Annotated in this window: 54 protein-coding genes (2 of these 54 running past the window's edge); 27 read left to right on the top strand and 27 right to left on the bottom strand. The window is 36.2% G+C overall.

From position 1 onward, the window contains the following. Positions 1-1,199: the 5' portion of a fatty acid oxidation complex subunit alpha FadJ gene (fadJ, locus tag ABXH06_RS00495; protein ID WP_353516925.1), read on the bottom strand. Its footprint begins 943 nt before the window's first position; only the first 1,199 of its 2,142 coding nucleotides appear in the window; the start codon lies at positions 1,197-1,199; the stop codon falls past the left edge of the window. Further along, positions 1,199-2,503, bottom strand: a complete 1,305-nt coding sequence (fadI, locus tag ABXH06_RS00500; protein WP_311577708.1) for an acetyl-CoA C-acyltransferase FadI — start codon at positions 2,501-2,503, stop codon at positions 1,199-1,201. Before fadI ends, fadJ begins: the two co-directional genes overlap by 1 nt. Before the next feature lie 263 nt (positions 2,504-2,766). Here fadI and ABXH06_RS00505 point away from each other — a divergent pair, with 263 nt between their 5' ends. The 9 genes from ABXH06_RS00505 (at position 2,767) to ABXH06_RS00545 (ending at position 13,476) form a co-directional block, all read left to right on the top strand. Beyond that, positions 2,767-3,723, top strand: a complete 957-nt coding sequence (locus tag ABXH06_RS00505) for an AAA family ATPase (RefSeq protein ID WP_311577711.1) — start codon at positions 2,767-2,769, stop codon at positions 3,721-3,723. 20 nt (positions 3,724-3,743) lie between these two features. Then, on the top strand, positions 3,744-4,772 hold the full coding sequence (locus ABXH06_RS00510; protein WP_353516926.1) for a DUF58 domain-containing protein: 1,029 nt from the start codon (positions 3,744-3,746) through the stop codon (positions 4,770-4,772). After that, on the top strand, positions 4,760-5,278 hold the full coding sequence (locus ABXH06_RS00515) for a DUF4381 domain-containing protein (RefSeq protein ID WP_353516927.1): 519 nt from the start codon (positions 4,760-4,762) through the stop codon (positions 5,276-5,278). Before ABXH06_RS00510 ends, ABXH06_RS00515 begins: the two co-directional genes overlap by 13 nt. Then, positions 5,278-6,312 (top strand): vWA domain-containing protein, encoded by a 1,035-nt coding sequence (locus ABXH06_RS00520; RefSeq protein WP_311577721.1) that lies wholly within the window; start codon positions 5,278-5,280, stop codon positions 6,310-6,312. The genes ABXH06_RS00515 and ABXH06_RS00520 overlap by 1 nt, the downstream gene beginning before the upstream one ends. Next, complete coding sequence (locus ABXH06_RS00525) at positions 6,305-8,155, top strand: vWA domain-containing protein (RefSeq protein WP_353516928.1); 1,851 nt, start codon at positions 6,305-6,307, stop codon at positions 8,153-8,155. The genes ABXH06_RS00520 and ABXH06_RS00525 overlap by 8 nt, the downstream gene beginning before the upstream one ends. Next, positions 8,149-9,813, top strand: coding sequence for a BatD family protein (locus ABXH06_RS00530; protein ID WP_353516929.1), 1,665 nt, complete (start codon positions 8,149-8,151; stop codon positions 9,811-9,813). The genes ABXH06_RS00525 and ABXH06_RS00530 overlap by 7 nt, the downstream gene beginning before the upstream one ends. Positions 9,814-9,994: 181 nt before the next feature. Next, positions 9,995-10,510: a sigma-70 family RNA polymerase sigma factor gene (locus ABXH06_RS00535; RefSeq protein ID WP_311577729.1), complete on the top strand. Its 516-nt coding sequence runs from the start codon at positions 9,995-9,997 to the stop codon at positions 10,508-10,510. Next, positions 10,503-11,216 carry a DUF3379 family protein gene (locus tag ABXH06_RS00540; protein WP_353516930.1) on the top strand — a complete coding sequence of 238 codons (714 nt, stop codon included), beginning with the start codon at positions 10,503-10,505 and terminating at the stop codon, positions 11,214-11,216. Before ABXH06_RS00535 ends, ABXH06_RS00540 begins: the two co-directional genes overlap by 8 nt. 418 nt (positions 11,217-11,634) lie before the next feature. Then, a complete protein-coding gene (locus ABXH06_RS00545) occupies positions 11,635-13,476 on the top strand; it encodes an alpha/beta hydrolase family protein (RefSeq protein ID WP_353516931.1) in 1,842 nt (613 codons plus the stop codon). A gap of 97 nt (positions 13,477-13,573) precedes the next feature. Here ABXH06_RS00545 and putP read toward each other — a convergent pair whose 3' ends face one another. After that, positions 13,574-15,061, bottom strand: coding sequence for a sodium/proline symporter PutP (putP, locus tag ABXH06_RS00550; RefSeq protein WP_311577735.1), 1,488 nt, complete (start codon positions 15,059-15,061; stop codon positions 13,574-13,576). Between the two features lie 215 nt (positions 15,062-15,276). On the opposite strand from putP, the gene ABXH06_RS00555 reads away from it, so the two are divergent. Next, positions 15,277-16,500, top strand: a complete 1,224-nt coding sequence (locus ABXH06_RS00555; RefSeq protein ID WP_311577737.1) for an EAL and HDOD domain-containing protein — start codon at positions 15,277-15,279, stop codon at positions 16,498-16,500. A gap of 111 nt (positions 16,501-16,611) precedes the next feature. Here ABXH06_RS00555 and galE read toward each other — a convergent pair whose 3' ends face one another. From galE to galU, 8 genes are all read right to left on the bottom strand, one after another. Next, positions 16,612-17,622 (bottom strand): UDP-glucose 4-epimerase GalE, encoded by a 1,011-nt coding sequence (gene galE, locus ABXH06_RS00560; protein WP_353516932.1) that lies wholly within the window; start codon positions 17,620-17,622, stop codon positions 16,612-16,614. Positions 17,623-17,704: 82 nt separating this feature from the next. Continuing rightward, complete coding sequence (locus tag ABXH06_RS00565; protein ID WP_353516933.1) at positions 17,705-18,661, bottom strand: DHHA1 domain-containing protein; 957 nt, start codon at positions 18,659-18,661, stop codon at positions 17,705-17,707. Between the two features lie 103 nt (positions 18,662-18,764). Next, complete coding sequence (gene cysC / locus ABXH06_RS00570) at positions 18,765-19,370, bottom strand: adenylyl-sulfate kinase (RefSeq protein ID WP_353516934.1); 606 nt, start codon at positions 19,368-19,370, stop codon at positions 18,765-18,767. Between the two features lie 78 nt (positions 19,371-19,448). Then, complete coding sequence (locus ABXH06_RS00575) at positions 19,449-21,167, bottom strand: SLC13 family permease (protein WP_353516935.1); 1,719 nt, start codon at positions 21,165-21,167, stop codon at positions 19,449-19,451. A gap of 131 nt (positions 21,168-21,298) precedes the next feature. Continuing rightward, positions 21,299-22,723 (bottom strand): sulfate adenylyltransferase subunit CysN, encoded by a 1,425-nt coding sequence (gene cysN / locus ABXH06_RS00580; RefSeq protein WP_353516936.1) that lies wholly within the window; start codon positions 22,721-22,723, stop codon positions 21,299-21,301. Between the two features lie 87 nt (positions 22,724-22,810). Beyond that, the gene (cysD, locus tag ABXH06_RS00585) at positions 22,811-23,710 is read right to left on the bottom strand and encodes a sulfate adenylyltransferase subunit CysD (RefSeq protein WP_311577750.1); all 900 of its coding nucleotides are present in this window, start codon (positions 23,708-23,710) and stop codon (positions 22,811-22,813) included. 144 nt (positions 23,711-23,854) lie between these two features. After that, positions 23,855-25,471: a glucose-6-phosphate isomerase gene (pgi, locus tag ABXH06_RS00590; RefSeq protein ID WP_353516937.1), complete on the bottom strand. Its 1,617-nt coding sequence runs from the start codon at positions 25,469-25,471 to the stop codon at positions 23,855-23,857. 191 nt (positions 25,472-25,662) lie between these two features. Next, on the bottom strand, positions 25,663-26,562 hold the full coding sequence (gene galU / locus ABXH06_RS00595) for a UTP--glucose-1-phosphate uridylyltransferase GalU (RefSeq protein WP_353516938.1): 900 nt from the start codon (positions 26,560-26,562) through the stop codon (positions 25,663-25,665). Positions 26,563-26,858: 296 nt separating this feature from the next. Between galU and ABXH06_RS00600 the strand changes: the two genes are divergently transcribed. From ABXH06_RS00600 to serA, 4 genes are all read left to right on the top strand, one after another. Next, positions 26,859-28,403, top strand: a complete 1,545-nt coding sequence (locus ABXH06_RS00600) for a peptide MFS transporter (RefSeq protein WP_353516939.1) — start codon at positions 26,859-26,861, stop codon at positions 28,401-28,403. Between the two features lie 134 nt (positions 28,404-28,537). Further along, positions 28,538-29,146, top strand: coding sequence for a 5-formyltetrahydrofolate cyclo-ligase (locus ABXH06_RS00605; RefSeq protein WP_353516940.1), 609 nt, complete (start codon positions 28,538-28,540; stop codon positions 29,144-29,146). A gap of 84 nt (positions 29,147-29,230) precedes the next feature. Then, complete coding sequence (gene rpiA, locus ABXH06_RS00610; RefSeq protein ID WP_311577761.1) at positions 29,231-29,887, top strand: ribose-5-phosphate isomerase RpiA; 657 nt, start codon at positions 29,231-29,233, stop codon at positions 29,885-29,887. A gap of 147 nt (positions 29,888-30,034) precedes the next feature. After that, complete coding sequence (gene serA, locus ABXH06_RS00615; protein ID WP_353516941.1) at positions 30,035-31,264, top strand: phosphoglycerate dehydrogenase; 1,230 nt, start codon at positions 30,035-30,037, stop codon at positions 31,262-31,264. A gap of 186 nt (positions 31,265-31,450) precedes the next feature. Here serA and ABXH06_RS00620 read toward each other — a convergent pair whose 3' ends face one another. From ABXH06_RS00620 to ribH, 4 genes are all read right to left on the bottom strand, one after another. Then, complete coding sequence (locus ABXH06_RS00620; RefSeq protein WP_353516942.1) at positions 31,451-31,912, bottom strand: phosphatidylglycerophosphatase A family protein; 462 nt, start codon at positions 31,910-31,912, stop codon at positions 31,451-31,453. Next, a complete protein-coding gene (gene thiL / locus ABXH06_RS00625) occupies positions 31,902-32,885 on the bottom strand; it encodes a thiamine-phosphate kinase (protein WP_353516943.1) in 984 nt (327 codons plus the stop codon). Before thiL ends, ABXH06_RS00620 begins: the two co-directional genes overlap by 11 nt. 146 nt (positions 32,886-33,031) lie before the next feature. Beyond that, positions 33,032-33,448 carry a transcription antitermination factor NusB gene (nusB, locus tag ABXH06_RS00630; protein ID WP_311577769.1) on the bottom strand — a complete coding sequence of 139 codons (417 nt, stop codon included), beginning with the start codon at positions 33,446-33,448 and terminating at the stop codon, positions 33,032-33,034. A 29-nt stretch (positions 33,449-33,477) separates the two neighbouring features. After that, positions 33,478-33,942: a 6,7-dimethyl-8-ribityllumazine synthase gene (ribH, locus tag ABXH06_RS00635; protein WP_311577771.1), complete on the bottom strand. Its 465-nt coding sequence runs from the start codon at positions 33,940-33,942 to the stop codon at positions 33,478-33,480. Between the two features lie 452 nt (positions 33,943-34,394). Between ribH and pssD the strand changes: the two genes are divergently transcribed. From pssD to ABXH06_RS00655, 4 genes are read left to right on the top strand one after another with little or no spacing between them, the layout of a single operon-like run. Beyond that, positions 34,395-34,889, top strand: coding sequence for a PssD/Cps14F family polysaccharide biosynthesis glycosyltransferase (pssD, locus tag ABXH06_RS00640; RefSeq protein ID WP_311577776.1), 495 nt, complete (start codon positions 34,395-34,397; stop codon positions 34,887-34,889). Beyond that, positions 34,886-35,338 (top strand): PssE/Cps14G family polysaccharide biosynthesis glycosyltransferase, encoded by a 453-nt coding sequence (gene pssE, locus ABXH06_RS00645; protein ID WP_311577779.1) that lies wholly within the window; start codon positions 34,886-34,888, stop codon positions 35,336-35,338. Before pssD ends, pssE begins: the two co-directional genes overlap by 4 nt. Positions 35,339-35,377: 39 nt before the next feature. Then, positions 35,378-36,238 (top strand): glycosyltransferase family 2 protein, encoded by an 861-nt coding sequence (locus ABXH06_RS00650; RefSeq protein WP_353516944.1) that lies wholly within the window; start codon positions 35,378-35,380, stop codon positions 36,236-36,238. Beyond that, positions 36,216-37,112, top strand: coding sequence for a glycosyltransferase family 2 protein (locus tag ABXH06_RS00655; protein WP_353516945.1), 897 nt, complete (start codon positions 36,216-36,218; stop codon positions 37,110-37,112). Before ABXH06_RS00650 ends, ABXH06_RS00655 begins: the two co-directional genes overlap by 23 nt. A gap of 61 nt (positions 37,113-37,173) precedes the next feature. Here ABXH06_RS00655 and ABXH06_RS00660 read toward each other — a convergent pair whose 3' ends face one another. The 4 genes from ABXH06_RS00660 to ABXH06_RS00675 all read right to left on the bottom strand — a co-directional run bounded on the left by ABXH06_RS00660 (position 37,174) and on the right by ABXH06_RS00675 (position 41,687). After that, on the bottom strand, positions 37,174-38,463 hold the full coding sequence (locus tag ABXH06_RS00660; protein ID WP_353516946.1) for an oligosaccharide flippase family protein: 1,290 nt from the start codon (positions 38,461-38,463) through the stop codon (positions 37,174-37,176). Between the two features lie 14 nt (positions 38,464-38,477). Next, the gene (locus ABXH06_RS00665) at positions 38,478-38,939 is read right to left on the bottom strand and encodes an adenylyltransferase/cytidyltransferase family protein (protein WP_311577792.1); all 462 of its coding nucleotides are present in this window, start codon (positions 38,937-38,939) and stop codon (positions 38,478-38,480) included. Between the two features lie 361 nt (positions 38,940-39,300). Then, positions 39,301-40,395 carry a glycosyltransferase gene (locus ABXH06_RS00670; RefSeq protein ID WP_353516947.1) on the bottom strand — a complete coding sequence of 365 codons (1,095 nt, stop codon included), beginning with the start codon at positions 40,393-40,395 and terminating at the stop codon, positions 39,301-39,303. A gap of 59 nt (positions 40,396-40,454) precedes the next feature. Continuing rightward, on the bottom strand, positions 40,455-41,687 hold the full coding sequence (locus tag ABXH06_RS00675; RefSeq protein ID WP_353516948.1) for a CDP-glycerol glycerophosphotransferase family protein: 1,233 nt from the start codon (positions 41,685-41,687) through the stop codon (positions 40,455-40,457). A 443-nt stretch (positions 41,688-42,130) separates the two neighbouring features. Here ABXH06_RS00675 and ABXH06_RS00680 point away from each other — a divergent pair, with 443 nt between their 5' ends. The 3 genes from ABXH06_RS00680 (at position 42,131) to ABXH06_RS00690 (ending at position 45,247) form a co-directional block, all read left to right on the top strand. Then, on the top strand, positions 42,131-43,435 hold the full coding sequence (locus ABXH06_RS00680; protein WP_311577803.1) for an O-antigen ligase family protein: 1,305 nt from the start codon (positions 42,131-42,133) through the stop codon (positions 43,433-43,435). Then, entirely contained in the window at positions 43,432-44,184 is a 753-nt protein-coding gene (locus ABXH06_RS00685) for a WecB/TagA/CpsF family glycosyltransferase (protein WP_353516949.1), read from the top strand. Before ABXH06_RS00680 ends, ABXH06_RS00685 begins: the two co-directional genes overlap by 4 nt. Positions 44,185-44,320: 136 nt before the next feature. Further along, positions 44,321-45,247: a Wzz/FepE/Etk N-terminal domain-containing protein gene (locus ABXH06_RS00690; protein ID WP_353516950.1), complete on the top strand. Its 927-nt coding sequence runs from the start codon at positions 44,321-44,323 to the stop codon at positions 45,245-45,247. A 91-nt stretch (positions 45,248-45,338) separates the two neighbouring features. Here the strand turns inward: ABXH06_RS00690 and ABXH06_RS00695 are convergent, their stop codons facing one another. Both ABXH06_RS00695 and ABXH06_RS00700 read right to left on the bottom strand, forming a co-directional pair. After that, complete coding sequence (locus tag ABXH06_RS00695) at positions 45,339-46,496, bottom strand: polysaccharide pyruvyl transferase family protein (RefSeq protein ID WP_353516952.1); 1,158 nt, start codon at positions 46,494-46,496, stop codon at positions 45,339-45,341. Beyond that, positions 46,496-47,494 carry a nitroreductase family protein gene (locus tag ABXH06_RS00700; protein WP_353516953.1) on the bottom strand — a complete coding sequence of 333 codons (999 nt, stop codon included), beginning with the start codon at positions 47,492-47,494 and terminating at the stop codon, positions 46,496-46,498. The genes ABXH06_RS00695 and ABXH06_RS00700 overlap by 1 nt, the downstream gene beginning before the upstream one ends. 312 nt (positions 47,495-47,806) lie before the next feature. Here ABXH06_RS00700 and ABXH06_RS00705 point away from each other — a divergent pair, with 312 nt between their 5' ends. From ABXH06_RS00705 to rfbB, 6 genes are all read left to right on the top strand, one after another. Further along, entirely contained in the window at positions 47,807-49,135 is a 1,329-nt protein-coding gene (locus ABXH06_RS00705; protein WP_353516954.1) for a flippase, read from the top strand. Positions 49,136-49,227: 92 nt separating this feature from the next. Then, positions 49,228-50,151, top strand: a complete 924-nt coding sequence (locus tag ABXH06_RS00710; RefSeq protein ID WP_353516955.1) for a sulfotransferase domain-containing protein — start codon at positions 49,228-49,230, stop codon at positions 50,149-50,151. Positions 50,152-50,164: 13 nt separating this feature from the next. Beyond that, positions 50,165-51,073, top strand: a complete 909-nt coding sequence (locus ABXH06_RS00715) for a sulfotransferase family 2 domain-containing protein (RefSeq protein ID WP_353516956.1) — start codon at positions 50,165-50,167, stop codon at positions 51,071-51,073. A gap of 78 nt (positions 51,074-51,151) precedes the next feature. Further along, the gene (locus tag ABXH06_RS00720; protein ID WP_353516957.1) at positions 51,152-51,658 is read left to right on the top strand and encodes a DUF2919 family protein; all 507 of its coding nucleotides are present in this window, start codon (positions 51,152-51,154) and stop codon (positions 51,656-51,658) included. Between the two features lie 82 nt (positions 51,659-51,740). Beyond that, the gene (gene rfbA, locus ABXH06_RS00725) at positions 51,741-52,628 is read left to right on the top strand and encodes a glucose-1-phosphate thymidylyltransferase RfbA (RefSeq protein WP_353516958.1); all 888 of its coding nucleotides are present in this window, start codon (positions 51,741-51,743) and stop codon (positions 52,626-52,628) included. Between the two features lie 46 nt (positions 52,629-52,674). Continuing rightward, positions 52,675-53,730 carry a dTDP-glucose 4,6-dehydratase gene (gene rfbB, locus ABXH06_RS00730; protein ID WP_353516959.1) on the top strand — a complete coding sequence of 352 codons (1,056 nt, stop codon included), beginning with the start codon at positions 52,675-52,677 and terminating at the stop codon, positions 53,728-53,730. Positions 53,731-53,768: 38 nt separating this feature from the next. Here the strand turns inward: rfbB and ABXH06_RS00735 are convergent, their stop codons facing one another. The 6 genes in view from ABXH06_RS00735 to ABXH06_RS00760 are tightly spaced (at most 14 nt apart) and all read right to left on the bottom strand, a layout consistent with a single transcriptional unit that may run on beyond the window. Then, entirely contained in the window at positions 53,769-54,509 is a 741-nt protein-coding gene (locus ABXH06_RS00735) for a class I SAM-dependent methyltransferase (protein WP_353516960.1), read from the bottom strand. Next, the gene (locus ABXH06_RS00740; protein ID WP_353516961.1) at positions 54,499-54,963 is read right to left on the bottom strand and encodes a GNAT family N-acetyltransferase; all 465 of its coding nucleotides are present in this window, start codon (positions 54,961-54,963) and stop codon (positions 54,499-54,501) included. Before ABXH06_RS00740 ends, ABXH06_RS00735 begins: the two co-directional genes overlap by 11 nt. Further along, the gene (locus ABXH06_RS00745) at positions 54,960-55,916 is read right to left on the bottom strand and encodes a glycoside hydrolase family protein (RefSeq protein ID WP_353516962.1); all 957 of its coding nucleotides are present in this window, start codon (positions 55,914-55,916) and stop codon (positions 54,960-54,962) included. The genes ABXH06_RS00740 and ABXH06_RS00745 overlap by 4 nt, the downstream gene beginning before the upstream one ends. A 10-nt stretch (positions 55,917-55,926) precedes the next feature. Then, complete coding sequence (locus ABXH06_RS00750; protein ID WP_353516963.1) at positions 55,927-56,889, bottom strand: glycoside hydrolase family protein; 963 nt, start codon at positions 56,887-56,889, stop codon at positions 55,927-55,929. 14 nt (positions 56,890-56,903) lie between these two features. Further along, positions 56,904-57,608 carry a WbqC family protein gene (locus ABXH06_RS00755; protein WP_353516964.1) on the bottom strand — a complete coding sequence of 235 codons (705 nt, stop codon included), beginning with the start codon at positions 57,606-57,608 and terminating at the stop codon, positions 56,904-56,906. Then, positions 57,608-57,671, bottom strand: the 3' portion of a protein-coding gene (locus tag ABXH06_RS00760) for a DegT/DnrJ/EryC1/StrS aminotransferase family protein (RefSeq protein ID WP_353516965.1). The gene runs 1,025 nt beyond the window's last position; the window shows 64 of its 1,089 coding nt (coding positions 1,026-1,089); its start codon lies beyond the right edge, outside the window; the stop codon is at positions 57,608-57,610. The genes ABXH06_RS00755 and ABXH06_RS00760 overlap by 1 nt, the downstream gene beginning before the upstream one ends.

Raw genomic sequence — 57,671 nt, forward strand, 5'->3', positions numbered from 1 at the left:
ACATTTTTAAACCCTGAATAATCAGTAGTACCGGTGATCATGCTCAGTTGTTTTTGCATTTCGCTTTTCTTCATAAAGCGACGTTTTACTTTTTTATTGAGCAAATCAAAACTGTATTTAAGCGCTGAATGTATGCCTTTTTGATTAATATCTTTGATGCGAACTGGAAATTTGGCTTTCGTGGCCGTTACAAATGCAATGCCCCCGCCCATCAATCCACCACCAAGTACACCGATATTTTCGATAGTAGCAGCGTCAACACCTTCAATGCCCTGCTCTTTCTTCATATCAGTAGTCGCAAAAAATATTTGTCGCAACTGAGCTGAAACATCTGTCATCGCCAAATGGCCAAAATGATCCGCCTCAAGTTGATAACCTTTCGCTTGAGATTGCTCAACACCCGTTTTAATACAATCAATAATTTTTAATGGTGCCGGATAATTACCTTTGGTTTTTGACAACACCGTTTTAGTGGCTTGATTAAATAACACTTTACGACCAAAAGGTGTGCGTTCTAAAACTTTACCCACGAGATTTAATTTCACCACTTTAGTCGCTTGAGCACCGGCTTTCACTTTACCCGAAAGTATAAATTTCTCGGCAACCTCAACTAATACGGTATTAGGCACAACATCCAGCACTAAGCCTGCTTTCAATGCCTGTTTAGCGCGAAGTTGTTTACCCGTTAGCATCATATCTAATGCTTTTTGGATCCCAACTAGTTTAGGTAAACGTTGAGTACCACCACTACCTGGTAATAAGCCTAACTGAACTTCAGGTAAACCTAATGCTGTTTTCGGATTATCACTACATACTCGCTCATGACAAGCCATCGCTAACTCTAAACCGCCACCTAAACATGGACCGTCGATTGCAGCGATAACCGGAATTGTTAACGATTCAATTTGATCAAAGATCATTTGTCCTTTGCGTGATAAAGCCGTTGCTTCTTCAGCCGTTTGACAATCAGCAATCATGTTAATATCAGCGCCAGCTACGAAAGAGTCTTTTTTACCGCTCAATAAAACCAAGCCTTTTAGACTAGTGTCGGCTTTGATTTCTTGTAAAACCTCGGCAATTTCTTCTGCAAATTCGGCTTTCAAAGTATTCATCGATTCATTTGCCACATCCATGACTAAATGAGCAATATTATTTTCTTGACGAATTAGTGTGAAGGTATTTGTTTTTTTCTCAGTCATTAGTCTGTCTCCACTATCATTGCAGCACCTAAACCACCAGCAGCACATGCTGTAGTTAAACCAGTTCCACCACCACGACGTTTTAATTCATTTAGGGTTTGTACAATTAATCGCGTGCCTGTTGCTGCAAATGGATGTCCATAAGCAAGAGAGCCGCCCATTACATTGAATTTATCCATATCGATATCACCAATCGCCTTATCACGACCAAGATTTTCTTGGGCAAATTTATTACTAGCAAACATTTTCATATTGGCTAATGCTTGTGCAGCAAAAGCTTCATGCATTTCAATTAAATCTAAATCTTTCAATTCCATACCCGCACGTTTAAGTGCTATTGGCGTGGCATAACTTGGCCCCATCAGCATATCTTGCCAAACATCTATTGCGGCAAACCCATAACTTCGAATGTAACCAAGTGGCTGGTATCCTAATTCTTTCGCTCGACCTTCTCGCATCATTAAAACGGCTGAAGCACCATCGGTAAGTGCGGTACTATTTGCCGCGGTCACAGTGCCATGTTTACGGTCAAAACACGGACGCAATTTAGCGTAACCGGCTAATTCTGAGTTATCTCTAAAGCAATTATCTTTATCGATGAAAGCATTATAAGGTTCTACATGAGCGGCCATCACTTCACCATCAAGTTTGCCCTCTTGCCAGCTTTTAGTCGCTAAAGTGTGAGAGCGATGCGCTAATTCATCTTGCGCCTGTCGAGAAATTTGATGAGTTTTCGCCATTTGCTCTGCCGTTTGCCCCATAGAAATACCGGTAGAGTATTCAGCAACAGCAGGTGGAACCGGTAAAATATCTTTAAATCGTAATGATTTAAGAATTGACAATTTTTGCCCTAAGGTTTTCGTTTTACTTAAATCAAGCAAAGAGCGCGCGAATTTTTTAGATAAACCTATTGGAGCAACAGAAGAAGAGTCAGCGCCACCCGCCACCCCAACATCAACAATGCCCGCCATGATGGATTCTGCCACATTGACTGTTGACTGAAAGCTAGTTGCACACGCTCTTGATACACTGTAAGCGTCGGTATGAACATTCATGCCGGTACCCAAAACAATTTCACGCGCGATGTTTGGCGCTTCGGGCATTTGAACCACTTGGCCAAACACTAATTGCTCAATAATTTCGGGATCAACATCATTGCGTTTAATGAGTTCATTTACCACCAACTTACCTAAATCAACAGCAGGGACGCCGTGAAAAGCCGTAGCTTGTTTAGCAAAAGGAGTTCGCAAACCTGCGACAATGGCGATGCGTTCACCTTTTGCTGTTTGTAATTTAATTGTCATTGTTGATCCTTAAATTTATAGTACAAAACAAGAGGTCTGACCTCTTAACTTTTATTCCATTCTAACGTGTTAAATTGATATTTCAACTCAAAGCCGATGATAGAAATTATTTTTTCTTTATGATGACTCGTATCACGTAGATTATTCGTAATAAATTTACTTACAATTTTATATTGGTACTTGTATTTCAAATGAGGAACCATATATAAGTCCTAAGGTCGAAACTTTCTCGTAACTCTTTAAACAAATAAGAATAAACCATTATGGCTATTGAACATTTTTCTTCTCTCAAAGAACACTTATCAGAACAAATTATCGGACAACATGCATTAGTAGAGAATTTACTCATTGCCTTATTAGCAAATGGTCATTTAATTGTAGAAGGTCCTCCAGGTCTTGCAAAAACACGTGCAGTTAATTCATTAGCTCAAGGTTTAGAAGCTGACTTTCACCGCGTACAATTTACCCCTGATCTTTTACCTGCTGATTTAACCGGTACTGACATTTATCGCCCTGAAGACGGCACATTTGTCTTTCAACCAGGGCCTTTATTTAGAAACTTAGTATTAGCTGATGAAATAAACCGTGCTCCTGCTAAGGTGCAATCTGCGTTATTAGAAGCCATGGCGGAAGGGCAAATAACCGTTGGTCGTAACACTTACCCTTTACCTGATTTATTTTTAGTCATGGCAACCCAAAACCCGATTGAGCAAGAAGGTACGTATCCTTTACCGGAAGCGCAATTAGACCGATTTTTAATGCATGTTGAAATTGACTACCCGGATGCAGCAAGTGAATTAGCTATCCTTAAGCTTAATCGTGGCGAAGCCATCAAACACGAGCAGAAGAAAACTCAGGAAATAAGCCAAGAGAATATTTTCGCCGCTCGTGAAGAAGTCATGAAAATACACATGGCCCCTGCGATAGAAAAATATATTGTTGATCTGATCATGGCAACTCGTCAGCCAGAAAAATATGACGACAACCTCAAAAAATGGTTAGCGTTTGGTGCAAGTCCTCGAGCGACTATTGCTTTAGATAGATGTGCCAGAGCAAGAGCTTGGTTGCAAGGTCGAGATTTTGTTGGTCCAGAAGATGTCCAAGCCGTTTTCCATAATGTACTACGCCATCGTATTTTACTAACTTATCAAGCAGAAGCCGAAGGGATCAGCAGTAATCAATTACTCGATCACTTATTAAGTTTAGTGGCGATATCTTAAATAAAAGGATTATTTAAGACATGTGGTTAAAACAAACACAGCAACCATCATCAACAAGTGTTGAGGAAAAACTTGCCCATTTGTTGTCATCTGGTATTGCTTTATCTATCGATGAATTGATCCAATATCAAAACAAAGCGTCATTGATCAATTTGACGGCGGTAAAAAACATTCAAAGCCAAATGAGTGGTAATTACTTAGCCCGCAGCAAAGGTCGAGGAATGGAGTTTGATGAGGTTCGACATTACCAAAATGGTGATGATATTCGAGCAATCGATTGGCGAGTTACGGCCAGAACAGGGACCACACACACGAAACTTTTTAGAGAAGAAGTAGAAAGACCCGTTATTATTGCCACTGATTTAAGCAGTAACATGCTATTTGGTAGTCAATTATTATTTAAATCAGTGCAAGCTGCTCATTTAGCAGCACTAGTCGCTTGGCATGCAAAAATTAGAGGTGATCGCGTTGGCGGCATCGTATTTAATGAGTTTCAGCACAGCGAATTAAAACCTCGTAGCCGACAACAAGGTGTATTGCATTACATTCATACCTTGATGACTTGTCATGAACAAACGATCTCTCACCTACAAAATAACGAATTAACCAGTAGCCAGTCGTCTGAAGATAAGACAAATAAACAACGCGCTTTTGAACAAAATTGCCTACGTATTAGACAAGTAGCTCGCCCTGGTAGTTTAGTGTATTTGATCACAGATGGGCATTTCATTAACCAAGAAGCGATTCGACATTTAAGTAATATCACCAAACATTGTGAATTAGTGGTTTGTTTAATTTCAGATCCACTAGAGCATCAGTTACCGAACAGTGATGTCAAACTCAACGTTAGCATTACCGATGGTCAGCAAAAGCAACAATTAACGTTAGGTGATGAAAAAATAGCCCAACGTTATCATCAACAAGCGCAAGCCATGCTTAACGAAAAAGAACAATTATTAACGAAAACCGGTGCTAGATTACTGCACTTTTGCGCCAGTCAATCATTAGAAGAACAATTAAAAAACGGAGTTGCTTCATGGATCCGTTAGCAGATTTAAAAACAATACATTTACCTGAGCAAATCGCTCAATATCCGCTAGCTTATGGCTGGTGGATTTTACTGGTTAGCATATTAATGTTAACGGCTTGGGGGTTAATAAAATACCGTAAGCATCGTCAACATTGCCAAGCAAAAAAACAAGCAATGCAAATGATTCAAGAAAACAAGCTAGATGCTGAACAATTGATTTCATTATTAAAATGGGCAGCAATGCAATACTTTGAGCGCCAACAAATTGCCAGTTTAACCGGCGAAGGCTTGCAAGCATTTCTGGTATCTTGTTTACCGATTAAACAACAGCCAATCTTTATCGAGCGCTTTCAACCTGCCCTTGAAAAAAGATATCAACGAGATGAACTACTCGACAATCATAATGAGTTAACTGAAGCCGTCATGTTATGGCTAAAACACGCTCTACCGGCTAAGCAATCCACTCAAAAGTCAAACCTCAAGAGCGCGTCAATGCCAGCAACAAAAATAGCAGGTGCAAACTAATGATTGAATTTGCACTTCCTTGGATTTTTCTCGCCTTGCCGTTGCCCTTTATTGTTTATTGGTTACCCGCGAAAAAAAATACCGAAGCCGCTCCTTTAAAAATGCCAACGATCATCCAAGGCATGAGCAGTAGTGAGCACGGGAATGCTCGTAAAAAAACACCCTTATCGTTATTGATCAGTGTTTGGCTGTTACTTGTGGTTTCAGCAAGTCAGCCACAATGGTTAGGTGAAGCAATTAATATTCCTACCCAAGGTCGAGAAATGATGGTTGCCGTAGATTTATCCGGCAGTATGCAAGTAGAAGATATGAGCCTTAATGGTAACTCTGTAAACCGCCTTGAAATGCTAAAAGTATTACTTGGTGAGTTTATTGACCGCCGCGTTGGTGATAGATTAGGTCTGATTTTATTTGGTGATGATGCATATATGCAAACGCCGATGACTTTTGATAGAAAAACCGTACAACAAATGCTTGATGAAACCGTTTTAGGGCTTGTAGGTAAACAAACCGCGATTGGCGACGCTATTGCCTTAGCGGTAAAACGTTTTGATGAAAAGCAAGAATCAAATCGGGTGTTATTGTTGTTAACTGATGGTCAAAATACCGCAGGTAAAATTACCCCTGATCAAGCGCTTGAATTAGCTGTCGCCAAAAAAGTCACGATTTATTCAGTCGGTATCGGGGCTGATGTGATGATCCAACGTTCGTTATTTGGTAAAAGACGTGTTAATCCTTCCAGTGAATTAGATGAAGATACCCTCACACAACTTGCTGAACAAACCGGTGGAAAATATTTTCGCGCAAGAAGCAGTGACGATATGAGTGAAATATACAACTTACTCGACCAACTTGAGCCTGTTGAGCAAGAACAACAGCAAATGCGACCATTAACTGCGTTGTTTTACTATCCGTTATCTTTGGCGCTTGCATTAACTTTCTTTTATATTTTATTACTCAACGCGCCTAAGACATTATTTTCTCGCAAACGTAAGCATAATTCAGCTTCAGTAGTAGGTGGTGATCATGGCTGATTTTCATTTTATTAGACCTTTATGGTTAGTCGCCATTGTTGCATTGATTTTCGCGTTATATTTGTTGAAAAAATATCGCCTCAATCAATCAGGTTGGCATCAACTTTTACCTGTTCATTTATCGAAAGTATTAGTGGATGGTGCTACTAAAACACAATCTATTTCTTTAATCTTGCCTTTTATCATTGGGTTACTGACGATAATCGCACTTGCGGGGCCAACTTGGAAAAAGTTGCCACAACCTGTTTATCAATTGGCCCGAGGTTCAGTAATAATCATGGATATGTCGTATTCGATGTATGCGACTGATTTATCACCAAACCGCTTAACTCGTGCTCGCTACAAGGCCATTGATTTACTCGACCAGCTTAATGAAGGTGAAATTGGTTTAATTGCGTATGCCGGAGATGCTTTTACGATAAGCCCTCTTACCGAAGACATTAATAACATCAAATTATTATTACCGTCATTAAGTCCAGACCTTATGCCCGCATTAGGCAGTAACCCATATTCAGCACTCGCTTTAGCCAATGATATGCTTAAAAATGCTGGCCATTTAGAAGGTGATATTTATTGGTTTACTGACGGCATTGATAGCGAAGATTTGCAAGACATTACTCAATGGAGTCGTAACCATCCCTATAGATTGAACATATTAGGTATTGGCACCTCAGAAGGCGCACCAATAAAATTAAGCAATGGCGAATTAATGAAAGATGACCGTGGCTCAATTGTTATCCCTAAATTAACAGACAAAGCATTACAAGGTGCAGCAAGTAGCGGCCAAGGAAACTATGCGCGTATTACCAATAGCTCTAACGATATTAAGCATCTAGTCAGCCAACCTATTGCACAAGACGAAGATAAAAAATCGGAAAGTGCGCAAACGGGTGATCAATGGCAAGAATTCGGTCCTTACTTATTATTACTGGTGTTGCCGTTAGTGTTGGGGTATTTTCGTCGAGGTAATTTATTAGCAATTATCCCTTGCCTTTTCCTCTTAACACCAACAAAACCAGTACATGCAGACTTTTGGACAGACTTGTGGAAAACCAAAGACCAACAAGGCCAAGTTCATTTTAATAATAAAGAATTTGAGCAAGCAGCCCAGCAGTTTGAAGACCCTCAATGGCAAGGAAGTGCTCATTACAACGCCGGCAATTATGAACAAGCATTAGCGTCATTTCAAAAAGGTCATGATGCCGATTCACTTTATAATCAAGGTAATGCACTTGCAAAATTAAATAAACTTGACGAAGCCATAGCCGCCTATGACAAGGCGTTAAAGTTAAACCCAGATCACCAAGATGCAAAAGCGAATAAAGTCTTAATTGAAAAATTAAAGCAACAGCAAGATCAACAGCAGCAACAAGACCAAGAACAGCAAAACAAACAAGAAAACAGCGATCAAGAAAATCAGGATCAGCAGCAAGATCAAAAGGGTGAGCAACAACAAGATCAGCAAGAGCAGAACGAGCAACAGTCCACTGATCAAGATCAACAACAAAATTCAGACGAAAACCCTGAACAAAATCAGCAATCTGAACAAAACCAACAGGCTGAGCAGGAACAAAACGAACAACAAAACCAAGAACAAAAAGAGCAAGAAGCACAAGAGCAACAAGCTGATCAGCAAAAAGACGAATCGGCTGAGCAAAATGCGCAGCAGCAGGAAGCTCAAGCAATAAAAGCCCAACAAGAGAAAGAAACCGAGCAAAAACACAAGCAATTATTGAATAAAGTGACTGATGATCCTTATTTATTATTACGCAATAAGATGCAATTGGAATATCAAAAGCGTCGTCAAGATAGAAGTAGTGTAGGAGTTAAGAAAAAGTGGTAAGAATAATCGTAACATTAATCGGCTTATACGCTTTATTGCTAACAAAAACAGGGTTTGCATTTGTTAACGTAACCGCAACCGTTGATAAAAACCCTGTGGTTGTCTCTGAATCATTTGTCTTAACCGTAACCGCTGATGACGACATTAATACCAATGCATTAGACACCTCACCTTTAATGCAAGATTTTATCGTCGGAAGAACTTCCGTTAGTACGCAAACGAGTATGATTAACTTTAAAACCAGCCGTACTACAAAATGGTCAACGGTATTAATTGCCCGAGAAGCCGGCACAAAAATCATTCCTGCGCTAACAGTAGATTCAGCGGTAACTGAGCCAATTACCTTAAGTGTACTTGCCGCAAGTGATCCACAAGCAAGCAAACAACAAGATCTATTTATCACCACGGATATTTCAGCGAAAGAAGTTTACGTTCAACAGCAATTAACTCTAACGGTTAAATTACACTTCGCTGCGGAATTAAAACGAGGTAGTTTAACTGAGCCTTCTTTAACAGGCGCGAACATCACACAAATTGGCAAAGACAAAGAAGCTGATACCATCATCAATGGGCGTCGTTATCGTGTAATAGAGCGTACTTATGCCATTAGTCCACAGCAAAGTGGAGAATTTACTTTAAAATCACCGATATTCTCGGGTGAAATTATGCAGCCATCTACCCGACGAAATGGCTTTTTAAGTTTTGCTGAAACAAAACCTGTCAGTGTAATAGGCGAAGAAATACCGTTAACTATCCGCCCTATTCCTGCGGATTATCAAGGTGCTTGGTTGCCAAGCGAATTATTATCAATTCATCAAGAGTGGCAACCATCCCCTGATAGCTTTATTGTTGGTGAGCCCATTACACGCATTATCACATTAACAGCAGCAGGGCTTTCCGAAGAGCAATTACCTGACATAGAAATGGCGATGCCTGAAGGATTAAAAGTGTATCCCGACCAAGCTGAATTACATACCGGATTAAATAATGAAAGGTTAGTCAGTCAAAAAGTGAAAAATTTCGCCATTGTTGCTAATAAAGCAGGCGTTTATCAATTGCCTGAAATCATTATTCCTTGGTGGAATACAGTGACTAATCAATATCAACAAGCAGTAATCCCAGCGCAAACGATAACGGTAGAAAGTAATCCGGAGCAAATCGCACAAGCTCCTATTTCATTATCCTCGGAACTACCAAGTTTAACAGAACCATCAAATACCGCCTCTAAAAACGTGACCGTGTATCAATCATCTTGGTTACAGTGGTTATTTTTAGCCTTGTGGTTATTAACCTCTCTTGCGTGGTTTATCACTTATATTAGACAAAATAAATCATCACCTTCAAACGCCAAAAAGTCTTCTGTGAACGACCAATACTTAGCACTTTTAGCCGCATGCAAACAGCATAATGGCGAACAAGCGTTAGCATTATTAGTGCCTTGGTATAATACTATGGTCGATAAAAAAATATCGACCATAGCTGATATCATTCATCACACTCAACATGACACGTTAATAAGTGCAATTAATGATTTACAACAATGTTTTTACAGTAAAAGCACGCAGCGTTGGCATGGTGATAATTTAATAAAAGCAGTAACAGCGGTTAACAAACAACCGGAAATTTCTCCGTCTCAAACCTTTGCAATCAATCCATAACAGCCTCTATAAACTAAGCTAGCGAGTAATCAAACTTGCTAGCTTATTACCGCTATTTTTTACAATGAAAGATGCGCCTTGAAAAATCTACTACTCTTAACTCCTATAGAGCAACGTCTAAAAAAACTAAATTAAAAATAAATTTGGAAATTAAAAATCGCAAGGTCGGGTCTCTTCAAATATGGCGACAAAACAAGTTAGATACGAAGCATTAGTAAAAGCCTTACATAGCGATTTATACCGTTATGCTTATTGGCTATGTCACGAAAAACAAGTGGCTGAAGACTTAGTGCAAGAAACATTTTTAAGGGCATGGCGGGCTTTAGATTCTTTAAAAGATGAAAAAGCAGCTAAGTCATGGTTGATCACAATTTTACGTCGTGAAAATGCACGTCGTTTTGAACGTAAACGTTTTGAGATGAGCGAATATGAAGAAGCAGCGATCACAGACACGCGTTCAACAAGTTCAGAGCAAGAAATAGAAAACCATTGGCTGCGAGAAAAAATAGCCAAAATGCCTGAAGAATACCGAGAGCCTTTAGTATTGCAAGTTATTGGTGGCTTTAGTGGTGAAGAAATAGCAGCAATGTTATCACTAAATAAAAACACCGTCATGACTCGACTCTTTCGAGCCCGCAATCAATTAAAAGAGGCTTTAGACGAAGAACCCAAGTTAAGAGGTCAATACAATGGATGATTTGCTATTTCGACGCAATATTTATGCAGATCCCAAAACAACTGATCCAGATGTTATTTCTGCAAAAAATTTAGATCCTGCCAAACAAAAGTTTGCGCGTGAGATTGAGCAATTAGATCAAAAAATATTTGATGCGCTAAATGTGCCTGTGCCTGAAGAGTTAAGTGAGAAACTTATTTTACGTCAATCTTTGGCGAGCCATCAGCAACAGAAGAAATCAACACGAATAAAATTGGCCATTGCGGCGTCTGTCGCTTTTGCAATTGGATTAACAATCAACCAATTACAGTTTTCACATGCCTACAGTTCTATAGGTGATTATGCCATTGCTCATACCAATCACGAAGCAAGTCACTTTAATAATAATGGTGAAGCGACGGTAACTCTAGCAGCATTAAATAAAAAAATGGCAAGTTTTAATGGTCAATTTACGGCTAATTTAGGTGAATTAATGATGGCGGAGTATTGTCGTTTTGATGGCATGAGAAGTCTACATCTAGTACTTAAAGGACAAAAATCACCGGTTAATATTTATGTAGTACCTGCTAATGATCATCTCGCTTATTCGAAAGAATTTACAAATGGTGAATTATCTGGTTTGGTCAATAACTTTAAAACCAGTCAAATTATTGTGGTAGGTGATCTTCAAGAACCACTCCAACAATGGCAACAAAGAATCAATAAAAATGTTCGTTGGTCAACATAGCTTGTTTGATGATTCTAATTTTAAAGAGATAGTTTACTAAGGATTAAAAAAACGTTCTAAACTATCTCAAAGACCTTTCAATAGCTCGTAGTTCTATCATTTCTTTATAAAATGCAGTGTTTTTTTCAATAAATTTTGAGACAATCAAAGGTGAAGGTAAGCCTGATTATTCAAATTGTTTGTGGTAATTAAACACTGTCAAAAATTTTGCATATTCTGCGAGGTTTAAACGCTCGGAAGCTTCACACCTAAATCATGGATGATTGAAATATTCTAACGATGATAATCATACTTATCATAATGAATTTAACTTTCTCTCATTAATTCTATTAATCAATATACAGTAATAACTTTAATGAAATATTTATTCAATTGTATTTTAATCATTACGATATCTTTATCAATATCAGCTTCCGCAATGGACAATGCTGAAATATTAGGAAAACTTCCGTTTGTTAAAGATATTCAATTATCACCAAATGGCAATAAAATAGCGCTTATTCAAAATATTAAAGGCGAATATTATATTGTAGTAAGAGATCTTATGAATACTAAGACCAAACCTGTAGTATTTAGTGTTGGTGCTGCTAAGGTAAGGCAAATAGAATGGGGAAATAATGATAGAGTTATCTTTTTAGCTACTTTCCCACATTATTCAAGAGGTGATTATGAAACCTTCACCATCTATAGAATAGGCTTCTTAAACGTCAATAACAGTAAAGCGATTTGGCCATTTAATAAAGGTAGATACCGAAATGCGATTGGTGCTCCAAGAATAATCAATAAATTAATCAATGATTCTGAGCACATTTTAGTTTCATATTTTGGCGATTTATTAAAAGTGAACCTGACAAACGGAGAGAAAGAAGAACTCGACATTGCTCGAAAATCGAGTGATTGGGTTACTGACTCTGATGGGGAAATATTGGCTTATTCTCAATATTCGAAAAAAGAAGAAAAATTCCATGAGATGTTCAAAGTTTCAGGAGAAAATGATTTCACTTCGTTAAAAATTCTTAAAGATGGGAAAAGTGAACTTTTTGAAGGCAATATACAATTCGTTAGTAGTGATAAACAATCTATTTTTTACACGAAAAAGCCTGATATAAACATACAAAACCTGATTCAAGCAAATATTAATAATTATGTTGTTACAGATATAAAAAACACATCTAACAATGGTAAATTTGATGTTAATAATGTCCTCAAAGATCTTTATGACTCTCAATTAATTGGCGTTCAATTCACCAACCAATTTACTGAATCCGATTATTTTGATATCAAATTAAAGCAAGTTTATGCTGATTTAAAAGCAACATTTCCAAACTCAGAAGTTGTCATTTCATCTTATTCTAAAAATAAAGAAAAATTTATTGCCAAAGTTTCTAGTCAAGAAGTCCCATTGGAATATTTCTATTATGATCAATCAAAGGGAAGTTTATTAAAAATAGCGGATAGTTACCCTCATATAAAGAAACTGTCGTTAGGTAAAGTCAAGAATATACAATATGAAGCAACAGATGGTTTAGTAATACCAGCTTATTTTACCACACCAAGTATCAGTAATTTAATTAAACCTCCGTTAATAGTTCTTCCGCATGGAGGGCCGGAAACTAGAGATTCATTAGCTTTCGATTGGTTAAGACAGTTCTTTGCATCTGAAGGTTTTGCCGTTTTTCAACCCAACTATAGAGGCTCATCAGGTTATGGTAAAACATATGCTGAATCAGGCTATGGTGAATGGGGGAAAAAAATGCAACAAGACATTGACGATGGCGTTGATAAACTTATTAAAGACGGATTAGTCGATAAAGATAAAATTTGTGTTGTTGGCGCAAGTTATGGTGGTTACGTGGCTTTATACAGCGCAACTGCACGATATAAAAAATACAAATGCAGTGTTTCCTTTGCCGGAATTAGCAATCTCGATGACATGTTCTATCATGCCAAAGAACAATATAGTGGATTCTCATATTGGGAGAAAAGTATAGGGAGCAGAAAAAATAAAGCAGACCTCCTAAAATATTCGCCGCTTCATTTAATCAATAAAAACACTCGTCCAATCCTAATGTTTCATGGAGAGAAAGATACGATTGTCCCAGCATTTCAGTCTGAAAAAATGTATAAAGCATTGAAAAAGGCTAAAATAAAAGGCAGTAAATATGTTGAATTTGAAAATGAAGATCATTGGATTTCTCATGAAAAATCAAGAATATCTTTTTTACGTGAATCATTAACCTTTATTAAAAAGAATATTTAAAGTTTAATCTTTGATTTTTAAACTTTATACCATAAATAAAAAGCCGAACAATTGTTCGGCTTTTTGATTAAATAGCTAACATTTATCCCAAATAAAATTACGGATGATACGCTAACATTTCATCAAATTTTTCTTCGATATCATTTTGCGGTTTATAGGTTAATTTACTGACAATAATCACCGCTAAACTACAAACAATAAAACCAGGTACAATTTCATAAATAATGGCGCTTAAACTCTGACCATTAATGGTAATTGGCGCATAAATCCAAAATAATACCGTAGCTGCACCGCTGACCATACCTGCTAATGCACCGTTTCGATTCATTCGTTTCCAATATAAACTAAGGATCACTATTGGGCCAAATGCCGCACCGAACCCCGCCCAAGCATTACTGACTAAACTTAAAATAGAACTGTCTCTATCATAAGCCAAATAGATAGCAACCAAAGCCACCATTAATACAGAAATGCGTCCAACAAAAACTAATTGTTTTTCACTCGCGGTTTTATTTAAAAATGCTTGATAAAAGTCGCCAGTTAATGAACTAGAAGTGACTAATAATTGTGATGAAATAGTACTCATAATAGCCGCTAAAATAGCCGCTAATAAAAAGCCAGAAATAAGTGGGTTGAAAAGTAATTGTGATAAAAGCACAAAAATTGTTTCAGCATCGTTTAATGGTGTACCTGTTTTAGCAATGTAAGCAATACCAATAAAACCTGTCGCCATAGCTCCACAAATAGAGACAATCATCCAAGTCATGCCAATGCGGCGAGCGGTTGGAATATCTTTTACAGACCGAATAGCCATAAAGCGTACAATAATATGCGGTTGACCAAAATAACCAAGCCCCCACGCCATCGCTGACAATATCGCCACAATTCCGACACCGCTAAATAAGTTTAATAATTCAGGATTAATTGCTTCAACACTGGTCGTGACTTGTGAGAATCCCCCCATGTCATTTAACACGACCGTTGGCACTAAAATCAAAGCTAAAAACATAATACAGCCTTGAACAAAATCCGTTAAACTAACAGCTAAAAAACCACCAAATAATGTATAAACAACCACAACTCCTGCGGTTATGTACAAGCCTAATTCATAATCAAGACCAAACGAGCTTTCGAATAATTTACCGCCCGCAACAACACCTGATGAGGTGTACAAAGTGAAAAAGACAATAATGACAATAGATGAAACTAAACGTAATGCACGTGACTTATCACCAAATCGATTTTCAAAATAATCGGGTAAAGTTATCGAATCATTCGCAACTTCGGTATAGGTTCTTAAACGTGGCGCAACGATCAGATAATTTAAAAAAGCACCAATAACCAATCCTAATGCTATCCACATACTGCTTAACCCGGTTAAGTACATTGCGCCAGGCAAGCCCATTAACATCCAGCCACTCATGTCAGACGCTCCCGCTGACAAAGCAGTCACCGAAGGGCTCAAACTACGCCCTCCTAGCATATAACCTGAAACATCACTCGTTGATTTTCTATACGCGTATAAACCTATTGCCAACATCACAATAAAATAGATAGCAAGTGAAACTAAAGTACCAGTAGCCAAATGAGCCTCCAAAAGTGTATCGTTTTAAGAAAATATTTATTATTTGTTAGAAACAAAACTGTTACACACAGAAAATATATAGAGTGTTATTATGCGGATCTCAAAATGCATTACCATGCTTTTAAGAAAAATATTCTTACTTTCTGTAAAAAAAGAATGAAATATCAATGTATTTCTCATATATTCATAATATAAAAAGGTAAACAGGATCTTCTATGTATTTCTACGCAGCCAGACAACCTATTCTAGACAAAGAAAAGAACCTCTTTGCATATGAATTATTGTTTCGCGATAGTATAGATAACGTATTTCCAGATATTGATGGTGATGAAGCCACCAGTAAAATGGTTGAAGCGAGTAAATTCAATTTAGGAATCAGCGAGTTTACTGGAAATAAGCCAGCATTTATAAATTTCACTTTAGAAACCATCGAACAAGGTTACCCTGAAATGTTAACCACCGATGAAGTTGTGGTTGAAATTTTAGAAACAGTCAAACCTGGTAAAAAGCTTTTATCATTATGTAAAGATTTGGTAGAAAAAGGTTATACACTCGCTTTAGATGATTACATTCACCAACCGGTATGGGGGCATTTTTATCCCTATATAAAAATCATTAAAGTCGATTGGAAAGACACAAGTATTGAACAAATCAAAGAAATAAAAACCGCGATTGTCAAACATCCTCATATCCAATTATTAGCAGAAAAAGTTGAAACCTATGAAGAATATAATCAAGCCATCGAGCTAGGTTTTGAATTGTTTCAAGGTTTTTTCTTTGCTAAACCTGAAATGGTGAAAACAAAATCTTTATCGCCTTCGCAAATTGCCATGGCTGAATTATTATATGAAACCTCAAAACCAGAATTAGATCTTACCAGTATCACTTCAGTATTTGAGCGCGATGTTTCGTTATCATATAAATTATTACGTTATGCAAACTCTCCTATTTTTAAACGTAGAAGTGAAATTTCAACGATTAAACAAGCGCTCGTTATTTTAGGCTCAGGAGAATTAAAACGTTTTCTCGGGTTAATGTTTGCCACGAATGTTAATCCTGACAAACCGAGTGAATTAATTAATGCAGCAATGACCAGAGCAAAATTTTGTGAATTGGTTGCTCAAGATATTAAAGCCCCCGTTGATACTTCTATCGCGTTTTTAACAGGATTATTGTCATTAATTGATGCCATACTCGATGAAAGCTTAGAAAGTATATTAGAGAAGCTGCCTCTCGCTCAAGAGATCAAAGACGCACTTACCACAAAGAAAGGGGTTTTAGCCGCTCTGATCACTTTAGTTAAACTCATTGAACATGCCAATTGGGATAAAACCGCCACTGTCATGGAAAAATTAGGGTTAAGCAAAGAGAAGGTTGTTAAAGATTATAACGAAGCGATAGCTTGGGCGGATGAACAGTCTCAGCTTACTCAAGACTAGACCGCTGAGTATTAATAAAATAACCAAGCTTGAACAGTTCGTTTACTGATTAAAACTGCATACATAAAAAAAGAGCCGTACGGCTCTTTTTTTCACGATTTTAAAATATTGTTATTCAAAACCATTCGGATTTTCTGATTGCCAACGCCACGTATCCGTTATCATAGCATTTAAATCTCGACTTGCCTGCCAACCAAGTAACTTATTAGCAACGCTCGCATCAGCATATACGGTTGCGATATCGCCTGCACGGCGAGGAACGATCGCATAAGGAATATCTTGACCACTAATTTCCTTAAACGCATTCACAATCTCAAGCACCGATGTACCATTACCTGTACCAATATTTATTGGCTGGCAACCTGATATTTTAGACAAGTTTTCCAACGCTTTTACATGACCAACAGCTAAATCGACCACATGAATATAATCTCTGACTCCTGTACCATCTACCGTATCATAATCATCACCAAATACTTGTAACTGAGGCAAGCGACCAACAGCAACTTGTGCAACATAAGGCAACAAGTTATTTGGTATGCCATTTGGGTTTTCACCAATTAAGCCAGTTTCGTGTGCGCCGATAGGATTGAAATAACGTAAACAAGCAATAGACCAAGTATCATCACTTTTAGCTAAGTCTTGTAATATGTGTTCAACCATTAATTTGGTTTGGCCATACGGATTAGTGGCTGAAGTAGGCATAGTTTCAACAAGAGGTGCGGGGTTATTTTCACCGTAAACCGTTGCCGAAGAGCTAAACACTAAATTTTTAACATTATGCTGTGCCATCACTCTAAATAACGTCACTGAGCCAGCAACATTGTTTTGATAATAAGCAAGCGGAATTTCATTGGATTCACCCACCGCTTTTAAGCCAGCAAAATGAATAACGGCTTCGATACTATGCTGCTCAAAAATACGATTTAACGCAGCTTCATCACAAATATCGGCTTCAATAAAAGTTACCGTCTTACCGGTAATTTGCGTGATACGGTCTAAGACTAATGTTGATGAATTAGATAAATTATCAACAATGACAATATCTTTGTTTAAATTTAATAACTCTACGACCGTATGACTACCAATATAGCCAGTACCGCCGGTGATCAATAAACTCATAATGTTCCTTATCTTTTTGTCTTATCAAAAATTATTATCTAGTAACAATCGATAATGTATGGCAAATAATATTAAGTTAATTTTAAGCGTAATATTGTGCCACGGCTTTAATAAATGCGTTAATCATTTCTGCAGGTAATTTGTTCACTCCTGCAGCCGCAGCTCTTCCTCCCCCTGTGGGAAATTCAGCACAGATATCGCCTGCACCTTGTTTATTATTTAGTGGTGCTCGCAGACTAACGGTATAACTACCGTCAGTGTTTATCGTAAAGACAATATTCGCTTTATCTGGAGATTGATTAGCTAACTCGTTACCAAATACACCACTTACTCGTCGCGCCCAAGCTTCATCAGGTAAGACTACGGCTTTACATTGTTTATTATTTGCGAGAATTTGTGCACTAATCGCTTTTTCCATATCTTGGTTATAAGCATTTTCCAACTGATGAAACACCGAATTAGGCTCTGCAATTAACGCCAATGGGTTTTCATACTGTAGCAATTTTAAGTACAGTTGATCCGGCGCAACATGTAAATCATTAACACTGCGCCCATAACCATTGTAATTAATATAAATACCTAAAGCTTTTAATTGCGATTTTTCAAATTGTGATAATCCAACTTGCTCAGCAAGCGCTTCCGCAGAGGCAAGCATATTATCACCATAGGCTGCCGTAATCGCCCAGTTGACATACTGATGATTAAGATGAGTATTGACCAATAAACTCGTGCAAGTATTGGCGTCAGTATCAATGATAGCTCGTAGCTTATCCGTTTGTGGAATATCACCCGCTCTATGGTGATCAACATAAAACACATCAACCTCATTATTTAATAGCTGAGTTAACGAGGTAATATTTTTTTCCATCGAGATATCAAGTATGGTCGCAGACGTTGCTTGTTCTATAGACACTTTCTCAACCAAGGCAATATCGCGCTTAACTCCGGTGATCAGCTTAGATTGTTTTGGCTCAGCTAATCGTAATTGTACTAACGCGATAATGCCATCGGCATCACCATTAAATACATCAAAATGCATAAATTAACACTCTTCCATTTTTAAAAGTTTAGAGATAACTTGCGGCAATTGTTAAGCTTTAAAACTTGTTGTTCGCTTAGCTACCGAATAAGTTATTCATACACTATTTTATATAGTGATGATTAAGTAAATACTGGATAATTTGTTCCGCGCATTGACGGATATCTTGCTCAGCGGTTTTCACATGAATAGTCGGTTGCTTAGGCACATCATACGTTGAGTCGATGCCAGTAAAGTCTTTGATCTCACCCGCTCGTGCTTTTTTATAAAGTCCCTTTGGATCACGTTGCTCACAAATAGTCATGGGCGTATCGATAAAGACTTCAATAAACTCGCCTTCTGCTAATAAATCTTTAGCCATTTTTCTATCTGCGGCAAACGGCGAAATAAAAGCAGTAGAAACTATCATGCCAGCATCAATAAACAGCTTTGACACTTCACTGATGCGGCGGATATTTTCCACTCTGTCTTCATCACTAAAACTTAAATCACCATTTAAGCCATGACGGACATTGTCACCATCGAGTAAATAAGTATGACAACCACGTTCGAAAAGCAATCGATCTACGGCATTTGCCACAGTTGATTTACCTGAGCCGCTTAAGCCAGTATACCAAAGCAAACAAGGTCGCTGATCTTTTATATTAGCGCGCTGTTCTTTATTCACTAATTGCTCATGCCAAACAGTATTATCAGTTTTCATATTCATTTTTTATTCACTATTAAAATTTGTTAAAGCAGCATTTGCTCTCGCCAAGCCAACTACTAAGCTATTGATTCAATTTTACTAAAAAGGAAAAACATAAGGTAATAACATTAATACAACTGTGCTATAAGCCAAAGATACCGGCAAGCCAAAAGAGACAAAATCTTTTAAGGTATAATTACCTGCGTTATAAACCATGACATTTGTTTGGTAGCCAAACGGGCTAATAAAACTACCACTTGCGGCAAATGCTACCGCCATGACAAAAGGCAATGGGCTGACTCCCAAACCCAACGCTATATTATAGGCAATAGGAAAAACCAAGGCTGCTGCGGCACTGTTGGTGATCAGCTCAGTAATGACTAACGTCGTAATAAATATCACCACTAAAGTCAGATAAGCACTTTTCCCATGTAAAATATGTTCAATATTAACGGCGATTAAGTCAGCAACGCCGCTTGTTTCAAGTGCATTGGCAAGCGTTAACGCCCCCACAACAATCATCCAAATTTCTAAAGGAAAACGGCGCTTTATTTCGTTTACCGTTAAGCAACCTGTAAAAATCAGCAATGAAATATAAAAAATCAAACATTTAAGCAAAGTAACGTTTAATAAAACGGAAACTAAAATACAGGCAATAAAGCCAAACAAGGTTAAATTATCACGCCAACCAGAGAGCATATTATCGGGTTTATGCCCCGACAAAATATAAAAGTTTTTCGTTAAGTTAGTTCGAGCGCTAAAGTCATTCCCCACAGCTAGTACAAGAAAATCGCCAGGTTTAATTATCATTTCGCCGAGCTTGCCAGATAAGGAACTCCCTTCTCGTTTAATTGCCACAACGGCAGCATCAAATCGCGCTCGAAAGCCAGATTGTTTTAATGTTTTACCAACAATCGTCGCATCAGGCTTAATCAGTACTTCGGTTAAGTTATCTCTGAGTAAACCACTTTGTTCAGCATATAAAGTTAACCCGTCAAATTGCTGTAAAATCAGTATTTTTGAAATATCCCCTGAAAAAATTAACTTATCATTTTTCAGGATCAACTCATCAGGTGACACGGGAGAAATTAAACGGTTATTACGAATTATTTCTACTAAAAATAGCGAGTCTAAATTTCTTAAGCCATTTTCTTCGATAGTCAAACCGAGCATTTTTGAATCAGGGCTTACTTTAGCCTCTAATAAGTAATCTTGATTTGAAGCATGTTCTTCTTTGATATTCGGCAATTTGTGTTGTCGTATAATGATCAGTAACAAACAAACCAATAAGGCAACGATGCCAATCGGGGTAAAATCAAAAAAACGGATCCCAGCATGACCTTGTTCAATCAACATGGTATTGACGATCAAGTTTGTTGAAGTGCCCACCAAAGTTAAGCTTCCGCCTAATATGGCAGCAAACGATAAAGGGAGTAATAATTTTCCAGGGTTAATTAATCGGTTATTTTTAACCGTGGAAATTAATGCGGCCACCACAGCCGTATTGTTCATTAAAGCAGAAGAAAATGCGGTATAAGTTAAAGTTCTAACCGTTGATTTTAATGGCGAGCCATTAATCATTGTTGCCGACAAGCGGCGTAAAATGCTGGTTCTTTCAAACGAGAAAGACGCTAATACCAATAAAATTAGAGTAACTAAACCGGAATTTACGGCATTATTAAGGATATGATCCGTATCGACAAAAGAAGTCGCTAAACAGGTTAACATTGCAGCAGAAAATACCCGTTCAGGTCTACGTTGAAACTTTAAAAGTCCAATAAAGGTACCGATAAAAATGACCACTAAAAGCCATTGCATTGCGACCACTTTTATTTTCCTTTTGCTAGCTTACTTATCGATAAAAATATCAGTCGCTGAACACGTAAACTTAAAGCGTTCAACGACTTGAATGTCAAAGTATCTGCAGTTTTACTCTGACAGTAAAACACTTATTTCAGTTTAGAAATATCACGGGCGCCCCAATGAGGGAAGTGTTTTCTCACAAGCGCATTATATTCAAGTTCAAATGCTGAAAATTCAACTTTTTGATCTTTTGAAATCGCTTTATTGATCATCCCCGCACCAACGGTAATATTACTTAATCGGTCAATAATAATAAAAGCGCCTGTGGTTTTATTGTTGTGATATGCATCAAAATGCAGAGTTTCAGCCACTTCAAAATTTACCGAGCCTATTTCATTTAAAGCTAGTTGAGTAACGTCACTTGTTTCCATGGTATTTACATCGATACGATGTTCAATATCGATGACATGACCAGTAGTAGTTTTACTGCCTTGTTTAATATAATATTCACGCCCTGCTTCTAATTCATCTTCATGCATCCAAACAACAGAGGCGTTAAATTCTTTCGATGATTCAGGTAAGGCGCCTTTTTTGACGATCATCTCACCGCGGCTAATATCAATTTCATCATCGAGCGTTAACGTAATGGCTTGACCTTTATCAGCACGCTCTAAATTTCCATCAAAGGTAACGATCGATTTTACCGTACTTTCTTTTCCAGACGGTAAAGCAACAATCTCATCACCAACGCGAATATGACCTGAGCCAATCGTACCAGAGAAGCCTCTGAAGTTTAAATTAGGACGGTTAACATATTGCACTTGCAGTCGAAATTGTGTGAAGCTTTCATCGTTATCAACAGAAATAGTATTTAACAATTTCATCATTGTAGCGCCCGGATACCATGACATATTGGCACTTTCTTCTACAACATTATCACCATTTAATGCAGAAATAGGTACGAAACGCACATCATCAAATGCTAAACCATCGGCAAAGTCGCGATACTCTTTCTTAATGGACTGATAACGTTCTTGGCTATAATCAACCAAATCCATTTTATTGACAGCCACTAATACGTGTTTAACGCCAAGTAAAGAACAAATAAAAGAATGACGACGGGTTTGTACTTGCACACCATGACGGGCATCAATCAAAATAATCGCTAAATCACATGTTGAAGCACCTGTTGCCATATTACGTGTGTATTGTTCATGACCAGGAGTATCTGCAATAATAAACTTGCGCTTATCGGTTGCAAAATAACGGTAAGCAACGTCAATGGTAATACCTTGTTCACGCTCAGATTGTAAACCATCAACCAATAACGCTAGATCAACTGCTTCACCCGTAGTTCCTGACTTTTTACTGTCATTTTCAATCGCGGCAAGCTGATCTTCAAAAATCATTTTTGAGTCGTGTAATAGACGACCAATTAGCGTACTTTTGCCGTCATCAACACTACCACAGGTAAAAAATCGCAACATTTCTTTATTTTCATGTTGCTTTAAATACGCTTCAATATCTGTTTCAAGCAAATTTGTTTCAAGTGAGTCTGATTGATTACTCATTTTTTTTCCTTTGGAATTTATTCTTATATCAGCACTAAGGCCTGATACTGATTAATATTGTTAGTTGGATAAATGACTAATGTAAGCTTAGAAATAACCTTCCATTTTTTTCTTTTCCATCGAACCTGCAGAATCATGGTCAATAACACGCCCTTGACGTTCAGAGGTTTTGGTTAACAACATTTCTTGAATAATTTCAGGTAAAGTCGTGGCATCAGATTCAACCGCTCCGGTTAACGGATAACAACCTAAAGTTCTAAAGCGAACATTTTTCATCATCACTTCTTCACCTTCTTCAATTGGCATACGATCATCATCAACCATGATCAAAGTGCCGTCACGTTCAACAACTGGACGCTTTTCAGAAAGGTATAACGGAACAATTTTAATATTTTCTAAATAAATATATTGCCAAATATCTAGCTCAGTCCAGTTTGATAATGGGAAAACACGAATACTTTCACCTTTATTGACTTTACCGTTATAAACATTCCACAATTCAGGACGTTGGCTTTTAGGATCCCAACGATGATTTTTGTCGCGAAATGAATAAACCCGTTCCTTAGCACGAGATTTTTCTTCATCACGACGCGCACCACCAAAAGCGGCATCAAAACCGTATTTATCTAACGCTTGTTTTAGCCCTTGGGTTTTCATGATATCGGTATGTTTGGCACTACCATGCTCAAATGGGCTGATGTTCATGGCAAGACCTTCAGGGTTTTTATGCACTAATAGCTCAAAACCGTACTCTTTTGCCATTTGATCACGAAATTCAATCATTTCTTTGAATTTCCAGGTCGTGTCAACATGCAATAACGGAAAAGGTATTTTTCCAGGTGCAAACGCTTTACGGGCAAGGTGAAGTAAAACAGCAGAGTCTTTTCCGACAGAATAAAGCATCACTGGGTTATCAAACTCAGCAGCAACTTCACGCATTATGTGGATAGATTCAGCTTCTAACTTTTGTAAATGAGTTAAATTCATTGGCTTCTTAACGTTAAATCCCTATTAAATATGACATGAATTTTGGCATAATACTTTAGTATTTTCCAATATAAGAAAGAAATTTAATAGACAAAAAATGAATATAAAAATCATTCAAGCATTCATTTAGTATTAAGTAAGGAGTTATTTAGCCTGATTAAACTTGGAAATTAATGATAATGACGAGGAAGATAACCGTTCGCTTTGCTCTCCATCCATTACCTTTAATATTTGATTACCTAATTGTTTACCTAATTCTACCCCCCACTGATCAAAAGAATTAAGTTGCCACAAAGCCCCTTGAACAAATATTTTATGTTCATATAAAGCTAACAAAGCACCGAATGATTTAGGTGTGACACTTTTTAACAATAACGTATTACTTGGGGTATTACCTTTCATGGTTTTATGGGGAGCTAAGCTTTCAATATCATCTGACGAGAAACCTGCAGCAGATAACTCTTCTTTTACTTGCGATAAGCTTTTACCTTGCATTAATGCTTCACTTTGCGCAAAACAATTTGCGACAAGCACTTGATGATGGCTGTTAAATGGGCTTGAACTGTTGAGGGCAATAATAAAATCAGTGGGGATAATATCATCACTTTGATGCATTAATTGCATGAAAGCATGTTGGCCATTTGTGCCTTCCTGACCAAAAACAACCGGCGCAGTTTGCCACGATAATTTTTCACCATTAACACCTACAGATTTACCATTACTTTCCATGTCTGTCTGTTGCAAATACCCCGGTAAAGCGCGTAAAGAATGATCATAAGGTAAAATGGCTAAACTAGAATGAGCTAGACCATTACGATTCCATATCCCTAGTAGCGCTAATAAAACAGGCATATTCTCTGAAAAAGAGGCCGTTTTAAAATGGTCGTCCATCTGTGCTGCACCGGATTTTAACTGTGAGAACCCTTGGTTTCCTATCGCCAGCGCTAGCGGTAAGCCAACGGCAGACCATAACGAAAATCGACCACCAACCCAGTCCCACATAGGTAAAATATGTTGTTTTGATAAGCCAAATGAGATCACCGCATCAATATTGGTGCTAATAGCGAACCATTGCTTTTCGATAATATCCTTATTGTTAGCGTTTGATAACATCCAATTTTTTATCGCTGTAGCATTGAGTAGTGTTTCTTGAGTGGTAAAAGTTTTTGATATCACCACAACTAACGTTGTTTCAACGGGTAGTAGACGCATTTTTTCTTCAACCGCACCGCCATCGACATTAGCTAACACATGAACATTTAATCCCGTAGTATGATATGGCTTAAGTGCAGTGAGTGCGACTTTTATACCGTAATATGACCCTCCAATACCAATGGCTAAAACATCCGTAAATTTTTCTCCTGATGCCGAAAGTAGCTTGCCTGAACAAACATTATCAACAATTTCAGCCATTTTATTTTCGGTCTCAATAACTTCTTGCGCTGTTTCTTTCAATATTGAGTGTTTTAATGACTTTGAGGCTCTTAATGCGGTGTGTAAAACAGCCCGATTTTCTGTTTTATTAATTTTTTCACCTGAAAACATCTCATTAATCGTCTCAGATAAATGACAATTTTCTGCCCACTGAAACAATGCAGATAACTCGTTATCACGGATATTTTGTTTCGAATAATCAAGAAAGATATCGCCAACCGAGACCGAAAATTTATCGGCCCGATTTGCATCAGTAAATAATTCTAAAATAGAACGACTTTTCACTTTCTTTGCAAGTTGGCAAATATCATTTAGCTCTTGAAACACCGATATATCCTTATTTTATCAATCAACGATTATTAACTATTACTAAAGTGCTTAACTAATGAGAAACACATACAGAAACACCTATTTTAAAGTTCACATTGAAAAAGCAACCTAGATTATTACACTGTATTAAGGTATTTATGCAGAAAAAACTTTCCGCATTAAATACCTCACTTTTTACTGTCAAAAGACTATTTTAATAACTCAATTAAATGTTGTTTAAAGTCATCAGCAAGTTCGGGATGTCTTAAACCATATTCAACGTTGGCATTCATATAACCAAGCTTAGAGCCACAGTCATGTGATTTACCTGTCATATGGAAAGCCTCAACAGTTTCTTTTTCCATCAGCATTGCAATTGCATCGGTTAGCTGAATTTCATCACCAGCTCCTGGAGGAGTTAAACTGAGCAAATCCCAAATTTTTTCAGATAAGACATAACGACCGACAACCGCTAAATTCGATGGTGCACTTTCTATCGGTGGCTTTTCAACAATAGCCGTCATGGTTTTTGACTCTCCTGGCGCAAGTTCATAACCGCCACAATCAACAACGCCGTAACTACTGACTTTCTCCATAGGTACAGGTTCAACCATGATCTGACTATAATTACCCACTTCTTTATAACGAGTTAGCATGGCAGAAAGGTTTTCTGTTTTTAAATTGGCATGCGCATCATCGAGGATAACATCAGGTAAAACGACAGCAAAAGGCTCATTTCCAATAATTGGCCGTGCTTTTAATACCGCATGTCCCAAGCCTTTCGCTTCACCTTGACGCACATGTAATATAGTGATGTCTTTTGGGCAAATCGCTTGAATTTCTTCGAGTAATTGACGTTTGACACGCTTTTCAAGCGTTGTTTCTAATTCAAAGGATTTATCAAAATGATTTTCAATGGCATTTTTCGAAGAATGGGTCACTAAAACAATTTCTGTAATGCCCGCATCGATACATTCATTGACAATATATTGAATTAACGGCTTATCCACTATCGGCAACATTTCTTTCGGGATGGCTTTTGTTGCGGGTAACATTCTTGTTCCAAGACCTGCGACAGGGATCACTGCTTTGGTAATTTTTTTTTCCATATTGACCATCTTTATTGACTATAATTTATGTTAACTGGGTTAAATAGTACTATTAATTAACATTTAAACTCCAGTTTAATGTTATTTTTTCAGAATTTAATTCATTTTCAATCGAATTCTTCCGCTTAAAACATCAGATAACTGCGCGATAAACTTGCGCTTGATGGCTATCAAAGGTATAAATGCCGCTGATTTATTATAAAAAGCGTCGACATCGATACGTTTGATTTAACCATTAGACAACCACACCAATAATAAAAATAGATGTACGTCGCCCCTTACGAAGGAAATTATATATGACAACGCAAACTGACCATTCGTTCTTTGGTCATCCTAAAGGCTTACAAACTTTGTTCATCACAGAAATGTGGGAACGTATGAGTTATTATGGCATGCGCATGCTGCTTGTACTTTTTATGACAGCAACATTACAAGAAGGCGGTTTAGGCTTAACTGTCGCATCTGCAGCAGCAATTTATGGTTTATATACCGGTAGTGTTTATTTTATGGGCTTACCTGGCGGTTGGATTTCTGACCGATTGCTCGGTGGGCAAAAATCTGTTTGGTACGGCGCTATCATTATTATGATTGGCCATATTATTTTAGCCATTCCAAGTGATGATACTTTCTTTATCGGTTTAATCGTTGTTATTTTAGGTACCGGTTTATTAAAGCCCAATATTGGCGCTATGGTTGGTCAATTATATGCGGATAAAGATGTTCGTCGTGATAGTGGCTACGCCATATATTATATGGGCATTAATATAGGCTCTGTTATTGGTTACGGCGTTTGTGGTTACTTAATGGAAAATGTTGGCTGGCACTGGGCATTTGGCGCAGCTGCAGTTGGTATGGCGTTAGGTTTAATTCAATATAAAATTACTACTCCTAAACTTGCTGGCGTTGGTGAACACCCTGTTTATCCGATGTCTGAAAAAGCTCAGAAAACAAGTTGGTCACTAATTGGTGCCGTATTAGTAGGTATAGCTATAGTCACAGCCTTAGTTTTCAATGGTACTATTGCAATCGACCCGGTAGCGGTAGCACAATATGTTGCGATAGCATTCTCGCTTATTTTTGTTATTTATTACGCCGTTATTTACTTTTTCAGTAACTTAACCCCAAATGAAAAGAAAAGACTGTGGGCATTATTACTGATTTGTATCGCTTCTGCCTGTTTTTGGTCTGGATTTGAGCAAGCAGGTTCTTCAATGAACTTATTCGCACGTGATTATACAGACCGTTTAGTTGGCTCATTTGAGGTACCTACAGGCTGGTTCCAATCACTAAATTCTGTGTTTATTGTTTTATTGTCTCCTTTCTTCGCTGCATTATGGATTAACTTAGGTAAAAAATTAGTTAGCCCCTCTTACGGTATTAAATGTGCCTTTGGTTTGATCATCATGGCAAGTGGTTTTATCGTGATGTTTTTTGCTGCACAATACGCCGCTTCAGGTATGAAAGTAGCGCCTTATTGGTTAGTTGCCACTTACTTTTTACACACAGTAGGTGAATTATGTTTAAGCCCAGTTGCACTTAGTGCGGTTAGTAAACTTTCTCCTAAACGTTTTGCTGGTCAAATGATGGGGATTTTCGTATTAACCTATTCAATTGGTAATATTATTTCTGGTTTACTAGCGGGTAACTACGATCCAAATAACGTAGAGCAAATACCTTCGTTATATCTCCAAATTAGTTTATTTAGTATTGGTATCGGGATTGTAATGTTGTTAATTGGTTTGAAATCAAGATTTTGGGAAAGCCTTGCTGCTGATGATGAAGACCCTAAAGCGGAAGATACAGCGGCTGAACACGTGAAGTCAGTATCGCCAGTTAGTTAATTAATTAATTATCTCAACTTAAAATAAATGCAGTTCCTATACAATAGCCAACAATATCGTTGGCTATTTTTTTACTTTCACTTTTTTGCTTCGCCGTTTATTGTTAACTTATCAATCCATACTGATCAGACAAAATGACTACCTCTAATTCACTTTCTAGAAATGAAATTAGGCATGTAATTCGCCAGAAACGTCAATCATTAGATGAAACAACCCAGCAACAACAGTCACAGCGTTTAGCGAGCAGTTTACTCAATCACCCAAAAGTACTTGCCGCTCAGTCTATTGCTATCTACTTAACTAATGATGGTGAGTTAAATACGGATAAATTTATTCACGCGTGTTGGGCGCAAAACATAAAGACTTACTTACCTGTGCTTCACCCTTTTAGTAAAGGTCATTTATTATTTTTGCACTATCATGAACACACCATAATGCAACGGAACAAATATCATATTTTAGAGCCGAAATTGAACGTTTTGGATGTCTTGCCACTTGAACAACTCGATATCATTTTTACTCCGTTAGTTGCTTTTGACAAGACAGGAGCAAGGCTTGGGATGGGAGGTGGATACTACGATAGAACACTGAGTAAATGGTACGCCCAAAAAGCAAAAACAAATAAACCCTACCCGATTGGCTTAGCTCATGACTTTCAACAGGTTGAGACAATTCCCAGTGAACATTGGGATATTCCAATTCCTGAAATTATCACACCTAACCATCAATTTAAGTTTTATTAATCTTACTACTTCTTTTCCTTCGATAACATATATTCAGCCGTTATTGGCTGATATAATAACGGCAAAAATTACAGGACCTCCTCTATGACTCAAGATGAAATGAAAAAAGCAGCGGCTATCAAAGCGCTAGAATTTGTTAAAAAAGATTCTATCGTTGGTGTTGGTACAGGCTCAACGGTTAACCACTTTATAGACGCATTAGCGACAATGAAAAATGATATTGAAGGCGCCGTTTCAAGCTCAGAGGAGTCAACCAAAAGATTACAAGCTCACGGCATTGAAGTATTTGATTTAAATAATGTTGATGTTATTGATGTTTACATTGACGGTGCCGATGAAATTACCAAGCACATGCATATGATCAAAGGTGGCGGCGCTGCACTTACCCGCGAAAAAATTGTTGCCGCGGTGGCAAAATCTTTTATCTGCATTTGCGATCAATCTAAGCAAGTTGAAGTTTTGGGCAAATTTCCATTACCTGTTGAAGTGATCCCTATGGCAAGGAGTTATGTTGCCCGAGAATTAGTAAAACTTGGTGGTGATCCAGTTTATCGTCAAGGCGTGATCACAGATAACGGAAACGTCATTCTCGATGTGCATAACTTAGACATAATCGATCCAATACGCTTGGAAAATGACATCAATGCCTTGGTAGGTGTTGTTACCAATGGTTTGTTTGCCGCTCGCGGTGCCGATGTTTTAATACTTGGAACCCCTGAAGGGGCAAAAATAGTAAAATAACACTTTAGAGTTTATGCACTATATGTTAGTTTAATATCAGATTTAGGCATCTAGCCATCTATTTGATTTTTGTAAGCGGTTTGAGAGCTTATGCTTACATTAACATTTTAATAGTTTTAGTAACTTTACCAAGAGTGATTATCGATCATGAGTAATAAATCATTAGCAAAAGAAAAAATTAAGATCTTATTATTAGAAGGTGTTCATCAAAGCGCTATTGAAGAGCTTAAATCTCAAGGATATAGCAACATTGAATATTTGAAAACGTCTTTAGCTGAAGAAGAATTGATCGAAAAAATTTCCTCTGTACATTTTATTGGTATTCGCTCACGTACTATGTTGAATGAAAATGTACTTAAGCACGCCAAAAAACTCGTGGCGATTGGTTGTTATTGTATTGGCACAAACCAAGTTGATACCAAAGCCGCTCAAAAGTTAGGAATACCAGTTTTTAATGCACCTTTCTCAAATACTCGTTCAGTTGCTGAATTAGTCATCGGTGAATTATTACTTTTATTACGTGGTATACCTGAGAAAAGTGCACAAGCGCATCGTGGAGTGTGGAATAAGTCTGCGGTAGGATCGGTGGAAGCCAGAGGAAAAACTTTAGGTATTATTGGTTATGGCCATATCGGTATGCAATTAGGCATACTTGCTGAAACCATTGGCATGAAAGTACGCTTTTATGACATTGAAACTAAATTACCTTTAGGTAATGCAAGCCAAGCTTCATCACTTAATGCCTTACTTGCTGAATCTGATGTGGTTAGCTTGCATGTACCAGAAACCCCTCAAACTCAAAATATGATGGCGGCTGCTGAATTTAACGCTATGAAAGATGGTGTTATCTTTATCAATGCCTCACGTGGTACCGTTGTTGATATTGACGCATTATCGCAAGCATTGAAGGCCAAAAAAGTTGCAGGTGCCGCTATTGATGTTTTCCCAGTGGAGCCCAAAGGCAACGATGAAGAATTTGTTTCACCATTACGTGAGTTTGATAATGTGATTTTAACGCCTCACATTGGCGGTAGCACGAAAGAAGCTCAAGAAAATATAGGCTTAGAAGTCGCCAGTAAATTAGCGAAATATTCAGATAATGGCTCAACATTGTCTGCAGTGAATTTTCCGCAAGTGTCTTTACCAGGTCATACAGGCACCAGCCGTTTACTACATATTCATCGCAATCAACCGGGCATTTTGACTAAAATTAACCAAGCATTTGCCGAGCATAACGTGAATATTGCAGCTCAGTATCTACAAACCGATGATGAAATTGGCTATGTGGTTATTGATATTGAAACCGCGGATAGCGCAACCGCTTTACGAGCATTAAAAGCCATTGAAGGTACTATTAAAGCGAGAATCTTGCATTAATAATGGTTTGATTAGCTAATCAGCATGTAATTAAACGAAAGCCCAAATATCGCTATTTGGGCTTTTTATTTACTTGCAATACCTACAACGCTTACATTAATTATCTTAAATTGGCTTGGGTTGGCTTGCACAGATGATTTATCAACCGAAGTAAGTGAGCCTATTAGGAAAGAATATAATCAATCACTAAAAAATTAAGTGCATACATGCTAATGCAGCAAATCCCGCAACAATATCATCGATCATAATGCCAAAACCACCATGACAATGTTTATCGAGCCAAGAAATCGGCCAAGGTTTAACAATGTCAAAGAGTCGAAATAAAACAAATCCAACAAAAATTGTTTGCCACGTCAATGGGAGCATAAACATTGTGATAAATAAACCGACAATTTCGTCCCATACGATAGCAGGATGATCATGTACACCAGCCGCTTTTGCAGCATAACCGCATAAATAAATGCCAATTAACGACATCACGACAACTAACACCGCATACTGAGTTACGGTCAAAGAAGCGCATAACAATAATAAAGGGATCGCTGCAATTGTACCGAATGTACCGGGCGCTTTCGGCGCAAGACCGCTACCAAAACCTAATGCGAGAAACTGAATAGGATCAGATAAGTTGAATTTATTAGCGCTCATGGGAATTATCTTTCGCTGAAAAATGCTCAAATCCATTGGCGTTTATTTGAGTCACTTCACTATTAAGCGTGGTGGTAACTTTACCGGTAGCATTTAATTGACCAATACAAGTAACCTTTACGCCAACATTAGCCAAAGCCGTTTCCATGCCCACTTTATTATCGGCAGAAACAGTAAATAACAATTCGTAATCGTCGCCACCTTGTAACGCTAATTCGATTGCCGCTTCATGCCCTAATGTGTCGATAAGCTCATTTGAAAGAGGTAAATCTTCGAGCACAATATTTACCCCAACATTAGAGGCTTTACGAATGTGTTCAAGATCAGAGAGTACACCATCGGATAAATCTATCGCAGCAGAAGCATACTCACGGAGCGCTTGTCCTGCTAATACCCGAGGCTTAGGGTAATTTAACCTTTGATACGTCGCGGTTAATGTTTCTTTTGAAAGCTCAATTTTACCGTAATAATGCTTAATAGCTAAAGCTGCATCACCAATTTCACCCGTTACATATAACCAATCGCCAGCTTTAGCGCCACTTCGACTAATATGTTTATCAAACGGTATTAACCCTTGTGCAGTAACTGTGATACTTAATGGTCCTTGGGTAGTATCGCCCCCCACTAACTGAACATTATAATATTCACACAGTTCAAATACGCCGGCACAAAACTCACCAACCCATGTTTCATCAATTTCAGGTAAGGTAATCGCAACTGATATCCATGATGGCTCAGCTCCCATAGCTGCAAGATCGGATAAATTCACCGCGATAGCCTTATGACCTATAGCACGGGGTTCAGTTTCATGGGGAAAATGTACTCCTGCAACTAAAGTGTCTGTTGTTACAGCAATATTTTGTCGTTCAGCAGGCGTTAACAACGCACAGTCATCACCAATACCAAGCACGACATCTTTACGATTTACTGCTTGTTCAGTAAAATATTTCTTAATCAGTTCAAATTCTTTCATAACGATTTATCACATATCAAAAAGGCTAATATCAGACATGTTTTATATGACTAGAGAAGTAATATAAAACAGAATGTTGCGCGCATAAAAATACAAAAGGCGCACATAATCATGGCGCCTAATAATACAAGTAGCTATTGGTTAAATTATGCTTCTGGACGAATTAATTTAACTGCTTTATCAAGCACACCATTAATAAACTTATGACTATCATCAGCAGCAAAAAGTTTCGCTAATTCGATAGCTTCGTTAATAACGACCCGATAAGGAACGTCTAAACAATCACTTAGTTCAAAAATAGCAACCCGTAAAATTGCCTTTTCAATATGATCAACATCACATAAAGGGCGGTCAAGGTGTGGCTCAATAGCTGAATCAATTGAACTTACTTGTGAAGTAACACCACGAAATAATTTTTGAAAGAATTCAATTTCAAAACGTCGCTTTGCGTTTTCTGTTAAAAAATGAGCTTCAACATCAGTAACTGAATTTTCACTCATTTGCCATGAATATACGGCTTGTACCGCTAATTCACGGGCTTTTCTTCTAGGTGATGGTTTCACAACACTCTCCAAATAAATTACTAGCTAAATTATAGCTGAGAAAGTACGTTAACCATTTCCAAAGCACCAAGGGCAGCTTCACCACCTTTGTTACCTGCTTTAGTACCAGCTCTTTCGATTGCTTGCTCAATTGAATCGGTTGTGATCACCCCGAAAGATACTGGGATTTCAGAATCTAAACAAACCTGAGCTAAGCCTTTATTACATTCACCAGCAACAAAGTCGAAATGTGGCGTACCACCACGAATCACCGCACCAATAGCGATAATTGCATCAAACTTACCACTTTTCGCTGCTTTCTTAGCCACTAAAGGTAATTCATAAGCACCTGGTACTTTGATTATTGTAATATCTTCATCGGCCACTTGACCAAAACGTTTTAACACATCAACAGCGCCATTTTGTAGGCTATCAACGATATAATGATTAAAGCGAGACACAACGATTGCAAATTTTTTGCCCGGCGCAGGAATAGTAGCTTCGATAACATTCATTCTACAGATCAACTCTTAATTAAAAAATTGTCGCGATTCTAACAAAAAATGAAAGAATTAGGTACTGGTTTGTTGTTAACGACATAAACTTTAATTCTTCTTTATTAAATTAAGAAGGTTATTTCTAACAAGAGCCTCACTTCACCATAATGCAACGAAAATTTTGTCATACATTCACTTGTTTACGTTAGCTTTAATGAGATTCAACTTAAACTAGTATTTAAACAGTAAAGGAGGTAGCTATATTTTAACGTCAGCAATAAACTTATCGCCAAATGTTCATAATTATTTCAGCGATAAATGTTTCCAGTTAATTTTCTTTAAGGTAGAATGCGATTCCTTCAAGCATTAGACAATTCTATTTAGAATGTAGTTTAATGTATTTTAAGATCTCTCTAGCTTTGATAATTTTAATTACATAATGATAAATGGATAGGAGCATTAATCCTTAAATGTTAAAAAATCGTCCCGAAGTAATACTTATGGTATATGGAAAGGGAGGTCATGCTGCACAGATGACACGCTTTATTAATGGCGCACCTGAAGAACTAAAAAGTATACCGTTTATTGCTTTAACTGACGTTAAATCAAAAGATAATAACTTTATTCGCCAGTTTTATTGTATAGAAGCACGTGATAAATTTTCTCACATTAAAAATATTATAACTTTTTTTCTGTACATCTTTTGGTCGCTAAGCCAAACCATTCGCATAATGCTCAAATACCGTGTAGTGTCTATGATTTCAACAGGTCCTGGAGTGGCTGTTGTTCCTGGAATAATTTGTCGATTGTTTAACATTAAAGTTATCTACTTCGAGTCTTGGTCTCGTGTTTTTACGCCGTCTCTTGCAGGAAAAGTTATGTATCATGTTGCTAATTTATTTTTTATTCAACATGAATCACTAAAAAAACATTACCCTAAAAGTCGCTTCTTCGGTAGATTATGAATATTTTTGTGACCGTCGGACATACTCATTACAATGCTTTATTTAAGGCAGTAAACGAGCAGTTATCACCAACAAAGTATCAAATTGTCAATCAGATTTCTGAAGGGACATACCTTCCTGACAACCATAAGTATTTCAAATACTCGACTCAAGTAGAAGATGAAGTCATTAAAGCTGACTTGGTTATTACTCATGCCGGTGCAGGATCTGTATTTCATTTATTAGAAATGGAAAAACCGACCTTGATTGTGCCTAATTTTGACCGAATAGATAACCACCAACAAGATTTAGCTGATTTTGTAATAAAAAATAATTATGCTTGTGTCTGCACTGATTTACAAAGGCTTGAGGAGTTTGTGGTAAAATCAATTAATACTCAATTTACTCCATATAAAAAAAATAACTTTTGTGGTTATGAGAAAATACTTGAAGTAATAAATGAGGCTTAATACACCAACGAATACGTGTTTTTATTAAATTAGCACATTATGGAACAATATAAATTTAGCATTATCATCCCTGCATACAATGAAGAAGTGTTGATCGTAAAAACACTTTCAAGCTTACTTGAAGATAATACTTTACATACCATTGAATTAATCGTTGTTTGCAATGCTTGCCAAGACAATACCCATACTAGAACAATATCATTCTTTAAAGAAAATGAATTATCCCTACAACAAAAAAATATCAATTTTTTAGTAGTTGAAACCAACAAGGCATCTAAAACGAACGCACTGAATTTAGGTGTGAGTAACAGCAAATCATCTATTAAAGTATTGATGGACGCTGATATTAAAATTAGTGGCAAAGACATTAATACACTCGTAGCAGAGTTAAAAGATAGCCATTTAAAGGCCATATCCCCAAAGATCAAATTCTCTTTCAATAAGAGTGATTTTTTAGTGAGGCAGTATTATCGTGTCGCAAGCCTTTCTTTTTACAATATCAACCATAGACTGTCCAATGTCATCGCTTTGAGTGAAACAGGCATAAAACAAATAACTCCTTTACCTGAAATTATTGCCGATGACGAATATATAAGGCGGCAGTTTTTGCCATCTGAAGTGGCAGTATCTCAACAGTGTGCTTTAGTATTTACCTGCGCTAAAAACCTCAGTAATTTATTGCAAGTACTAACCCGAGTTGAACGTGGCAATGTTCAACTAAATAATCTAAAGATTAAAAAACCCGCTATCTACGCTCCAAAAGGATATAACAAGCCACCTTGGTTTTGTATGCCTACTTTTATTCTTATAAAATTAGTTGTCAAAATCAGAGCGAAAATTCAATTTATGCTGGGTAAAACTAAACAATGGGAAAGAGATGAATCCAATAGAATTAGCTAAAAATAGTGATTTATCGTTACCTTTAGTCAGTGTCTACATTCCGACAAAAAATCGTCAAGCACTACTTGCTAATGCTATTGACTCAATTTTCCAACAAACTTACCCAAATATAGAAATACTTGTTGTTGATGATGGCTCTACCGATAATACCTTCGAATTTCTAACTCAACTTAGTAGTAAACATAACAACATTTTCATTTTTAAAAATAACGTCAGTAAAGGGGCTTGTGCCTCAAGGAACTTAGCTATCAAACAGGCTAATGGTGAGTTTGTTACCGGCCTTGATGATGATGATGTATTTCTGCCAAATAGAATTGCTAGCCTAGTATCGGCTTATGATGATAACTATGCATTTGTTTGCTCAAGTATGTATTGGGATTATGGTAAAAAAAAGCGAATAATTGATGCCAAAGAAGGACAAATAACCCTTGCACAGCAACTAAGTTACAATGAAGCAACCTCGCAAGTTTTAGTAAAAAAAGAGCGAGTGCTCAGTATTGGTGGCTTTGACGAACAATTTGTAGCTTGCCAAGATTATGACCTTTGGACCCGTTTGATGATTAAGTACGGCGCGGCCTTTCGCATAGCTACTCCTACATATATTGTTAATGACACCGGTTCTTCACAGCGAATGATAGCGAATACTAACAGCGTAAAAGGCTATTTACAGTATTTTGATAAACATCAACACTTGATGAGCGATGCAAACCTAAAAAATCAAAAGTTTATGCGGATCAGACGTTGTAGAGAAGTATTATCAATGAAGGAATTGATTAAACAAATTGGCTCGGGGCATTTTTATAGTAAGTTGCGCTACTTTTTATCTTCTAACTTTAGATTGATTCAACAACTACACCAAAAGCATTATAAATAACACTTACTAGGTGCTCATCAAGTTTAGTACTTTTCTTTAAAACTACATTCGTTTAAAACATTTAAACTTTCTCAATCAACGAGTTTGCATTGGCACGTAGATATCTATTCCCCCAATAAGCCCGGAGAAAAAACACCAGTAACTCTACCAACAAGACGCATAGAGCGACAGAAAATGCCGTAGTATAACCGAGCAAATAGCAAAAACTCAGTAAACACAATTGTAATGCACCACCTAAAAATACACTTCTATTTGCCAAACTTACCTTTCCTAAAGCTCCCAACAAAGGGTAACCAAGCATAGTAGAAGGAGTAGTAAACATTAAGGTGATTAGAAAAATTAGTAATACTGAATTTGCATTGACAAATTCCTCACCGAATAAGAGCTCAAGTACCTGCTCACCTATAACAGAGCCTATCAATACACCGGTAAGACAACATAAAACCGCCCATTTCATGACTTTAAATAACAAGGAAAAGTTTCTATTTTTAAGCATGTTAGGATAGAGAGCCTGAGATAATGGAGCAAAAAAAGCTTGCGCTCCTTTGTACAGTTGTTCAGCCGCAGAATAATAGGCAACTTGGACACTCGTTCCCCAAAGCCCCAAGAAAACGGTCCCAGCCGCTGTATATGTACTAACTGCAGCGCGCGACCAAAAAAACTCCATTGACGCCTTAAAGGTTTCCAATATGCTCTGCCAACCAGGCCAAGTTGCTCGATATCCCAATTTGTAAACGAGAGCCAACCCTAACAGTGCTGCTGCACAATGAGTGATGCCATTAAATAGAGCTACGTAAAAGTAATCTTCTTTAGTTGTCACAAAAACCACAACCAGCAACAAAAAGCTCAAACGCGACATTAATGAGAAAACCGTTATATATCCCATTTTCTCAATGCCATGAAAGAACCAGACTGGTTGTAAGGTTGTGCCAGTTAGAATTAAAATACTTAACAGCAGTAATTCACGGTGTTCGGCATATTGTTGAGTATTCAGTGCATATAGATATATAGTGGCTGACACGAACAAGAGTAGTAAGATCTTACAGCAATAGATAGATCCGACTATTTTGCTAATCTCAAGTACATCCCCTCTAATTTTACTGAGGACTACAGGAGCGTATAAAGAAAATCCATAATCGGTAATAACAAACCCTAATTGCGCGATCCCTAGACCAAAAGCAACTAATCCATAATATTGTGCGCCGAGTACATGGGTGAGATATGGTAATAAAATAAACGGCAGCACCATATTAGCGATTTGAATAACAAATAAAGCGCTAGCATTTTTAAATACCCGCTTCTGATCTTCTTGATCGTTATTTGCCGACGTGCTGCTTAGCCTTTCACTCATAATTATTCATTTAATTAAGAGAGGTTATCAACCAGATTAGAAATCACATCTAATGCTTTTTTAAACTCTTCTCTATGCTCCGAGCCAAGAATAGATAAATTCTGTTTAATTTTAGTACTCGATATCCCAGTTGTTCTGGGTAAATAAACCACCTCACAATGTGAGGATAAATGATCAAATTTTCCAAGCCAATCTTCGCCCATGCCCAAAATGTCTGCAGAATACTGTTCAATATCCCGCTCTTTTTGTTGCCAGTCATTTTCTGGAATAACCAAATCCACACATTTAAGCCCAGATATAATTTCAATTCTATCCTCAAAACAAATGCTAGACTGTTTATTTTTCAGCGCATTAAATTCGTCAGTTGAAACACCGACAATAAGCCTATCTCCTAACGCTCTCAATCTTTGTAATAATCGAAGATGACCAATATGGAATAAATCAAAGGTTCCATAGGTAATAACCGTTTTACTCATAATTAATTACTCTTTAGTACGGTTGATACAATAATGTTTCACTGGGCGATTAAAACCGAAACAATAGCACCAATTTAAAAGCCTAAAATACATCGTGATGCTCTTATAAGACCTATATTTTTCCTAAATTCGCAGATGTCACTGCCCACATTAGGCTCCACCGGTAAAACTCGCGAATTTTATCATTAAAATAGATTTTTGTTCAATCCAATTCATTGAACAAACAAGTTTTATATCTGATTTTAAAAGTGGGTAATAAGCCATTGAATGTTACAGTAATAGATATCAATCCTGATAATTCAATTTTTCCGGTCTTTTCAAATCTAATCAATCAAACATTAACCGCTTTACTCGATCTGTCTTATAGAAGGCTAAGATAATTTCTTGCTGACTGGCTCGTATGAAATTCACTTAAATCAACAAGTGGACAGAAAGGCGAATTTAATTGTAAAAGCATAGTATTTGCTAGAGCTTGGGTATCAGGGAACGCAACCAAAGCGGGTGAGTCATCGCCAAGTAACATTCTCGGTCCTGTTGGACAATCAAATGCGACGACAGGTCGCCCTAGTGCTATAGCTTCGGGTAAAACTATAGACAGCCCTTCCCATCTTGAAGACAAAACAAAAAGTGAGCTTTGGCGCATAAAATACCAAGGGTTGTCAGTATAACCAAAAAAATGTACCCGATGTCTGATTCCTAAAGAACGACTTAGTTCTTCCAAAGATTCCTGATCTTCGCCTTCTCCAAGAAGGACAAGGTCTACATCAGGTAAAGCAGTAGCTACTTTCTCAAACGCCGTAATAAGCAAGTCGAACCCTTTTTGCTCCGCAAGTCTTCCAGCCCCTAGTACAACTCTTTTATTTGAAGGCCAGCAACTGAGTTTATTTGGAGTACGCTCGCTAAAATTGAAAATATCAGCGTCGATAATCGGGTTTTTTATTGCTTTTACACAATGTTTTTTCGATTTTGGTACTGTGATTTTTAATTGTGCTGCTATTTCATCTGTTACACCAATGAAAGCACTTGCCTTGTAATACAAATACTTATATAGCTTTTTCGTATACCAACGTACGTCACCTTTGGATTGACCGGGTTCTAGTGGTACATGCCTTGTCACAAACCAAGAGTTATAGGGCTTTTTAAATAGTTGTGCCAAATGAGTGAAAATATTTCCTTGCTCTTTTCCCGATATAATTAAATCGAAGTGGTTTTGCTGAAGATATCGCCTGAGCTTTAGAGCTGACTTAACAAATTGAAAACGTCCAGTCGTCGCAAAACATACATGTCTAACCTTTATAGCGCCAGAAAGTTGCTGGGCTACAGGCACATCTTCAAATGTAATTATTGTGCAATTACTGCCATTTTGTTGCATTCCTTTTGCAAGTTGTACTGCATACCGCTCCACTCCGCCTTGGCCAAGATTGGGTATCACTATAGCGACGTTCTTATTTTCCATTATCTAATGTCTCATTGGTTTCATAAAAATTTAAGTTATTAGCCTACTTTCCCTACTAACTATTGCGTGAAATGCGCCACAATTCGCTTACTTGAATCATGATCTTTATAATCGAAGTATAAATCTTTAATACGTTCTCTGGCTTCGTTTGAATCTGTGATACTTTCATGATTTAAGAGAAACCGTTCTACTTGTTCCATCGTAGTCACAACGGGTCCATACACTACTTCATCAAAGGGCATATAAAACTCCCTGCTTTTATCCAAATAGTCATCTAAATCGTGAGCGAAATAACAAATTGGCCTATCCAGTAGAGCATAATCAAACATAATTGAAGAATAGTCTGTAATTAACCCATGAGTATGAGGGAGTATGCAATAAACATCTTTACCTGAATCGAGTAATTCAATATTGCTACAATCCTGAACACTTTTAACCAAAGACAGCGGTGTTAATGGGTGAAGCTTGAGAATCAAAATGGTGTTTTTTTTCGCTAGTTTTTTATCCAAACCAATAAAATCCCAATGTTGTTCTTTTATAAAGTGTGGAGCATGGTCACGCCATGTTGGCATAAAGATAAATGCTTTATCGTACGTTTTAACTTTTTTAATGAATTTTTGTTCATCGATAGATGACCAACGCATTTGCCATTTTGCACTGTATTCTTGATCCCAAAACAAAGGATCTAACCTAGGGTAACCAAAGTTTAAACATTGCTCTGCAGGAACGCGCAATGCGCTACTAAACGACATGTCGCTGACATGTTTAGAGGTAGAAACTAAGTTTTCATATACTTCATCATCTGGAGTATATAAAAATACTTTTCGTATAATATATGATAGCTTCTTATAGCGGTTTGCATTGGAGAACGATTCAACATCGTAGTGAATTTTTTTTAGTGGAACCCCATGCCAGAGATTTACCAACCACGCTCCTCCAGAAGCAACATAGTTTACATCAGAAGAACAGACATTAAAAAACCAATATTTACTTCGAAATGCCAGCCATATTCCTTGTATACTCCAGCGATAATAAGCTTCTGCACCTTTTGAACGAATATTACGACTATCTTCACGGCTTCCAGCTATCCATATTGCTCGAATATCTGGCGTATGTTCGACGGTATAACAATATAAATATTTTGAATTTCCCTCAAAGCCATAGGCCGAACCAAAAACCCAAATTTTACTATTCCTAGGGAAACATTTCCCCAAAAGATAAAGCAAACCAAATAGAGGAAGAAGAATAGTCGTTATGAGTTTCTTTATCAGATTGAAACGTGTGTTTTTCAAAAAGTTCACCAAAGTTCAGAATATAACTGGAAAAATTTAACTATGAAATGGTCGGCACCATTTGGGGCGCGATGTTAACAAATAATGAAATTTATTGATACAGGTAGTCACCGTAAAATATAAAGGGGGTTAAGCTACACCACCTAATGAAGTAAACATACAAGTTCGAACCACTACATTAATTTATATAGTGCAATTGAAATTATGAATTGCTCTCTTGATGTGCGAAGAGAAAACAACAATAAAATAAATTAATTAACTTTGTGATTTTAAACTGTTCAATATAAAATGTTCGCCAAAATCCATTTATGTTGTTTTTTGTTCATTTTACAATCAGGTTGAACACATTGATAGAACTCACAAATTTAAATCGAAATAGCTACACTTTCTCTAAATGAATATAATACATTGGCGACTTTTATTGCTGTTAAGGTATATTTCTTTTGAAAGTAAATAACTTATCAGTACATTATACTTTTTGGACCTTCCTATTACTTTTCCCTGCTCTTTCGTGGTTACCAGGAGGGGTTGGTACTGCGCAAAAATTGCTTCACATTAGTGTTTTTCTATTTGTTATTACCTTAGTCTTAATAAAAAAACCAGCTAAGCCTGATGCAAAAATGGTATATTTTCTTCTAGGCTATGTATTAGTTACTGTATCGTATTATATTTTTACGACCCTAGTTTTTACCACCCATTTAAGTTGGATGGATGTTACTGATTTCACTCGCCCTATCGTTTATTTAGTCTATTTATCAATCCCACTTTTATACCCCTTATCAGGTGAACAACTAAAAGCGCTAATGAAGTTTTTTATTATCGCTTGTGTATTACAAATAGTGTTTTCAGCTTTTGTATATTTTCCTGCATTGTGGGGTATTGCTGATTTATATAAAGGGCGCATGAGTGATGACATTGTTGTTTTCCACTTTTTTAGGTGGTCTGGTACCTATGGTTATCCATCAGATTTCGCATTCTATCTATCATTTTTTATTTATTATCAATACTTTAAATTGATAGATGCTAAAAATGAATTTAAATTTAAAGATTGGCTTTTTGTTGGCGTTGTTTTTCTTGCCTTAATTTTAACTTTATCAAGAGGAGGAATTGGCACAGTTATTATAATGCTTGGCCTAAGCTATTTGCTCGGTAGAGGTAAAAAAAGTAAAGCGGTTAATGCAACGCTAATTATAGTAATTGTTGCATCTATTACGCTGGTTACAAGTATCTCTCTGACATTTGAGAAGTCGAATATGCTAAAGCTTGATTATATAGAGAGTATGTTTGGTGGCGAAGAAAAAGACTCTTCAACCAATCACCGTGTCGTTGAAATGGAACTTGCTGTAGAATACTTTGAAAAATGCTTCCCTTTTGGCTGTGGCTCTAATCGAATCGAGCTTAAAAAGCGTATTAGTGTTATTGAAAGCCTTTATGGATATCAATTAGCAAAATGGGGGGCTATTGGCATAATATTATATTTTGTATTGTTATTTTGGATGGTTAACATTTTAAGATCGTCAGCAAAAACGCATGAAAAAGGGAGCTTTGAATCCATTTTTTCGTATGCAACTTTACTTTTGGTTTTGTCTATCCCTGTCGCTTTTGGTTTTTCTTCGGCTATGAGTGATAGGTTTAAAACACTCCCGTTGCATTATCTTTTTATAGGTTATGTAATCAACTTACACGCAATAAAGAAAAGACAACAGAAGATTAATATTGAAAGACTTGAAGTTAAGGAAGTGAATTGAAACATAACATCATGAAGAAGTTAGATGATAAAATATCTACCAGCGTAGATTTTTCTTTAATTTTGTCTTCTATTGAAGACGAAAAGCAAACATTAGTTTCTTTTGTTAATCCATTTTCATATAGCGTATTATTAAAATCACCAGAAATTATTGATGGTATTGATTATTTTTATTCAGACGGTAGCTTGTTACAAAGACTCCACAATATTTTCCATCCAAAATCAAAAGTCGCTAGAGTTAGCTTTGATTACTCTTCCATAGCTGGCGAAGTATTTGAGTACGCGCAAAAAACTTCAGCTAAAATAGCTTTGGTTGGAGGTACAGCTTCCGAAATACTAAAAGCTAAAGAAAATATTGAATCTTCTTATCCAGCATTAGATATTACTTATGTTCGTTCTGGATATTTCGATAATCAACAAGATAAGAATGAAGCATTTAAACTGATTGAAAAATCAAATGCAGATATATTAATCGTAGGAATGGGAACCCCCATTCAAGACCAATTTATTATTGATGCTAAAGATAACTGTCCAAACGTTAAGTTAATGTTTACTTGCGGAGGATTTTTAACTCAAACGTCAATTAAAACAGATTACTACCACCCACTCATAAAAAAATCTGGGTTGAGATGGTTACAAAGAATGGTAATGCATAAACATGTTCGTCAGCGCGTCATTAAAGATTACCCCAAATTTTTAATTTCCTACTTATATGAACATATTGCGATGCAAACATTTCGTAGAGGTTAACAAGTTAAAGTTATTTTAAATGAGATTCGACTCTTATTTTAACTCTATCAAGATCTGTTGTTTTTAATTAAATTTGTGTAAGAATAACTTTGTAATTTTTACACCTAAGAATTCACTCATAAATGGCGTAAATTAAGTGACAAAACAAGAAGAAAGTATAATGCAAGATGAAGAAGTAAATTTCAGTGAGTTATGGCGTACCCTCTGGAAAAGAAAAATAACAATTATTAGTGTGACCCTACTCTTTTCAGTCGCAGCTGTATTTTTTGCCTTGTCAAAGCCTAATATATATAAAGCTTCAGTTATTCTAACTCCCGTCTCAAGTGATGGTGGGGCCGGGGGACTTGCGGCATTAGCAGGCCAATTCGGAGGTCTAGCCAGTATGGCTGGAATCAACCTAGGCTCAGGCGGTGGTGATAAAACAAACTTAGCATTAGAAATCATTAAATCACGTTCTTTCTTAGAGAATTTCATTGCCAATCATAATTTACTAGTGCCTATTATGGCTGCCACGGATTGGGATGACACTACTGATACATTAATACTTGATGACAACATTTATGATCAAGCTAATGATAAATGGATCAGAGATGTTAAAGCGCCGAAAAAGCCTAAACCTTCCCTATGGGAAGCTTATAAAGCGTTTTCTGACTTTCTCTATATTGACTATGATAAAAAAGCGGCAACTATCATCATAGATATAGAATACTACTCCCCTAAACTAGCCCAACAATGGCTTGAATGGTTAATAGCTGATTTGAACTCTTTTATGAGTAAGCAAGATTTTGAAGAAGCTCAAGCTTCAATTAATTATTTGAACAATCAATTAAATGGCATACAAGTCAAAGCGATGGAATCTGTCTTCTATCAATTAATTGAAGAGCAAACAAAAAACATGATGTTAATTAGTGTTAAGCCAGAATATGTTTTAAAAACTATCGACCCACCACAAGTACCTGAGGAAAGAGAGAAACCTAATCGTGCTCTTATTGTTATTTTAGGTACAATACTTGGGGGACTTCTTTCGGTGTTTATTGTTTTACTTCAAAGACGTAACAGTTAATAAAACCAAGCGATTAGAAATACAGTCAAGCTGTCTTGCACTGTATTTCTATATAAATGACTAACATACCCTTTATTTATCACAATGACTGTCATTCAACGTGAGCAGTTATGTTGTTATATATTTTATCCCACATATCTCTTGCTTCTTGCTTAAATTTGCTAATATTTGGCAATAAAATATTTGTTATTTCGGCTTGTTCGTCAATAACAAAATGAACAAGTTCAATTAATTCTTCTTTCTCAATCGTGGCAGGTAATAATAAGTTACTAACGCCATACTCAGAAAATAATTGTTCGTATTTATGACTCCAACTTGTCGTAATACAAGGAACGCCTTGCGAAAGTGAACTAACACAACCATGAAACCTTGAACAAATAGTTAAACTGCACTGGCCGATAATTGCTTTTACTTGTAACGAATCGGCCGGAGAGATAATTAACAACTCATTGTTGAAAGCCTGGTTAATTTGATGACAAATAGTTTCGTCGCTTTTGCCTTCATGATTTAATAAAAAAACGTGTTTACCTTGTTTCATTAACAGCTCAACAATATTTGTTAACACGCGAAGGTAGTTATCTCGCCATGCCTTATTTTTGTTTTGCTGACTCAACATTTTACTATTTGGTATAACCGCAACTCCGCCTTTCAAATCGACATAATCATCATGCAAATATGGAGATATCAAATTTGTAAAATCAGGAGAAATAAAGAGATGACTATTAGTCGTTACTTTTTTGGTCGCCTGATAAGAAATGTCATCACGGGCAAAAACGACACTGGCATTGTCAAAGGCAACTTTAGACCACTTTTGATTTTGTTTACTGGTAAATGGTCCAAGTGCTTGTGGCATAAAAACATATTTTTTATTATTTTCATTTAAGCGTTTTGCTTCTTTAGCTGCTTGAATAAGCGCAGTATCACTCCATTGATCACCGTAACTAAAACCTGAGGCATCAAGTATTAAATCAACGTCAACTTCAGTAACAATGCCCCATGCTCTTTTTAAGTATTGACGCATTTTTCTAGGCATAAAGTAAGAAAATTTATTGAGATCAATTGTGCCTTTTCTAAAATTTAGTTTTTGATATGCACCAAGCTTAGCTCGGTTTTTATAAGGGGAGTTTATTCTTGGTAATAAACAAATTTCTGCCTCGGGCCAAAGTTGCTGAATTTTATCAACCATTGCCATTAGCATTAATTCGGCGCCTTTATTAACAAATTGAACACCTTTAATTTCAATTAACACTAATCTATTTCCTTAATTAACTGATCTGCATCTTTTTTCTGAGAGAAAGGAATTCCACCTTCTTTTTTACCGTAACCTACAGCCATTAACATAATTGGTCTTTGGTGTTTTTCTAACGATAGAGCTTTATCCATTTGTTTTTCATAGAGTTCAATATCTGGCCAATTAATTGGACAAGTCGATAGCCCTAGTGATTCAAACGCAAGCATTAACTGCATAGCAACTAAACCACCATCAATATAAATAACATGTCTATCGCGTTCTTTAGGGTAGGCGCTTAAATCTCCCACTACCACTAGTAAGGCTTGTATATTTTCAGCAAATCCTTTGGTTCCCATAGGAATAGCCGCTATTTTTGACGCTCTTTTAGCATCTGTAAAAGTATAAAACTGAAAAGGTTGTCTATTACACGCACTTGGCGCTTGAGCTGCCATTTCTACTGCTTGTTTAATCTTTTGAATATCAACGGGTTTATCTTCAAACCAACGCGTAGAGCGTCGTTGTTTAAATAATTGATGTAAAGACTGACTGTCAATATTTGAGGTAACTCTCTCTGAATGAGGATATGGAACAGATTGAAGAAGCGTTTTATCATCTACCAGCGGTAAATTTTCAAAAATAATATTTGCTTGTTTAATGATTGAAGTATGTTCGACAGATGCAAAATACTTTGCAAGTACATCCTGCGCCCACTTTAACTCAGGAGAGTTAATAGAGCCTTGTTGTAAACAATGAGAAAAACATTGTACGGTTTCGAATATATAACTCTCAGCAAATATTGGTTTTCGTGGCACCATAATTAAACCTTTTTCAAGGCGGTGAGTGTTCCGACGTAATAATGCACTGCTTTTTTCAAACACACCTTCATTAGCTTGATAAGTATTTTTTCCAGCTAAGGTAGCTTGTTGTTCTCTATGATATTGAAAATCGAAAATAAAGTAATACAAAGCGCTCGTAAAACGATTTTTCGCCATATAACGAGATAAAATACTTTTCATTCGAAAACGCATGTTGGTTATCTGATTGATAATTTTATTAGGCAGTATCTTTCTAAGTTGAGATTTCATTATATTTTAAATTATTATCGTTTTTAATTTAGTCAGTAGTTTTAATAACGCCTTGTTACAGGTATGCAAAAGGCTATTAAACAACAAAGAACAGAACTGGAAAAATTTATTCTATTCTATCGAATCCCCATTTAAACAGCTAGATATTTACTTGTATCCATTGATTAATTAAAGAAAAACTATATTTTCATTGCTCATTATTGTTATATAATCTTCCCATAATATTCATTACAAAGCTTATCCATGGCTGTATCAGCAAGTATTAAAAACAGCGCACTACTTATTTTAGAAAAAACACTCACTATAGGCATTGCGTTTATTACCGGCGTTTTTTTAGCGCGCATTGCTGGGCCTCAACTATTTGGAGAATACGCTTACATCCTGTCTTTCGCTGGTTTGTTTGCGCCATTATGTATGATGGGGTTAAACAACATCACCAGTAAGTATGTAATTAAATATCCAAGAAATAGCCATCATTATGTTAAATCAGCACTAATAATTAGAGCTTTCGGTGCTTTATTATCTGTACTCCTAGGCCTGTTTTGTGTTCTGAATTTTAATGAAAACAATAGCGCTAATAGCCTGATAATTCAGTTATTAATACTACAAAGTTTCCAATTCCTTTATGTTATTGAATATTATTTTTTAGCAAACAATCTTGTTAATACAACATTAAAAATAAGACTGTTTATTTTAATGCTATCGAGTTTATTAAAAATTATAGTTATTTTTAACGGTGCTGACATCACATTATTAATACAAGTTCATGGTGGAGCATATGCATTTATTGCCCTCAGTTACTTATGGTTTTACCGAGTAAAAAATGCGCATTTAATAATAAAAAAGCAAGTGAATTCGCATGCTATTTTTGCACTTTTTCATCGAGGGAAATGGTTACTATTATCTGGTATTGCCGCAGTGATTTATTTGAAAATAGATCAGGTCATGCTTGGTCAATATTATAATAATAAAGAAGTTGGAATTTATGCTGCAGCGGCAAGGTTATCTGAATTTTGGTATGTATTTCCCGTATTAATTGCCAATGCATTTAATCGACAATTACACGATAAATTTAAACAGAGCCATAAAGACTTCACTCTATTTTTACAATCAATATTAGCGGTACTAATTGTCAGTGCAGTTATTATTAGCTTACTCACATACGTACTTTCTCCAATTGTCATACTCTGGATTTATGGCGAAGAGTTTATTAAGAGTGCTGCTATTTTAAATATTCATATTTTCGCCACACTTTTTATTTTTCAAAGAGCTATTTTCAGCAAATGGTTAATTATAAAAGGACTGTATAAATACAGTTTGCTCACCCATGGTGTTGGCGCAATTAGTAATGTCATGCTCAATATATACTTTATTCCTAAATGGGGAGGCATTGGTGCTGCATGGGCAACGTTAATTTCATATGTCTTTGCGAGTTTTATTAGTTTGTTTTTTTCAAAAGCGACACGCCCTTTTGCTTTTATAATGTTACAAGCAACATTTGTTCAAACTTTTAAGTTAAGATCTTCCATTAAACTAATTAAAAACTCGCAAAAACCGAGCCAGTTAATATGAGTAAAAAACTGAAACGAATATTATATAAACAGTTACCAACCATATTTAAATTGTGGCTTCAAAGACTCCGGTTATTTTTAAAAGCTCCCAAATTGTCATTGTTATTTTCAAATAAAAATATAAATATTGAACGTACAATAATCGTTATTTCTTTCCCTCGAAGCGGCTCAAGTTGGATAGGCTCTATACTTGGCGCAGCTGATGAAACCCTATATTTACGTGAACCTGTAACGACGCCTTATTTATTAGAAAAACGTGTTAGAGTGTCGGTTTTTGATCCTGAAATAACAACAGATCATAACCAATATTATTGTCACATAAACAAAGCTTTAAAAGGGAATGCACCAAAACTATCTTCTATTTATGCTTATCCCAAAAAATGGAAGAAAAGCAACAAAGGAAAAACATTAATAATCAAAGAAGTGAACCCTTTGGTGATTAATGAATTCCAAAAAACTGAAAACAAAATCATTTATTTACTTCGCCACCCTTATTCAATCGCAAAAAGCTACAGTGCTTTGCATTGGAAAAAAACTGATTTATTTACCAGCAAATTTCAAATGTCGGAGTTGCAGTTAATACAAACCTTGTGTCCTACGATACTCAATGAAAACTTTTATTTTCAAATGGGATATTTACAGGGTTGGATAGAAGCAAAAAGTAAGGTAACACTCGACTTACAAAGCATAATAATTAGATATGAAGATTTATGTAAAGCACCACAGAATAGTTTTGAACAACTCTTCAAACAGTTAAATATTCATTATAATGAAACGATAAAAAACAAAATATCACAAAGTTTATCTGCTGATTCAAATACTGCAGTTGGAGAATTTAGCTTACAAAGAAATAAAGAGTCAGTCGCTTATGTTAAAGTTAAAAAAGCAGATGAAGATAATTACATTGAAGTAATGAAGGCATATTCGCAAGCAATAGCTGATAACAATAAACAAAATAATACAGAAATAACGAGTGCATATATGGTCAATTGCTCACTCATAAAATGGATAGATTAGGTAACGTCACCCCATGAAAAAAACGCTTTCAACGATGATAAATTATCTCACACAACGGCTTGGTTATGAATTTTCTATCCACCGTATTAATCCAAAAAATACGTCACAAAAACCTGTTGTATTTGTTCATATTCCTAAGTGCGGTGGAGTGTCAGTAGATAGAGCATTAAGAGAGCAATTAGCCTTACCTGGCGAAAGAAAAATAAAACGTACACCGTTAATTGACACCAGTTTATTTAATTTTGAAAAAGAAATTGTCACTTTAGCAGACAAGTGCGATTTCAGTGAATTTCATGCTAAGCAAATCCAAGATATTTTGGTTTATCATTTAAACTTGAATTGGCAGTATGTTAGCGGACATTTCAATGTCACAGGTAAAATTCTTGAAGAATTCTCCGATAGTTACCAATTTGTAACCCTATTGCGTGATCCCGTTGACCGTTTAATATCCAACTATATTTTCAACAAGCTCACCAATACTTTCGCCATCATGCCTCCTAGTATTGCTACTAAGCCTATGACTAAAGATGAGTTATGGCTAGAGGCAGATCAAATTTTAAATAGCCGCAGAGGCTGGCATATGGCGAATACTATGACCATGTTTTTAACGGGTCGTTACCCGAAAGATGAAGCTGATGCCAAAAACATGCAAAACGAGGTATTAGATAATTTATCTAAGTTTAGTGTGGTTGGCACACTAGATGATATGCCAAGCTTTGAGCAACGACTTAACAGAGTATCAGGTAAGTCTTTTCAAATAGGCAAGCACAACACCACTCGTGAGATACAGTCTATCGACTCAAAATTTATTCAGGATAGTTTAATCGAATACTTTAACCAAGAAAAGGTTAAACGAAAGTTAGAAACTTTATGCTCATTAGATGTTACAAATTACCAAAAGCAAAAACACAATAATATATAAATTAGAAACATATTGTTGTTTGCTTCTTATCGTTTACATATAATTCATAACTATTATTCTATGGAATTAATTCTAAAAATGAGTAAAAAAATATTACAAACCATACCATTAAGCTCATTTAATGATGAAGGCTGGATAAAACCACCTTTACTTATTTTTGTAAATTTAGCCTTTTTAGCAAAAGGGCTAATGCTTTTTGTTATGTCATTAGCATCTAGAGGGCAAGGTGATGCGATTTTAGCTGTTTTTTTCCCTCAAAAAAGCAGCCTTTATATAGCTTTAATACTATCTTTTATACCTATCTTAACTCTAATTAGTTTAACTACAGGAAAGATACAGTCAAATTTAATAATAAAAAGAGTATTTCTTCTCATATGTATTCTCCAGATATTTGCTGAATTCTCATTTTTACTTAATGTATTATTAAATGAATTTCATCCATTTGGTTCATTAACATTCAAAGTTTTATTATTCTATATATTTCTCATCGCATTTAGTGCCAACTCATTGCAAGTAAGATTATTCATTAAACAGCTAATTAAAGGAAAGGGGATAATTGAAAGTAAAGAGGATACTTCAATTTAAAAATTCAACGGCCAGAATTTGATAAAGATAATATAAACCGAAACTAATAAAGTTTTTTAACAAAATTTATTTGGAAATTATAATGAAAAGAAAAGGGATAATACTAGCTGGAGGAAGCGGAACTCGCTTATACCCTTTAACTCAAGTTGTTAGTAAACAGTTAATGCCGGTATATGATAAACCTATGATTTATTATCCTATATCAACATTAATGCTTGCGGGTATACAAGAAATTTTAATCATATCTACCAATAAAGAGTTACCACAATTTCAATCCCTTTTAGGTGATGGTAGCCAATGGGGACTTAAGTTTAGCTATATAATTCAACCATCACCAGATGGGTTAGCACAAGCTTTTATTCTTGGAGAAGACTTTATAGGCAATAGTAATGTAGCTCTAATACTTGGAGATAATCTTTTTTATGGTCAAGACCTAGTCGCCGCTCTTAAAAAGTCTTATACGCAAGAGAGTGGCGCAACGATATTTGGCTATCATGTTAGAAATCCTGAAGCTTATGGCGTGGTTGATTTTGATAAACAGGGTAATGTCATAGGCATCGAAGAAAAACCTCAAAAACCAAAAACCAATTATGCTGTTCCTGGGCTTTATTTTTTTGATAATAACGTTGTCGAATACGCAAAAAAAGTAATACCCTCACACAGAGGGGAGCTAGAAATTACAGATGTTATACAGCAATATTTAACCAGTAAAACACTGAAAGTCAAACTATTAGGAAGAGGTACGGCCTGGTTAGACACAGGAACTCATGAGAGCTTATTAGAAGCAGCTCAATTTATAGAAACTATCGAACGAAGACAGGGGTTAAAAATAAGTTGTCCTGAAGAAATAGCTTATCGATTAAGCTACATTAATGAAGAAAAACTAAAACAGATTGCAAAGCCTTTATGCAAAAGTGGTTATGGTGAATACCTTCTGGACATTGTAGCTAATATTCATAATTTTAAATAACCTTAAAAGCTATTTAAACACAAATTATATTCAAGAGATTTTTTATATGAGTAAAACTATATTTATCACTGGTGGTGCAGGCTTTATAGGTTCAGCCTTAGTCCGATTTTTAATTAAAAATACTGACAATATAATTGTAAACTACGATAAGTTAACCTACGCAGGTAATTTAGAATCTTTAGGTTGTATTGATAAAGATCCCAGATATCATTTTATTAAGGGCGATATTTGCGATCAAAAACAATTAGGAGAAGCGTTCAATAACTTTAGTCCTGATATTGTTATGCATCTTGCTGCCGAATCTCATGTTGATAGATCAATTGATGGCCCTGTAGATTTTATTAAAACAAATATTGTGGGAACATACACACTACTTGAGGTTGCTAAAAAACATTATAGCTCTATAAGTAATTCACAGCAAAAATCATTTAGATTTCATCATATTTCGACTGACGAAGTATATGGTGATTTAGGTACCACTGGTTTGTTTACCGAAAATACGCCATATCAACCTAGTTCTCCATATTCTGCTAGCAAAGCAAGCTCTGACCATCTAGTTAGGGCTTGGCATAGAACCTATAACTTGCCAATAATAATTACAAATTGTTCAAATAATTATGGGCCATTTCATTACCCTGAAAAATTAATCCCCTTAGTTATATTAAATGCTTTAAAAGGGGACCCTTTGCCTATTTATGGTAATGGCAAACAAATTAGAGATTGGTTATATGTTGATGATCATGTGCAGGCTCTATACAAAGTGGTATGCGAAGGAGGAATAGGCGAAACATATAATATAGGCGGATTTAATGAAAAATCTAATTTGGAAGTAGTTGAGACTATTTGTAGTATTTTAAATAAAAAGATAAAAAACAAACCTCAAAATATAGCGAAATTTGAACAATTAATTACGTTTGTTCCCGATCGACCAGGTCATGATGTTAGGTATGCAATAGATGCATCTAAAATAGAAAAAGAACTAAAATGGAAACCTGAAAATACATTTGAGTCAGGTATCGAAAAAACAATTAATTGGTATATTAATAATGTAAATTGGTGTGACCAAGTTCAAGAAAGCTCTGACAAGACTTACAATAGGTAAATTATTAGCTGTATTAAATAATACAGCTAATATAATGATCAAGACTTTTCACAGAGAATAAATATACTAGAACATAAATCTGGATATATCTGCCCCAGCTGATAGCACCCTTCTAAATATTCCTTAGAAATGATGTCCGTTTGTAATAATTTATCCCATTGAAAATTGGCTAACGCTTTAAAAAAGATCCCCTCTCGCTTTATAACTTTCAATCCTGCAGCTCGCGCATCTCTTTCCAAAGTATCAAGAGTATAAGTGCATCTATGCCCGTGCTCATCTTCCGCGGGGGTAACTGCAGAATTGTGTGAAATTAATCCCATTTTAACCGCTATCTGTCTTGAGGGTGCATTTGCGTTTGGACAAACTAAAAAGAATCGCCCTTCATCAGTTAACCACTCCTCATTAACTCTCTTTAAAACAGCAATTGGATCATCAATGTGTTCTAAAACGTGAGTCATTACAATGTTATCAAATTTTTTATCTAGCTCAACATCTTCAAAACGAGAATTAACAAACTTAATATTATCTGGAAGTTTCTTTTTAGCATCTTTCATCGCACTGTCAGATGCTTCTACGCAGGTAATGTCATTAATCAAAGGTACAAAACGCTTAGTAAAGTCTCCTTTAAAGCTACCAAGCTCTAAAAGTGAGTTACCTTTCATATATGGTTGAAATGATTCCAACATGTAATGATGCATTACGTCAAAATCAAAATTATATGCATATTGATGATCTTTGGTATCTTCAATTTCAGCATTATAATCACGCTTATTTGTCATATTTATTACTCTTTAAATTCAAAATCATTCTTAGATAAGTATTTGCTTCATTTTCTTTTACAAAGCCAAATTTTGTATATAAACCGATCGCCTTAGTATTAGTCGTTTTAACTTCTAATGAAAGCTCTGTAATCCCTTGCTGTATTAATTGATTACAGCATTCTTTTAATAAAGACTTTGCAACACCTAAACCATTACATTCTTTTATTACGCTAACATTTGTTATATATCCGCAAAAACTATCAAAATTAATATACACGGCTATTAAGCCAATAAGCTTTCGATTGTCCCATGCTTCAAACCTAAACGATTTGCTTACGATCTTTTCAATATAACCAGTAAGCGATGTACGTAATGAAATATCATTAGTAAATGATTTTTCACAGAGCTCAAAATGCACAGCCACATCATTTTCATTCGATACATTTTGTTTGAACATTAGTTTTGGATTCATTGCTCCAAGACCGCAATCCCAAAACCATGTCGACCAAACTCATTTCCATTATATAAAAGGTAAATTTTATCATCATTTTCAAAAACGTGAGGGTAACAAAGCATATCAGAATCCCAGCCACTTTCCGATGTGTTTATATTCATCGAGTCGTCAGCCCTGGTCCAATTTGACAAATCCATTGAAACCGCATGTCCAATTCTATAACCCCGGCTTTTATCTTTTCTGAAGTTGAAGGATTCACGATAGCAAAAAAACATATGATACTGTTCATTAATTCTTATCACCGAAGGTAATGCCATACTTTCGTCCTCATGTAACTTGTCAGGAATGATTTGCTTAGCTTCTTCTTTTACCCAATGTATTCCATCGTCAGATACAGCATGGCCAATTTTGTATATCCGTTCAGCAGTATTTAATTGCCCAAACTCTTTCCAACGGGTCCCGAACATATACCACATGTGATATGTCCCATCAAAAACTTTCACAAACGCATCACCTACAAGAAAAGGCTCTTTGGTAGAAGAAGTTAATATAGGTCCATGCCCTAGCTTTTCAAAAGTTGTCCCACCATCTTTGCTCTCTGCATACCCAACCCCTGTTTCTACAGAAACAGAAGCTCTACGGCTCCAGCCGCAAGTATATGCACTAATTTTTCCACCATATTCCACAACATTAATTGGAAAGATACCGTGTTCATCAAACGTCCCCAGTTCACCTAATGGGATTACAGTATGGTTACTTACATTAAGTATAGTTTCTAAATCTTTAGACATATCAACATAAGCAACATGACTAACGAAAGTGTTATCACTATCGCGAGCTCTCGTGGAGAAATATATACGAATACAATCTTTCTTAACCAAAACCTGAGGAGATTGAGCATAATCAATACAGCTATTAGCTAAATTATAATCTGAAGGGTCAAAAATCTTTCCTAACTTTTTCCAATACATTAAATTGCCTTTACAATATTCCATTCAGTGTCGCTAACCCAAAGCCATATCTTCCAACCTGATTTCCAAGGTATAGCATATGAGTTTTACCATCTAATTCAAAAACATGAGGATAACTAACCATTTCGCTATCCCAGCCTGAGTTAGACACTCCCATACCTGCTTTACTGTCGTCTCTTGTCCAATTTTCTAGATCGATAGAATAAGCATAACCTATACGATAACCGCCTTCTTTTCCTCGATAATTTAAACTTTTCCTGTAACAGAAAAACATATGATATTTGCCGTTTGCAAAAATGACATCTGGGCTGGCTTGCGCCTCATCTTCTTCTATTTTATCATTTATTAATTGCTTATTATGTTTTTTCCAATTATAGCCATCTTCTGAGGTAGCCAATCTGATCTTATAAACGGGTTCAGGTATGCCGTCTGTTTTTATCCACTTAGTACCTGCAATATAGAACATATAAAACTTATTATTAAATCGTCTAACTTTAGGGCCACTTAGCACAAACGGCTCATCAAATGAGTACGAAAGTACAGGGCCTTCACCAACTTTATTAAAAGTTTTACCTTTATCGGTACTAATCGCCATTCCAATTGCAGTATTAAATGGCACACTTACGCACCGCGTCCAACCTGCATAATACGCATAAATGGTATCTTCATTGATTTTAATTACAGACACAGGATAAGTACCAAACTCATCAAAAGTGCCTTTCTTACCTAACGACAGAATTGGATTTTCTGCAATATTGATCACTTTAGTTAAATCTGCCCTGTCTAAATCAAGAAATGAAGAATAACTGGCATATTGTCCATTTTCATCTCTATTTGGCCGGCAAGAAAAGTACACTCTTACCACATCATCAAAAACCAAAGTAGCTGGTGCTTGTGCAAACTCTTTTAACCATGTTCTATCAGTTACATGCGTAGGGTCAAAAACATTCCCCTTTTTTGTCCAATTAAACATTTGAAACCTTTTACCTAAATGAATTTAAATTGAGAATTTATTAGTGTTTTTACGTCTTTAATTTCATTAAACATCATTACATCTAAAATAGATAACCAAGGGCAATATTCATTGCTAAATTGCTCATAAGTAAATTCAGTACTTTGAAGAAAGCTTAGCTTAATATGATGTAGACTAAATTCTTCTTGTGTATAAAGTGCTAAGCCGCCGACAGGGTTTATATATTGGCTAGCATGCAACTTATTACATATTTCAATAACTTTATCTTGTGATTTTAGCTTAGGATCAATTTTTAGACTGGAACTTATTACAAATTCTGTATTGATATTTAAGTAATTACAGATGACTTTTAACGAATGATGCAGAAACTCAAATAAATTATCATTTTCGAAATTTATGATATTTTCAATCAGAGGGTAAACAATATCAAAACTTTTAGCCTTGCTATAATTACCTTTAATTTGATTCAACAATTTACGCTTATCTTTATCCCAATTATGAGATAATGTTCTTTGACAAACGTTAAGGTAATCAGAGTCTTTCTTAAGCGGCAGTGAAATAAAAACAGGCTCACCATTTCTAAGAATTCTATTACGATTGATCCAACCTTTTTTGGTGTATTCAATATCGTCGTATATAACAAATTTATCAACGGCATTAATTAGTTGAAAATAACCAATATACGGAACAAAGTACGGCTGCATTATGGCTACTTTCATCAAATATTATCCTTAATAATAGTCACTATTTCATCAATTTGAGATTCAGTCATACCATTGAAT

It is taken from the genome of Thalassotalea sp. SU-HH00458 (assembly GCF_040362795.1).
Taxonomy (GTDB): Bacteria; Pseudomonadota; Gammaproteobacteria; order Enterobacterales; family Alteromonadaceae; genus Thalassotalea_H; species Thalassotalea_H castellviae.

Bases quoted from the DNA above. Each gene is read 5' to 3' on its own strand.
- galU (WP_353516938.1), bottom strand. From the start codon at position 26,562: ATGGAAAAAAAAATTACCAAAGCAGTGATCCCTGTCGCAGGTCTTGGA.
- ABXH06_RS00620 (WP_353516942.1), bottom strand. From the start codon at position 31,912: ATGAGCGCTAATAAATTCAACTTATCTGATCCTATTCAGTTTCTCGCA.
- ABXH06_RS00740 (WP_353516961.1), bottom strand. From the start codon at position 54,963: ATGAATCCAAAACTAATGTTCAAACAAAATGTATCGAATGAAAATGAT.
- ABXH06_RS00515 (WP_353516927.1), top strand. From the start codon at position 4,760: ATGGATCCGTTAGCAGATTTAAAAACAATACATTTACCTGAGCAAATC.
- ABXH06_RS00700 (WP_353516953.1), bottom strand. From the start codon at position 47,494: ATGAAAAGTATTTTATCTCGTTATATGGCGAAAAATCGTTTTACGAGC.
- ABXH06_RS00605 (WP_353516940.1), top strand. From the start codon at position 28,538: ATGACTACCTCTAATTCACTTTCTAGAAATGAAATTAGGCATGTAATT.
- ribH (WP_311577771.1), bottom strand. From the start codon at position 33,942: ATGAATGTTATCGAAGCTACTATTCCTGCGCCGGGCAAAAAATTTGCA.
- ABXH06_RS00520 (WP_311577721.1), top strand. From the start codon at position 5,278: ATGATTGAATTTGCACTTCCTTGGATTTTTCTCGCCTTGCCGTTGCCC.
- fadI (WP_311577708.1), bottom strand. From the start codon at position 2,503: ATGACAATTAAATTACAAACAGCAAAAGGTGAACGCATCGCCATTGTC.
- ABXH06_RS00660 (WP_353516946.1), bottom strand. From the start codon at position 38,463: ATGAGTGAAAGGCTAAGCAGCACGTCGGCAAATAACGATCAAGAAGAT.
- ABXH06_RS00670 (WP_353516947.1), bottom strand. From the start codon at position 40,395: ATGGAAAATAAGAACGTCGCTATAGTGATACCCAATCTTGGCCAAGGC.
- ABXH06_RS00545 (WP_353516931.1), top strand. From the start codon at position 11,635: ATGGACAATGCTGAAATATTAGGAAAACTTCCGTTTGTTAAAGATATT.
- pssD (WP_311577776.1), top strand. From the start codon at position 34,395: ATGTTAAAAAATCGTCCCGAAGTAATACTTATGGTATATGGAAAGGGA.
- ABXH06_RS00655 (WP_353516945.1), top strand. From the start codon at position 36,216: ATGAATCCAATAGAATTAGCTAAAAATAGTGATTTATCGTTACCTTTA.
- ABXH06_RS00600 (WP_353516939.1), top strand. From the start codon at position 26,859: ATGACAACGCAAACTGACCATTCGTTCTTTGGTCATCCTAAAGGCTTA.
- ABXH06_RS00705 (WP_353516954.1), top strand. From the start codon at position 47,807: ATGGCTGTATCAGCAAGTATTAAAAACAGCGCACTACTTATTTTAGAA.
- rfbB (WP_353516959.1), top strand. From the start codon at position 52,675: ATGAGTAAAACTATATTTATCACTGGTGGTGCAGGCTTTATAGGTTCA.
- ABXH06_RS00540 (WP_353516930.1), top strand. From the start codon at position 10,503: ATGGATGATTTGCTATTTCGACGCAATATTTATGCAGATCCCAAAACA.
- serA (WP_353516941.1), top strand. From the start codon at position 30,035: ATGAGTAATAAATCATTAGCAAAAGAAAAAATTAAGATCTTATTATTA.
- thiL (WP_353516943.1), bottom strand. From the start codon at position 32,885: ATGAAAGAATTTGAACTGATTAAGAAATATTTTACTGAACAAGCAGTA.
- ABXH06_RS00510 (WP_353516926.1), top strand. From the start codon at position 3,744: ATGTGGTTAAAACAAACACAGCAACCATCATCAACAAGTGTTGAGGAA.
- ABXH06_RS00735 (WP_353516960.1), bottom strand. From the start codon at position 54,509: ATGACAAATAAGCGTGATTATAATGCTGAAATTGAAGATACCAAAGAT.
- ABXH06_RS00755 (WP_353516964.1), bottom strand. From the start codon at position 57,608: ATGAAAGTAGCCATAATGCAGCCGTACTTTGTTCCGTATATTGGTTAT.
- cysD (WP_311577750.1), bottom strand. From the start codon at position 23,710: ATGAATTTAACTCATTTACAAAAGTTAGAAGCTGAATCTATCCACATA.
- ABXH06_RS00715 (WP_353516956.1), top strand. From the start codon at position 50,165: ATGAAAAAAACGCTTTCAACGATGATAAATTATCTCACACAACGGCTT.
- galE (WP_353516932.1), bottom strand. From the start codon at position 17,622: ATGAGTTTATTGATCACCGGCGGTACTGGCTATATTGGTAGTCATACG.
- pssE (WP_311577779.1), top strand. From the start codon at position 34,886: ATGAATATTTTTGTGACCGTCGGACATACTCATTACAATGCTTTATTT.
- ABXH06_RS00750 (WP_353516963.1), bottom strand. From the start codon at position 56,889: ATGTTTAATTGGACAAAAAAGGGGAATGTTTTTGACCCTACGCATGTA.
- ABXH06_RS00665 (WP_311577792.1), bottom strand. From the start codon at position 38,939: ATGAGTAAAACGGTTATTACCTATGGAACCTTTGATTTATTCCATATT.
- rfbA (WP_353516958.1), top strand. From the start codon at position 51,741: ATGAAAAGAAAAGGGATAATACTAGCTGGAGGAAGCGGAACTCGCTTA.
- ABXH06_RS00650 (WP_353516944.1), top strand. From the start codon at position 35,378: ATGGAACAATATAAATTTAGCATTATCATCCCTGCATACAATGAAGAA.
- ABXH06_RS00505 (WP_311577711.1), top strand. From the start codon at position 2,767: ATGGCTATTGAACATTTTTCTTCTCTCAAAGAACACTTATCAGAACAA.
- ABXH06_RS00745 (WP_353516962.1), bottom strand. From the start codon at position 55,916: ATGTATTGGAAAAAGTTAGGAAAGATTTTTGACCCTTCAGATTATAAT.
- ABXH06_RS00525 (WP_353516928.1), top strand. From the start codon at position 6,305: ATGGCTGATTTTCATTTTATTAGACCTTTATGGTTAGTCGCCATTGTT.
- cysC (WP_353516934.1), bottom strand. From the start codon at position 19,370: ATGAATATGAAAACTGATAATACTGTTTGGCATGAGCAATTAGTGAAT.
- ABXH06_RS00720 (WP_353516957.1), top strand. From the start codon at position 51,152: ATGAGTAAAAAAATATTACAAACCATACCATTAAGCTCATTTAATGAT.
- ABXH06_RS00565 (WP_353516933.1), bottom strand. From the start codon at position 18,661: ATGCATTTTGATGTATTTAATGGTGATGCCGATGGCATTATCGCGTTA.
- cysN (WP_353516936.1), bottom strand. From the start codon at position 22,723: ATGAGTAATCAATCAGACTCACTTGAAACAAATTTGCTTGAAACAGAT.
- ABXH06_RS00555 (WP_311577737.1), top strand. From the start codon at position 15,277: ATGTATTTCTACGCAGCCAGACAACCTATTCTAGACAAAGAAAAGAAC.
- ABXH06_RS00575 (WP_353516935.1), bottom strand. From the start codon at position 21,167: ATGCAATGGCTTTTAGTGGTCATTTTTATCGGTACCTTTATTGGACTT.
- rpiA (WP_311577761.1), top strand. From the start codon at position 29,231: ATGACTCAAGATGAAATGAAAAAAGCAGCGGCTATCAAAGCGCTAGAA.
- ABXH06_RS00535 (WP_311577729.1), top strand. From the start codon at position 9,995: ATGGCGACAAAACAAGTTAGATACGAAGCATTAGTAAAAGCCTTACAT.